The sequence below is a fragment of the Streptomyces sp. H27-C3 genome, assembly GCF_030063415.1.
Taxonomy (GTDB): Bacteria; Actinomycetota; Actinomycetes; order Streptomycetales; family Streptomycetaceae; genus Streptomyces.
Genome location: NZ_JASITA010000031.1, coordinates 1 through 54586 on the forward strand (window position 1 = coordinate 1; position 54586 = coordinate 54586).

The following is a 54586-nucleotide window of genomic DNA, read 5'->3' on the forward strand; positions in this document are numbered from 1 at the left end:
GCCCCACGCCCCCGCACCTCACCCCCTACGTCCGCAACGACCGCCCGAACCCCGCCGCAAGCGGCATCCGCAGCCCCAGCGGCGGCGGCGCAGCCAACGCGTCGGCGACCGGCCTCGCGTACCCCCGAGAAAAGAGCGCCCCCAGCACGAAGTCGACCGCGAGCGCCTCGACTTCCCCCCGGTACTGCCGCAGCGCGTGCCCGTCCGAGTGCACCTCGAAGCGGCACGTATCGCGGTTCGTCTTCTTGGCCCGCTCGGCCAGCCGGTACGACAGCTCCGGATCGGTACGTTCGTCGTTCGTGCCGTGCACGATCAGCACATGCCGCCCCACCAGCTGCTTCACCGGCTCGGGTGCCGCCGCCACATCCTCCTCGGGCAGCCAGGGAGCCATCGCGAGCACGGAGTTGACCGCCGAGTGCCCAGCGGCGTGCAACGCGGCCCGGCCCCCCATGTCGATGCCGACCAGGCACACGGGCACATCGCCGTACCGCCGTACGACCTCGTCCGCCGCCCACTCCGCGTCCGCGGCGAGCTGCGCGTCGGTCCCGTTCCACCCGCGCCCGCGGTAGCGCACGATGTGCGAAGCCAGCCCCTCCGAGCGCCCCGCGTCCGCGAATCTGCGCGCGAGCGGGCGCGCGACGGCATACGAGAGAGGGGAAGGACCACGGGCGGAAACGGGCTCGCCCGCGGGCAGTAACAGGACCACACCACTGACCGTCTGCCCGTTCCCGACCGGCCCGAAGGCCCGCCCCAACCGGGCCACGGAGGCCGGAATCGCTTGCTGCGCCATGACAGAACAGTGTCAGAAGGCCAGATGTACTCCACCCGTACGCACGGTCACTGTTACGTATCGACAGGAGCGATCTACGCGCGTAGGCACTAGAGTGCCCAAATGACGAGCGAGACCCTCAACACGCCCACCGCGGACCAGATCCGCCGCGCACCGAAGGTGCTGCTCCACGACCACCTCGACGGTGGCCTACGCCCCGGCACGATCATCGACCTCGCCCGTGAAGCGGGCTATGGGGCACTCCCCGAGAGCGACGCCGACAAGCTCGGCCTGTGGTTCCGCGAGGCCGCGGACTCCGGCTCACTGGAGCGCTACCTGGAGACCTTCGCGCACACCTGCGCCGTCATGCAGACGCGTGACGCGCTCTTCCGCGTCGCAGCGGAGTGCGCCGAGGACCTCGCCGAGGACGGCGTCGTCTACGCCGAGGTGCGGTACGCCCCCGAGCAGCACCTGGAACAGGGGCTGACCCTCGAAGAGGTCGTCGAGGCCGTCAACGAGGGCTTCCGGGAGGGCGAGCGCCGTGCCAGAGCCAACGGCCACCGCATCCGCGTCGGCGCGCTGCTGACCGCGATGCGGCACGCCGCCCGCGCCCTGGAGATCGCCGAACTCGCCAACCGCTACCGTGACCTGGGCGTCAGCGGCTTCGACATCGCCGGCGCCGAGGCGGGTTTCCCGCCCACCAGGCACCTCGACGCCTTCGAGTACCTCAAGCGCGAGAACAACCACTTCACCATCCACGCGGGCGAGGCCTTCGGCCTGCCGTCGATCTGGCAGGCGCTCCAGTGGTGCGGCGCCGACCGGCTCGGCCACGGGGTGCGCATCATCGACGACATCGAGGTCGCCGATGACGGCAGCGTCAAGCTGGGCCGCCTCGCCTCGTACGTACGCGACAAGCGCATTCCGCTGGAAATGTGCCCGACGTCGAACCTTCAGACGGGCGCGGCCGATTCCTACGCCGAACACCCGATCGGGCTGCTGCGCAAGCTGCACTTCCGGCTGACCGTGAACACCGACAACCGTCTCATGAGCGGTACCGGAATGAGCCGCGAGTTCGAGCACCTGATCGACGCTTTCGGTTACACGCTCGAAGACATGCAGTGGTTCACAGTCAATGCGATGAAATCAGCATTCATTCCTTTCGATGAACGCCTCGCCATGATCAACGACGTGATCAAGCCTGGATACGCCGAGTTGAAATCCGAATGGCTGTTCCGGCAGACCGCCGCGACCAGCGGATCTTCCTCAATCGGAGGCTGAGTACGCAGGACACGGGGCGGCCGGGAATCGCAGGACCCGGCCGCTTTCGGGTATTTGCGGGGGACAACGGGACTGGCTAGCTTGCAGAGCCGCTCAAACTCCCCGCTCCCTGTAGCAAGGACGTTTTCTTCATGAAGCAGTCTGCTGCCAAGACTCTCGGTACCGCCGCTCTCGGTGCCGCCTTCGCCGCTGCCGCCGCCGGCAGCGCCGCCGCGGCCCCGGCCGTCCCGACCCTGCCGGACACGCTCGGCACGCTGAGCACCGTCACCAAGACGCTGCCCGTCGAGCAGTCGATCGCGGCGCTTCCGTCGAGTGCCCCCGAGATCCTGGCGGTCGGCCAGGAGGCGCTCTCCGGCCTCGGCGCGTCGACGATGCCCGCGGGCGAGAAGGCCGACCCGGTCGGCAGTCTCCTGGGCGGCCTGCCCACCGGCGGCGCCCTGCCCAGCGGCTCGCTGCCTCTCGCGGGCTGAGCAGACCCGGCGTAGAGCACGCACAGGGGGCGCACACCGGATTCAGGTGTGCGCCCCTTCGGCATGCATGCCCCGGAGGGCACAAGGCGTCGTACGCCGTGAACTACCAGGCGGTCGTCGAGGTCTTCTCCGCCGGGAGGAAGATCCACAGGCCCAGGTAGATCAGGAACTGCGGGCCGGGCAGCAGACACGAGACCAGGAAGATCACGCGCATCGTCGTCGCGGAGGTGCCGAAGCGCCGTGCCAGCGCAGCGCACACTCCGCCGATCATCCGGCCGTCACGGGGGCGGGCAAGGGCGGTCATGGCGGGCTCCTTAGCAGTGGTCCGGGAGTCACGTCCTGTGTGCTTCCCGTTGCTTCAATACTGCGCCCGGTCGGGGGGGCAAAGCATCGCTCTACGGGGCGATCCCGACCCTGGGAATCGTCGGGGTAGCCCCCTGAGGGGCGTCATCCCGCAGCAGGGTCCTGCCCCGAGGACGCCCCCGGCGCCGCCCGCGCCGCAGCAGCGAGCGCCCTGTGGGCACGACCGCCAGGTGCGCCAGCGCCACCCCGACCGTGTTCAACAGCAGCGAATCCACATCGACGACCTGGCCGGGCACCCCGGTCTGCAACAGCTCGATCGCCAGCGAGAACAGTGCCCCGGCCGCGACCGTACGGGCCAGCGAGCCCAGCGGTGACACGGCGATGCGCCCGCCCACCATCGGCAGCAGCACGCCCAGCGGCGCGAGCAGCAGCAGCGCCTCGCCGATCCGGCGCGCGGCGGGCAGCGGGCCCAGGGCCATGTCCGCCCTGATGCCGGCCAGCGGATGGAAGTTCGGCGCGGTCACCCACGGGACGTCCAGGGGGCGAAGCGTCAGCCACCCGACGTACAGCAGATGCGCGACGAGGAGGAGAATCCCCGCCACGCGGAGCCGAATGAGGACGGTGCTTCCGTCGGGGCCATGACGCACGACCCACAAGACGCGGTTACCGGCAGGTTCGGTTCCGCCTGCCCCCCCGGTGTGACGAGCCCGTGCCGCGTCAGTCCGCCGGGCGGATCTCCCCGAGCGTCCCCACCCCGTCCGGCCTGGCCTTCAGGGCCGGGGTGCAGCGGTAGCCGCGCACCGGATCGTCGGACGGACCACCCAGCGCCACGGACTCGTCGGGATCCGCCGCCGAGCTGTCCGCGAACGAACAGACGATCTGCGCCAGGGCGTGCGTCGGCAAGTCCTCCGGCGGGGAGGTCAGGCGCAGCGCGTCCTTGGGGTCGCCCTCGCGCGGCCCGGAAACGGCCAGTGTCTCCCGTACATCCGTGCTGAACCCGGCCTGCTTCTCCTCGGCCGACGGCTTCTTCTGGAGCTCGTTGAGGAGGATCTGCGCGACCCGCACCGGGTCGGCCATCAGCTTGTCCTCCGGGATCCGCACCGTCCGGTCCACCGACACCAACTGCGTACCGCAGACCAGATAGACCTGGAGGGGGACGCCGGGCGCCGCCGCGTCGTCGGTGTCGGCGTTCGGGGAGGACAGCTCGCACGGCACCCGGGACGGGGCGCCGCCCGCGCGGACCGGCACCGATGTGGTCCGGATCCCGCACCCGGCCAGCACGGCGCAGACCACCCCGAGACAGGCCAGGGCGAAAGCCGCAGGCCACGCGCCGACGCCGCGGCCACCGGCCGAGGTCACTTGTCCTCGCACGCTTCCCCCTCCCGCTCGACGTCTCCGTAGGACTCCTCGTCCGCCGTCCCCGACACGTCCAGCGGCAGCCGCAGCACGAAGACCGCGCCGCCGTCCGGTGCGTTGGCGGCCGTGATGTCGCCGCCGTGAATGTGCGCGTTCTCCATGGCGATGGACAGGCCGAGCCCACTGCCCTCGGAGCGCGGCCGGGAGGCACTCGCCTTGTAGAAGCGGTCGAAGACATGTGGCAGTACGTCCTCGGGGATGCCGGGGCCGTGGTCCTGCACCTCGATGGTCAGCTCGTGGTCGACGACCCGCACCGACACCCGTACCGGCGAACCGCCGTGCTTGAGCGCGTTGCCGATCAGGTTCGCCAGGATGACGTCCAGGCGGCGCGGGTCGAGCAGCGCGATGATGCCGCGCTCCGCGTCCAGATCCACCGCGTCCAGCCAGGCGCGGGCATCGATGCAGGCGGTGACCTGGTCGGCCACATCGACGTCGTCGAGCACCAGCCGGGCCGTGCCGGCGTCGAAGCGGGTCACCTCCATCAGGTTCTCCACCAGGTCGTTGAGCCGCCGGGTCTCGCTGACCACCAGATGCACGGCAGGCGCGATCATCGGGTCGAAGCTGTCCGCCTCGTCCTCCAGGATCTCCGCCACCGCCGTGATCGCGGTCAGCGGCGTCCGCAGTTCGTGCGACATGTCGGCGACGAAGCGGCGGCTCGACTCCTCTCGGGCGCTCATGTCCGCGACCTTCTTCTCCAGCGACTCGGCGGTTCTGTTGAACGTGCGGGACAGATCGGCCAGCTCGTCCGTCCCCGACACCCGCAGCCGGGTCTCCAGCTTGCCCTCGCCGAGCCGCCGCGCCGCGTCGCCCAGCCGCTGCACGGGCTTGAGCACCGTCGTGGCTGCCGCCTGCGCGAGCAGCGCCGAACCGAGCAGGGCGAGGCCGGTGGCGATGGCCAGTGACCAGGCGAGCGAGTTCAGATCCTCGCGCTCCTGCTCCAGCGAGGTGAGCATGTACCCGGTCGGCCCGCCACCGATCACTTTCGTACCGGCCACCAGGAACGGCTTGCTGTTGGGGGTGATCCGCAACCAGTAGAGGTGGTACGGAACATCATGAGGCTCCGCCACCTTCTGCTTGTGATTCACCGCCTCCTGGAGCTCGTCCGGCACCTGGTCGAGCGTGAAGGAGTCCATGTCGGAGTTGCCCACGATCGGCTTGCCCGCCGCGCGCTCGTCGACGAGCACCACGCTGTAGCCGGGGCTGCTGCTGGTCGCCATCTGCGTGGCCGTGGTCTCCAGCTCGCTCTGGGTCGGCTGCAACGGCAGTGTGGCGGCGCGGTTCTGCATCTCCTGGCGGAAGTCGTTGAGCGCCGCGTCCTGCGTGCGGGTCAGTACCGCCTCGCGGTTGAGCCAGTACGCGATGCCCGACGCGGAGACGGCAGCCGTCAGCGCCACCAGGGCGAAGACGATGATGAGGCGCAGCCGCAGGCTGGTCCAGCGCAGCCCGGCCAGCAGGCCCCGCCGGGGACCGGGGACCTTCGTCACGAAGGCGTGTCCAGCCGGTAGCCCACGCCCCGCACCGTACGGATCAGGGTCGGCGACGACGGCACGTCCTCCACCTTCGCCCGCAGCCGCTGGACACACGCGTCGACCAGCCGTGAGTCACCGAGATAGTCGTGCTCCCACACCAGGCGCAGCAGTTGCTGGCGCGAGAGCGCCTGCCCCGGCCGACGGCTCAATTCCAGCAACAACCGCAGCTCGGTCGGCGTGAGCTGCAAATCCTCGCCGTTCTTGGTGACCGTCATGGCGGAGCGGTCGATCACGACATTGCCGAAGGAGGCCGCGTCGTTGGCCTCCCGCTCGCCGCGTCGCAGCACCGCCCGGATCCGGGCGTCGAGAACCCGCCCCTGCACCGGCTTGACGACATAGTCGTCGGCGCCCGACTCCAGGCCGACCACCACGTCGATGTCGTCACTGCGCGCGGTCAGCAGGATGATCGGCAGTTGGTCCGTTCGTCGAATACGTCGGCACACCTCGAATCCATCGATGCCGGGCAACATCACGTCCAGCACGATCAGATCCGGCCGCTGCTCGCGCAACAGCTTCAGGCCGTCCTCTCCCGTCGCCGCGGTGGCCACTTGGTGGCCCTGGCGTGACAGCGAGAGTTCGAGGGCCGTGCGGATGGCGTCGTCGTCCTCGATCAGCAACAGGAAAGGCACAGAGGTCATTCTGGCCCATGGGGGAGGAGGAGTTCGACAGTTGTAGCGCTCCCATACCGCTCCCGCACCTCGCGCGTACGGCTCCCGCACCGTATCCCCGGCAGGAACTTCCCCTGTGACAGGCCTGTGACAGTCGGCGGACACCCCGATGAAACTGCCGGGGCAAGCTGATGGTCACACGGACAGCAACGGACTCCACCGACGGGGGGGCGCGAGATGAACGCACTGCAGAGCACCACTTCCAGCGCAGTTGTCACGCGTCTTCACGACGTAACCAGGAGCACCGAGAAGTCCGGCGCTGTGGGAGGGCGGGGGTGCTCGCACGGCACCGGGCGTCAGCGCACGCAGACCATGCACATGGCTGCGGTGGCGATGGACGCATCTGTGGGGGGCAACGGGGGAACGGCGTACGGGGAGACCGCGGGGGAAGGCGTTTCTGCGTCGGAGGCGGAGTTCACCGCCTACGTCCAGCAGCGCCGGGCCTCCCTGTACGCAACCGCCTTCCACCTGACCGGTGACCGGTTCGAGGCCGAGGACCTGCTGCAGAGCGCACTGTTCTCGACGTACCGCGCCTGGGACAGGATCAGCGACAAGGCCGCGGTGGGCGGCTATCTGCGCCGCACGATGACCAATCTGCACATCAGCGCCTGGCGGCGGCGCAAGCTCAACGAATACCCGACCGAGGAGCTGCCGGAGACGGTGGGCGACACGGACGCGATGCGCGGCACCGAGCTGCGCGCCGTGCTCTGGCAGGCGCTCGCCCGGCTGCCTGAACTCCAGCGCACGATGCTGGTCCTCCGCTACTACGAGGGCCGCACCGACCCGGAGATCGCGGACATTCTCGACATCAGTGTCGGCACGGTGAAGTCCAGCATTTGGCGGTCGCTCCGCCGGATGCGTGAGGACCAGGTCCTCAGCTTCGGCCGTGACGAGGAGGAGTCCTTCGGCGAGTTGGTGGCCTGAAGGACGGGGGGAGCCGCTGTTTCGGGGGAGACGGCGGCAGTACGGGGGGACGCGGGGGAAGCTAAGGGGACACGGGGGAACAGCAGGACCGGGGGCCGGGGGGGCCGTCCGGTCCTGCTTTTCTCTGTGCGGACTTGCGGAACTGCGTGCCTGCGGACCTAACGACCTCGGGGGCAATGGGGCGTGGATCAGCGAGCGGCGTCCTGCGGCTTCGCGTCCAAGGCGGAGGAGGGAGGCGACGCGGAGCGTCGTCGACCGACGACAACGCCGGAGGCGGAGTCGCGGGGCGTCGGGAGCCCGCGCACTATTGCCCCCGAGGTCGTAAGTGCCTGCGGGCGTACGCTTCTGGGTGCTTACGCCGTCGCGCCGCGCGCCTTGACGCAACGGCCCGCGGCCGCCGCGGCGAGCCGGCCCAGCGCCTCTTCCTTGCCGCAGGGGTGCGCGCCCAGTGCGGCCTGCCGCGCGACGATCCCGCGCTCCGCCCGCATCAGCCGCCAGCCGCGCCTCAGCAGGAACGGCACGGACTTGCGGCCCTCGCGCAGATCGCGCGTCAGCCGCCGCCGGAAAGTCGTCGCGGGGCGACCGCGCAGACAGATCGCGTCCGCGAGCACGCCGAGGCCCTGACAGCGGGCGACGATGTCCGCGGCGAAAATCCCCTCGGCCACGAACAGCGGCGTGCGCGCGATGTCGAGCGTCTCCCTGTCCACGCGCGAGCTGGTCGCGATGGAGTACACGGGAACGGTCGTACGTCCCGTCCGGCACAGCTCCCCTATCGCGGCGACGGCGGCGTCCGCGTCCCAGGACAACGGGGAGTCCCAGTCGATGTCCGTACTGCCCGCGACCTGCGGAAGCGACGGATCGTCGCCCTCCTTGTAGAAGTCGTCGAGGCGCAGCACGGGCAGGCCCGTACGGGCGGCGAGCGACGACTTCCCGGAACCGGAAGGACCTGTCAGCAGGACGACGCGCGTGGGTATGGGGGATGAGCTCACGGAAAACCATTGTGCTGCATTGGACCGGGCAGGGGACCCGTCCGTGTTGGCGGTGGTGTCGGGAGTCCCGTTTCAACTACTCTGCGTATCTTCACGATTACCCAGCCAGGCGGGAACCCCTGATCCTCATGTCACGACACGCAGCTTCCAAGTCCCCCCGGCGCGCCCTGCTGCGCGCAGGTCTGACCCTCACGGCCGCGGGGGCGGCCCTCGCGTCGGGCGGTGCGGCGCAGGCGGCGCCGGCGCCCGACCTCGTGCAGGCGACCGGCGTCACCCACGTACTCGACGCGCTCGACGGCGCCTCCCCGGTCAGGATCGCGACGAGTGTGCTCGAGGACGCGACCGCGGGCGGGCTGGCCCCGGTCAAGGACCTGCGGCTCAACCCGCTGTCGGGCACCGGCGCGGATCCGCTGGACAACGTGGTGGGCACCCAGATCGCCGACTTCCAGCCGCTCAGCACGGGCCTGGTGACGAGCCCGTTGAGCGAAGGCGCCGACGTGCGGAGCCTGCCGCTCGTCGGCGAGGCCGTATCCGTACTGCCTGGCTGAGCCGCACACGCGAGGCCCCGAGTCGGGTCGTACGCGAGAAGGCCCCCGCGTCGCCGCCGGGCGGTGCGGGAGCCTTCCTCTCGCGGTCGTGGCGGCTCAGTACGCCGAGCCGGACGCGCCCAGCGAACCCGTCGGATGCCAGACCGTTTTCGTCTCCAGGAACGCGGTCATGCGGTGCGTGCCCGGGTCGGCCGACCAGTCGACGGCGTCCACAGCCTGTGGACGCAGGACACGCTTCAGGTTGTCCGCCGCCGCGATCTCCAGCTCCGTCGCGAGCGCGGCGTCGGCGCCCGTGAGGTCGATCGCGTTGACGTCCTGGTGCGCCGCCAGCGACGGGGTGATCTCCGCCGTGCGGCCGGTGAGGATGTTGACCACACCGCCCGGGACGTCCGAGGTCGCGAGCACCTCGCCCAGTGACAGGGCGGGCAGCGGGGACTTCTCCGAGGCGACGACGACCACTGTGTTGCCGGTCGCGACGACCGGGGCGACGACGGACACCAGGCCGAGCAGGGACGAGTCCTGGGGGGCGATCACTGTCACCACGCCCGTCGGCTCCGGCGTCGAGAGGTTGAAGAACGGCCCCGCGACCGGGTTCGCGCCGCCGACGATCTGGGCGATCTTGTCGGTCCAGCCCGCGTACCAGACCCAGCGGTCGATCGCCGCGTCCACGACGGCCGCGGCCTTCGACTTCGACAGGCCCTCGGCCTCGGCGACCTCGCGCACGAACTGGTCCTTGCGGCCCTCCAGCATCTCGGCGACGCGGTAGAGGACCTGGCCGCGGTTGTACGCCGTGGCGCCCGCCCAGCCGCCGAACGCCTTGCGTGCGGCGACGACCGCGTCACGCGCGTCCTTGCGGGACGAGAGAGGCGCGTTGGCGAGCCACTTGCCCTTGCTGTCCTGCACCTCGTACACCCGGCCGCTCTCGCTGCGGGGGAACTTGCCCCCGACGTACAGCTTGTAGGTCTTGAAGACGCTCAGTCGCCGCGCGGCGGAGCCGCTGTTTGATTCGCGCTCAGACATTGAGGTACGCCTCCAGGCCGTGACGGCCGCCTTCACGGCCGTAGCCCGACTCCTTGTAGCCGCCGAAGGGCGAGGTCGGGTCGAACTTGTTGAACGTATTGGCCCACACCACGCCCGCACGGAGCTTGCCGGCCACCGCGAGGATGCGGGAGCCCTTCTCCGTCCAGATGCCGGCGGACAGGCCGTACTGGCTGTTGTTGGCCTTGGCGACGGCCTCGTCGGGCGTGCGGAAGGACAGCACCGAGAGGACCGGGCCGAAGATCTCGTCGCGCGCGACGGTGTGCGCCTGGGTGACGTTGGTGAAGAGCGTCGGGGCGAACCAGTAGCCGGAGGAGGGCAGTTCGCACGGCGCGGTCCAGCGCTCGGCGCCCTCCGCCTCGCCCGTCTCGGTGAGCGCGGTGATACGGGCCAGCTGCTCGGCGGAGTTGATCGCGCCGATGTCGGTGTTCTTGTCCAGCGGGTCGCCCAGGCGCAGCGTGGAGAGCCTGCGCTTGAGGCTGTCCAGCAGCTCGTCCTGGATCGACTCCTGGACCAGCAGCCGCGAGCCCGCGCAGCAGACCTGGCCCTGGTTGAAGAAGATGCCGGTGACGATGCCCTCGACGGCCTGGTCGATGGGGGCGTCGTCGAAGACGATGTTCGCGCCCTTGCCGCCCAGTTCGAGGGTGACCTTCTTCGACGTACCGGCCACGGAACGGGCAATGGCCTTGCCGACGTTGGTGGAGCCGGTGAAGGCGACCTTGTTGACGTCGGGGTGCTCGACGAGCGCCGCGCCCGCGTCGCCGTATCCCGGCAGGATGTTGACGACGCCGCGCGGGAGGCCCGCCTGGCGGCAGATGTCGGCGAAGAAGAGCGCGGACAGCGGGGTCGTCTCGGCGGGTTTGAGCACCACCGTGTTGCCGGTGGCGAGCGCCGGGGCGATCTTCCATGCGAGCATCAGCAGGGGGAAGTTCCAGGGGATGATCTGCCCGGCGACGCCCAGCGGCGCGGGGTTGGCGCCGTATCCCGCGTGGTCGAGCTTGTCGGCCCAGCCCGCGTAGTAGAAGAAGTGCGCGGCGACCAGCGGGAGGTCCGCGTCGCGGGTCTCCCGGATCGGCTTGCCGTTGTCGAGGGTCTCCAGGACGGCCAGCTCGCGTGAGCGCTCCTGGATGATCCGCGCGATACGGAACAGGTACTTGGCGCGCTCGGCGCCGGGCAGCGCCGACCACTTCTCGAAGGCCTTGCGGGCGGCCCGCACGGCCCGGTCCACGTCCTCGGTGCCCGCACGGGCGACCTCGGAGAGGACTTCCTCGGTGGACGGGCTGACGGTCTTGAAGACCTGGCCGTCGGCCGCTTCGGTGAACTCGCCGTCGATGAACAGGCCGTAGCTCGGCGCGATGTCGACGACGGAACGGGACTCGGGTGCGGGAGCGTACTCAAAAGCCATGGTCAGTCCACCGTCACGTAATCGGGGCCGGAGTAGCGGCCGGTGCTGAGCTTCTGGCGCTGCATCAGCAGGTCGTTCAGCAGCGAGGATGCGCCGAAGCGGAACCACTCGTTGCTGAGCCAGTCCTCGCCGGCCGTCTCGTTGACCAGCACCAGGAACTTGACCGCGTCCTTGGTGGTGCGAATGCCGCCGGCCGGCTTCACGCCGACCTGGACCCCGGTCTGGATGCGGAAGTCGCGGACGGCCTCCAGCATCAGCATGGTGTTGGGGGGCGTCGCGTTGACCGCGACCTTGCCGGTCGACGTCTTGATGAAGTCCGCGCCGGCCAGCATGCCGAGCCAGGAGGCGCGGCGGATGTTGTCGTACGTCGCGAGCTCGCCGGTCTCGAAGATGACCTTGAGGCGGGCGCGGTCGCCGCACTCGGCCTTCACGGCCACGATCTCCTCGTAGACCTTGAGGTAGTGCCCGGCCAGGAACGCGCCCCGGTCGATCACCATGTCGATCTCGTCGGCCCCGGCGGCAATGGCATCGCGCACGTCCGCGAGCTTCACCGGCAGCGCGGCGCGGCCCGCCGGGAACGCGGTGGCGACGGAGGCGACCTTGATGCCGGTCCCGGCCAGCGCCTCCTTGGCGGTCGCCGCCATGTCCGGATAGACGCAGATCGCGGCGACCCGGGGGGCCGTGCGGTCGGTCGGGTCGGGATGGGCGCCCTTGGCGCAGAGCGCCCGGACCTTGCCCGGGGTGTCCGCGCCTTCGAGCGTGGTCAGGTCGATCATCGAAATGGCCAGGTCGATGGCGTACGCCTTCGCCGTGGTCTTGATCGAACGGGTGCCGAGGGACGCGGCGCGCGCTTCGAGGCCGACGGTGTCTACGCCGGGCAACCCGTGCAGGAAGCGGCGCAGCGCACCGTCGGACGCGGTGGCGTCGACGAATGCGGGTGCAGTGGTGGGCATGGTCACCAGGGGAGCATATCTACGCGCGTAGCGACCTGTACAGCCCCGGATCGGGGTTGGCCGCCGAACCACGGGTGCGACCGGCGGCCAACCCGTGCCGCGGCCGGTGGTGGACGGCCCGCGGAGGGCGCCGGGGGCAGGGCGCCGCGGGTACGTTGCCGTACCGCAATGTGCCCGCGCCTCGCCGTCGTCGCCGGTCAGGCAGAATCGGCGTCATGACAAGCAGCCCCAAACCGAGTGCCGAGCCGACCTACGCCGACCGGACCTATCGGTCGCTCTCCGCCATGGTGGGAGGCGTCCTGCTGCTCGCGCTGGGCATCTGGATCGGCGGTGACGCGCTGGTGCGCGGCCACGGACGTACGCCGTGGGTGGCGCTGGCCGGGCTGCTGTTCGCCGTGCCGCTCGTCGTCGCGTACACGCTGCGGCCCGCTGTCTTCGCCAACGACAACCGGATGAAGGTCCGCAATCCGTTCCGTACGATCACGCTGCCCTGGGCGTCGGTCGAACGTGTGCAGGCCGGTTACTCCAGCGAGGTACTCGCGGACGGCAAGAAGTACCAGATGTGGGCGGTGCCCGTCTCGCTGCGCCAGCGCAAGCGGGTCGCACGCCGGCAGAGCAAGGCCGCGTACGACGACCCGTACAACAGGACCCCCGTGTCCGCCGACGTCACCGACACGCACGCCCGCAAGGCCATCGCCGACCAGACCATCGGCGATCTGCGCGACCAGGCGGAGCGGTTCGCCGGGGAGCCGTCGGCGCAGGGCACCCCCGTGGCGCGCTGGGCGTACGAGGTCATCGCGCCGAGCGCGGTCGGCGCGGTGGTGCTGATCGTGCTGCTCGTCTTCGGCTGAGACCGCTGGGACCGCTGGGACCGCTGGGACCACTGAGGGCGTTGAGCCCGGGGCGGGCCTGCCTACGGCGGGCCCGTCCACAGCAGGTGCGTGTACGCCCCGAACCACACCGACGACAGCGCCATGCCGCCCATCACCAGCACCGCGACCAGCGGTCTCGCCCGCACCACGGCGAGCGCGATCGGCAGCAGCAGCGGGAAGCCCGGCACCAGGAAGCGGGCGCGCGGGAAGTAGACGCCGCCGCTGCCGATGACCACCAGCAGCAGGACGCCGGTGAAGACCAGCAGCGGGAGTGGCAGGCGGTCGGCCAGGCACACCAGGTACAGGGCGACCGAGGCGATCAGTACGACCGTCACCACCACCAGGAACAGATGCGGCCTGGACTGGTAGAGCAGGAAGCGCCGCATCTCGCGCAGGGTGTCGGCGCCGCCGTCCCACTCGTTGAGCCACAGCTTCTGCACGGCGAAGTAGCCGTCCCAGCGGCCGAGGCGCAGGCCCACCCAGGCGACGTAACCGAACCAGCCCAGCGGTGCGAGCAGCCCGGCCGCGAGGACCGCCCGGTCGACGCCGCGCTCGCGCCGCCACGACTGCCACAGGAGCACCGCCGCGGTCACCGAGACGGCCGCCGCGACCGCGATACCGGTCGGGCGGGTCAGTCCGGCCAGCGCGGCGAGCGAACCGGCCCACAGCCAGCGGCCGGTGAGCACGGCGTACAGCGCCCACGCCGTCAGCGCGGTGAACAGGGCTTCCGTGTAGCCCATCCACTGGACGATCGCGACCGGCATCGAGCCCCAGAGCACCGTCAGCGCGGTGCCCGCACGACGACCGTACAGGTGGTCGCCGATCGCGAAGATGCCCCAGGCCGCGACCAGTGAGCAGGCCGCCGCGATCAGCAGCCCGACCGAGGCGCGCGAGCCGGGTGTGAAACCTGCGACGGCCTTGACGAGCGCCGGGTAGAGCGGGAAGAAGGCGAGGTTGTTGCTGTTGCGGCGGGTGCCGAGGGCCGAGTCGTACCCCTGGTCGGCGATCTCCAGGTACCAGCCGGAGTCCCAGGAGGTGGCGAGCGCGGGCCACAGGCCGTGGCCCCTGAGGTGGGACCAGTGGCCGAGCACCACGACGCCCAGCATGCGCAGCGCGAAGTAACCGAGCAGCGCGGGAGCGGCCCGCCGCAGCGGGCGCACCACCCGCTCCCGCGCCCTCTCGCGCCTGACCTGGAAGGTGGGGGCGGACCGGCGGCGGGCCCGGTGGTGGCGATCGGTCACCGGGGGTGCGGTCGGGGGCACTGCGGCAGCTCCTGGGACTCGGCGGGGGTACCGGGTCACCCTTCTCCCGCGATCGGGAAAAGGCACGGTCGCTGCGACAACTGCCGTACCGAAATCACTCGTTCGGGCGGTCGGTCCCCGGCTCGGGAACCGACCGCCCGTCAGGGTTCGGAGAGAGGTGCGTGCCGCTCAGATACCGGCGGCGGCCGACAGATCGCGCTTGATCGCGGCGAGGATCCCGTCCGCCCGGGTACGGGCCGACGCGAGCCCGTCCTGACCTGCGACCGGCACGACCGCCTCCAGATAGCACTTGAGCTTGGGCTCGGTGCCGCTGGGGCGCACGATGACCCGGGCCTTCACCTCGCCGTCCAGGTGGTAGCGCAGCCCGTCGGTGGGCGGCAGCAGCTCGGTGCCCTCGTTGAGGTCCTCGGCGCTGACGACCGTGAGGCCCGCGAGCGCGGCGGGCGGCTGCTCACGCAGGCGGCGCATCGCGTTGGCGATGACCGTCAGGTCATCGACGCGCACCGACAGCTGGTCGGTGGCGTGCAGCCCGTGCTCGACGGCGAGGTCGTCGAGCAGGTCCAGGAGCGTGCGGCCCTGCTCCTTGAGTTCCGAGGCCAGCTCGGCGACGGCCAGCGCGGCGGTGATGCCGTCCTTGTCGCGTACGCCCTCGGGGTCGACGCAGTAGCCGAGCGCCTCCTCGTAGCCGTAGCGCAGGCCGTCGACGCGGGCGATCCACTTGAAGCCGGTGAGCGTCTCGGCGTGATCGACACCCGCGGCCTGCGCGATGCGGCCCAGCAGCGACGACGACACGATCGACTCGGCGAAGGTGCCCACGGCGCCGTGCGCCACGAGGTGCGAGGCCAGCAGCGCGCCGACCTCGTCGCCGCGCAGCATCCGCCAGCCGCTGTCCGCCGCCGGGTCAGGGACGGCGACGGCGCAGCGGTCCGCGTCCGGGTCGTTGGCGATGATCAGGTCGGGGGCGGGCTCGGCCCGCCGGGCGGTCGCGAAGGCCAGGTCCATGGCCCCCGGCTCCTCCGGATTGGGGAAGGCGACCGTGGGGAAGTCCGGGTCGGGCTCGGCCTGCTCGGCGACGAGCACGGGCGCGGGGAAACCGGCCCGCGCGAAGGCGGCAGTCAGGACGTTTTTGCCGACGCCGTGCATGGCCGTGTAGACGGCGCGCGCGGTGCGGGGGGTGCCGGGGGTGAGGACGGCGTCCGTACGCGCGAGATAGGCCTCCAGGACCTCCTCGTCCAGCACGAGCCAGCCGTCGTCCGGGCGAGGTACGTCATGCAGCGACGCCACGGCCGCGATCTCGGCGGCGATCTCCGCGTCGGCGGGCGGCACGATCTGCGAGCCGTCGCCGAGGTAGACCTTGTAGCCGTTGTCGCGGGGAGGGTTGTGGCTCGCGGTGACCTCGACGCCCGCGACGGCGCCCAGGTGTCTTATGGCGAAGGCCAGGACGGGGGTGGGCAGCGGGCGGGGCAGGACGGCGGCGCGCAGGCCGGCGCCGATCATGACCGCGGCGGTGTCGCGGGCGAAGTCGGCGCTCTTGTGGCGGGCGTCGTAGCCGATGACGACCAGGCCCTCGGTCTGTCCCTGCGCCTTGAGGTACGCGGCGAGGCCGGCGGCGGCTCGGATGACGACGGCGCGGTTCATGCGCATCGGGCCCGCGCCGAGCTCCCCGCGCAGGCCGGCCGTGCCGAACTGGAGGGTGCCGGCGAAGCGGGCGGCGAGCTCGTCGGTGTCTCCGGCCTCCGCGGTGTCGATGAGCTTGGCGAGCTCTTCGCGGGTATCGCTGTCCGGGTCCTCGGCCAGCCAGGCCTGCGCCTGTGCGATCAGGTCCTGCTGCACGATGGTCCACCTCTCGTCTGTGGTGCGTTGCGGTTGCCTGCGGCGCCGTTCCCCTGCCCGCCCCCTTCCCGAACCGGGGGCAGGCCCCCGGACGCCCTTCGGGCGTGTCCTCAGGTGCCGGACGGGCTGAATATTTCAGCCCGTCCGGCACCTGAGGACCGGGGTCGGGGCGGAGCCCCAGTGCGGCGGGGTCAGATGCGGTGCAGGACCTTCGACAGGAGTTCGCCCATGCGGGTCGCCGAGTCGCGACCCGCCTGGAGGACCTCTTCGTGGTTGAGGGGCTCGCCCGTCAGGCCCGCGGCCAGGTTTGTGACCAGGGAGATGCCGAGCACCTCGGCGCCCGCCTCACGGGCCGCGATGGCCTCCAGGACCGTGGACATGCCGACCAGGTCGCCGCCCAGTACGCGAACCATGTTGATCTCGGCGGGCGTCTCGTAGTGCGGGCCGGGGAACTGGACGTACACGCCCTCTTCCAGCGACGCGTCGACCTCCTTGCACAGCGCGCGCAGCCGCGGCGAGTACAGGTCCGTCAGGTCGACGAAGTTCGCACCGATGATCGGCGAGGTCGCCGTCAGGTTGATGTGGTCGCTGATCAGGACCGGCTGCCCGGGGCGCATGCCCGGACGCAGGCCGCCGCAGCCGTTCGTCAGGACGATGGTCTTGCAGCCGGCGGCCACCGCGCTGCGCACGCCGTGGGCGACCGAGGCGACGCCGCGGCCTTCGTAGTAGTGCGTACGGCCGAGGAAGACCAGGGCGCGCTTGTCCCCGATCTTGTAGGAGCGGACCGTGCCCGAGTGGCCGGCGACCGCGGGCTCCGGGAAGCCGGGCAGCTCGGTCACGGCGAACTCGTGCGCGGGCGCGCCCAGCGCCTCCGCGGCGGGCAGCCAGCCGGAGCCCATCACGAGAGCGACGTCATGGGTCTCGGCACCGGTCAGCTCGCGCAGCCGCGCCGCGGCGGCGTCGGCGATGGCGTGGGGGTCGGCGGGTCCGTCGGCGAGGGCCGGAATAACAGATGCGTTCACGCGGACGAGGGTATCCGTTTCTTGCCTACGCGCGTAGATGTCACTGCCGACGGTGTTGCGATCGTTGCTTTGGCGGTTCCGACGAACGCCGTCGGGCGTGGCCGTCGCGCACGGTTCCGACGAACGCCGCAGGGGGCGCCGTCGCGCACGGTTCCGACGGCCCGGCAGCGGGTGGCCGCGGCGCGCGCGCTCAGCAGGGGCGCTTGCGCAGTTCCATCACGTAGTCGTGCGGGGCGCCCGCCGATTCGGCCGCGTCCGCGAGCTCTCCCAGGTAGCGCGCCGACGGCAGCCCGCCCTCGTACCCGTTGAGTACGTAGAGCCAGGTCGCGTCCTCGCCCTCCAGCGTGTGCACCCGCACCCGCATCCGGCGGTAGATGTCCAGGCCCACGCCTTCCCAGCGGTCCATGGAGTCCTCGTCCATGGGGGCGATGTCGTAGAGCGCGACGAAGACCTGGGAGCGCGGGGCCTCCACGATCGTGGCGAGCGCACCCTCCCAGCCCATCGACTCCCCGCCGAAGGTCAGCCGCCAGCCGTTGAGCCAGCCGGTGCTGCGCAGCGGAGAGTGCGGGGCGCGGCGGGTCATGAGCCGCGCGTCGAGGTTGCCGGCGTACGCGGCGTAGAGCGACATGTGATCGAGGGTACGGGAGGGTCCCGCGCGGCGGCCCCCGTACCGGGTCGGAGGTTCCGGAGAACCCCCGGGGATCGCCCACCGCCGTTTGGAGGCCCCGGGGCGAAGCACCTCGGTGCGTGCGGGACAATGGAGTACGTGACTCGGATCGTGATCATTGGCGGCGGACCCGGCGGATACGAGGCGGCCCTCGTGGGCGCCCAACTCGGCGCGGAGGTGACCGTCGTCGACTGCGACGGTCTGGGCGGGGCGTCGGTGCTCACCGACTGCGTCCCGTCCAAGACTCTGATCGCCACGGCCGAGGTGATGACGACCTTCGACTCTTCGTACGAGGAGTTGGGCATCATCGTCGCGGACGACACCCCACATATCGACCAGGCGGCCCGCGTCGTCGGCGTGGACCTGGGCAAGGTCAACCGCCGGGTGAAGCGTCTCGCGCTCGCGCAGTCCCACGACATCACCGCGTCCGTCACCCGGGCCGGTGCCCGCGTGCTGCGTGGCCGGGCCCGCCTCGAAGGCCGGCAGGGCGCGGACGGCTCACGCACCGTGGTCGTGACCGACGGGGACGGCGGCGAGGAGCGCCTCACCGCCGACGCCGTACTCCTCGCGACCGGCGCGCACCCCCGTGAGATCCCCGACGCCCTCCCCGACGGCGAGCGGATCCTGAACTGGACGCAGGTGTACGACCTCGACGAGCTCCCCGAGGAGCTCATCGTGGTGGGCTCCGGCGTGACCGGCGCCGAGTTCGCCGGCGCGTACCAGGCGCTCGGCTCACGCGTCACCCTGGTCTCGTCCCGTGACCGGGTGCTGCCCGGCGAGGACCCCGACGCCGCCGCCGTGCTTGAGGACGTCTTCCGGCGTCGCGGCATGAACGTGATGGCCCGCTCGCGCGCCGAGTCCGCCAAGCGCGTCGGCGACCGCGTCGAGGTGACGCTCTCCGACGGGCGCGTCATCTCCGGCACGCACTGCCTGATGGCCGTCGGCGCCATCCCGAACTCCGCGGGCATGGGCCTGGAGGAGGCCGGGGTCCGGGTCAAGGACTCGGGTCACATCTGGACCGACCGGGTCTCGCGCACCAGCGCGCCCGGTGTGTACGCGGCGGGTGACGTGACCGGAGTGTTCGCGCTCGCGTCGGTCGCGGCCATGCAGGGCCGCATCGCGATGTACCACTTCCTCGGCGACGCGGTCACCCCGCTGAACCTCAAGACCGTCTCGTCGAACGTCTTCACCGACCCCGAGATCGCCACAGTCGGTTACAGCCAGGCCGACGTCGACTCGGGCAAGATCGACGCCCGCGCCGTGAAGCTGCCGCTGCTGCGCAACCCGCGCGCCAAGATGCTCGGCATCCGGGACGGCTTCGTCAAGATCTTCTGTCGGCCGGGTACGGGCATCGTGGTCGGCGGCTGCGTCGTGTCGCCGCGCGCGAGCGAGCTGATCCACCCGATTTCGATCGCCGTCGACAACAACCTGACCGTGGAACAGATCGCGAACGCCTTCACGGTGTACCCGTCCCTTTCGGGTTCGATCGCGGAGGTGGCGCGTCAGCTGCACTCGCGCAAGACGGCGGGCGAGGCGTAGGCCAGGCGTGCGCGGCAGGTCGTCCTCCGGCATACGCGCCGGGCGTACGCCGCGTATATCACTTGTCGCTTCAGTTAGCGAACAACTTCTGTTATTCGGCGCAAACTGCTGAAAACTATCGGCCGGTCAGGTTACTGTCAGTTTCGTGTTCGCTGCAGAACGTCGCCAATTGATCCTCGAAATGGTGCGCGCCAACGGGGCTGTTTCGCTCCGTGAGCTCGCCCGTGTCGTCCAGACCTCCGAAGTGACCGTACGGCGGGACGTGCGAGCGCTGGAGGCAGAAGGACTCCTCGACCGCCGACATGGCGGTGCGGTATTGCCGGGCGGTTTTACGCGAGAGTCCGGCTTTCCGCAGAAATCTCATCTCGCGACCGCGGAGAAGACGGCCATCGCCGAGCTTGCCGCGGGACTCGTCGAAGAGGGCGAAGCCATCGTCGTCGGCGCCGGTACGACCACGCAGGAGCTGGCCAGACGGCTGGCCCGGGTTCCCGGGCTCACTGTCGTCACCAACTCCCTTTTGGTGGCACAGGCGTTGGCGCATGCCAACCGCGTCGAAGTCGTCATGACCGGCGGCACCCTGCGTGGCTCGAATTATGCGCTCGTCGGCAGTGGGGCCGAGCAGTCCCTCCAGGGGCTGCGCGTCACCCGGGCCTTCCTGTCCGGCAGCGGCCTGACCGCGGAGCGCGGACTCTCGACCTCCAACATGCTGTCGGCGAGCGTCGACAGAGCACTCGTGCAGGCCGCCGCCGAAGTGGTGGTCCTCGCGGACCACACCAAGCTCGGCACCGACACCATGTTCCAGACCGTGCCGACGGACGTGATCACGCGACTCGTCACCGATGAGCCGCCGCCCCACGACGACCGTGCGGCCACCGAGCTGCAGGCCCTGGCCGACCAGGGTGTGCAGATCGCCGTAGCGGGACCGGGAGCCGTGGGCTCCGGGGGTGATGGCGTCCCGACGGGGCGACAGCAGCCCCGTCGGGACATGCCGCTGCCGGGACAGCGGCGTACGCACCCGGCCGGTCCCATCCAGGGCGCCGGTGCGCAGCTGCGCTCCGCCGCCACGTCCCTCGCCGAGCAGCAGCCGGGCTCCGGCGAGCGGGAGCGGGCGCGCGTCGCCGACCTGCGCCGCCGCTGAGCGAAGCCGACCGGTGCCCGACCGAAGCCGGCCGGCGCACCACAGTCGACGTCCTACCGGCTGTCAACGTGTCACAGGCTGTCGACGCACCATCGGCTAGGGCCTCTTGGGCTCTTCCGGCCGCAGGCCCTTCAGGGTCAGCGTCAGCAGGCGGTCGGCCAACTCCGGATCGTCCGGAGCCTGTTCGGCGGCCAGCGCGATGGCGTTGGTCAGCTGCATCAGGTCCCCGATGGAGACATCGGGCCTGACAACGCCGCTTTCCTGAGCCCGTACGAGCAACCGCTCGCCGGCCTCTCTCATCGGCGTGCTGCACCGCGCCAGCGCCGAACTGTCGTCGCGCGAGGCCGACATGAGTTCGCGGGCGAGGCCACGATACTCACCCGCATGAGTGATGATGTCGCGCAGCCAGGTCACCAGCGCCGTGCAGGGGGCCTCGCTGTCGGCGAGCGCGTACGAGTGCGCGAGCAGTTCGTCCACCGCGCCCTGGAAGACCGCGCTCATCAGCGCGTGCCGGTTGGGGAAGTGCCGGTAGAGCGTGCCGATGCCCACCCCGGCGCGGCGCGCGATGTCCTCCAGGGAGGCGTCGGTGCCGTGTTCCGCGAAGGCGCGGCGGGCCTCGTCGAGCAGCCGCTCGTAGTTGCGGCGCGCGTCGGCGCGCATGGGCCGCCGTGCGGACGTCGCCGACGCGGTCGCCGACGTCTGTGCGCTGCTGGTCGCCATCGCGTCGTCCTCTCCCGGATCCCGTGTGCCGTGCCGCGTGCCAACAGGATGCCGGCGGCGGCGTGCGTACATCGACGAAGGCCCCGCCCGTCGCCTTCAGGTGTCGGCGGGGGTGGGGCCTTCGTACAGCTACACGCGTACAGCCACATGCGTGGAGCTATGTGCGGAGTGCTGTGCGCATAGAGCCATGTGCGACTGCTTCGTACGGTCAGTCCTTGATCTCGCAGATCATCGCACCCGAGGTGACGGACGCGCCGACCTCAGCCGACAGGCCCTTGACGGTGCCCGAGCGGTGCGCGTTCAGGGGCTGCTCCATCTTCATTGCCTCCAGGACGACGACGAGGTCGCCCTCCTTGACCTCCTGGCCCTCCTCGACCGCGACCTTGACGATCGTGCCCTGCATCGGGGACGCGAGGGTGTCGCCGGAAGCGGCCGAAGCGGACTTCTTGGCGGCGCGGCGCTTTGGCTTGGCGCCGCCTGCCGCGGCGGTGCGGGCCAGCGTCATGCCCAGCGAGGACGGCAGCGAGACCTCAAGGCGCTTGCCGCCGACCTCGACGACGACCGTCTCGCGGCCCGGCTCGTCCTCGGTGTCCACATCGGTGGGGACGAAGGCCGGTACGTCGTTGACGAACTCGGTCTCGATCCAACGGGTGTGCACCGTGAACGGGTCGGCGGTGAAGGCCGGGTCGACGACCACCTTGCGGTGGAACGGGATGGCCGTGGCCATGCCCTCGACGGTGAACTCGCCCAGCGCGCGGGCGGCGCGTTGGAGCGCCTGCTCACGAGTGGCGCCGGTGACGATCAGCTTGGCGAGCAGCGAGTCCCAGGCGGGGCCGATGACCGAGCCCGACTCGACGCCCGCGTCCAGCCGCACGCCGGGGCCCGACGGGGGAGCGAAGGTGGTGACGGTCCCGGGGGCGGGCAGGAAGCCGCGGCCAGGGTCCTCGCCGTTGATACGGAACTCGAAGGAGTGACCGCGCACCGCGGGGTCGCCGTAGCCGAGCTCTTCGCCGTCGGCGATACGGAACATCTCGCGGACCAGGTCGATGCCGGTGACCTCTTCGGTGACCGGGTGCTCCACCTGGAGGCGGGTGTTGACTTCCAGGAAGGAGATCGTGCCGTCGACCCCGACGAGGAACTCGACGGTGCCCGCGCCGACGTAGCCGGCTTCCTTGAGGATGGCCTTCGACGCGGCGTACAGCTCGGCGTTCTGGGCCTCGCTCAGGAACGGCGCCGGGGCCTCTTCGACCAGCTTCTGGTGCCTGCGCTGGAGCGAGCAGTCACGCGTCGACACGACGACGACATTGCCGTGGGTGTCGGCCAGGCACTGGGTCTCGACGTGCCGCGGCTTGTCGAGGTAGCGCTCGACGAAGCACTCGCCGCGGCCGAAGGCGGCAACGGCCTCGCGCACCGCGGAGTCGTACAGCTCCGGGATCTCTTCGAGCGTACGGGCGACCTTCAGGCCACGACCGCCGCCGCCGAAGGCCGCCTTGATGGCGACCGGCAGACCGTTCTCCTCGGCGAACACCACGACTTCGTCCGAGCCGGAGACCGGGTCCGGCGTGCCGGCGACCAGCGGCGCGCCGGCGCGCTGCGCGATGTGCCGGGCCGCGACCTTGTCACCCAGGTCGCGGATGGCCTGCGGCGGCGGGCCGATCCAGGTCAGGCCCGCGTCCAGCACGGCCTGCGCGAACTCGGCGTTCTCGGACAGGAATCCGTAGCCGGGGTGAATGGCGTCGGCACCCGAGTCCTTGGCCGCCTGGAGCACCTTGGCCATGTCCAGGTAGCTGGCGGCCGGGGTGTCACCGCCCAGGGCGAATGCCTCGTCGGCCGCGCGGACATGCAGAGCATCCCGGTCCGGGGCGGCGTAGACGGCTACGCTCGCGATCCCGGCGTCTCGGCATGCTCGGGCAACGCGGACAGCGATTTCGCCACGGTTGGCGATGAGCACCTTGCGCACGATGGCTCCCTCCTTGAAACAAGCTGAGTTTAGGGACTGCCGACACGACGTTACGACCCGTCCCCAATGGTGAGCTTGCCCACACAGAGCGTGTTCGAGGTCCGCGCGAGTCCAGAATTCCCTTGTCGCATCACGGTACGACGGGTTTCTCCACCGAACAGTAGCCTTCCTGTGTGGGCAAGGTCTCTGTTACAGGGGTTACCGCCACCCCCGCTTTCTTTGTCGGGTCTCCACGAACGCCCGAAAGATTCTTTGCTGCGCGTCGTGACTTCGCGCGACCCCTTGTCCAGGGGTTTACCCGTGAGTAGCCTTCACGCTGTCGTGCGTACTTGAGGTAACAGCGGAAGAGGGTGGGCACCGTGGTGCGCAGACCGATAGCTGCCGCGGCTGCGGCTGTGCTGTTCGTCGAAGCGGTCGGGATCGTTTTCGTCAACTGGATCCTCGGCCAGGTCGTTGACGGCCAGTCGATGTCGCTGGCCGGCCTGGACCCCGGCGTCATGGCCACCTCCACCTGGATCATGGGCGGCCTCTCCGGCCTCTATCTGGTGGTCTGCGGAGTGGTGCTGGTGCGCAGCGCGCTGTCTGACAGGCCGCCGGGACGCGTCGGCCGCATTCTGCTGATCGTCTGCGCCGTGGTGCATGTGGTGCTCGGGGCGCTGGCGGTCGGCCTGGTGGGCTGGCCCGCGTTCGTGCTGATGATGGTTGAGTTCGGGCTGATCGTGCTGGCGCTCATCGCGTTCGGCCCGCGGGTCGAACGCGACCGGGCCGATCCGGTGGACGCGCCGAAGTCGGGCCCGGAGAACGGGGCGCCCGCGCCGGCCTGACGCGCCGTATCCGCGCTCCGGCGGGTGTCAGACCCACAGGTCGGTGATCGAGATCCCCAGCTCGCCGAGGAGCCGCCGCAGCAGCGGCAGCGACAGGCCGATGACATTGCCGTGGTCGCCCTCGATGGAGTCGATGAACGGCGCCGAACGGCCGTCGAGCGTGAAGGCTCCGGCGACGTACAACGGCTCACCGGTCGCGACGTACGCGGCGATCTCCGCGTCGGTCGGTTCGCCGAAGCGGACCGTGGTGGACGCGGTGGCGGCGGCCCTGCGGCCGGCCGCGGTGTCGATCACGCAGTGGCCGGTCCGGAGGATGCCGACGCGACCGCGCATGGACTTCCAGCGGGCGGTGGCGTCCTCGGCGTCGGCGGGCTTGCCCAGCGCCTCGCCGTCGAGTTCGAGCACGGAGTCGCAGCCGATGACGAGCGCGCCGGAGACCTCGGGCCGCCCCGCGACGGACGCGGCTTTCGCCTCGGCGAGTACGAGCGCCAGCTCACCCGGCGTCGGGGCGCTGACCGCGTCCTCGTCGACGCCGCTGACGACCACATCGGGAGCGAGCCCGGCCTGCCGGAGCAGCCCGAGGCGGGCGGGGGAGGCGGAGGCGAGGACGAGGCGGCGGCGGGGATCAGTCATGCGAGTCATCGTACGAGGCGCCGGGCAGGACTCAGGCGTCGAGCGGCAGGATGCGGAAGGCCCTGAAGCCCTTGGTCAGCGGGGGTGAGGGCCCTGAAGTCGCGCTGGCCGAGGGTGAAGATCCGGTCGGTTCGGTACCGGTCGGCCAGGACCACGCCGACGGCATCCGCGAGGTCGAGCCGAAGCGCTTCGTGCTTCTGCCGCACTTCGTGCGTTGCCGCGAGGTCAGCAGGGTTCAGGGCGGCGAGTCTGTGCTGACCGTCCACAAGGCGCTCGTTGACGGCTTCCATGACGCGGAGCGCCTCCGGAAACCCGAGGTGGCGTGGGCGAGATGGTCGAGCTCCGTGACGACGGGTGGGGAGATCGCCAGTGTCTCCTGCGCCATGACGCGGACGGCACTCTCGTGTTCGGACTGGGCGGCATCGAAGGCCGCGAAGACGGCCGAGGTGTCGGCAACGATGATCAACGCCGAGCCGCCCTCTCCTTGATGTGCTCGTGGCTGGCGTCGTCCATCCGCTCAGGCGTGAGGGGACGGCCGCTGTTGAACACGGGCAGGGGGCGGTCGTTTCGAGGGCGGGGAGACCTGTCCAGGAGCTCGGCGATGCCCCGGCGGATGAGCTCGGCAGCCTTGCTGACTCCGCTGGCTGCCGACTCGGCGTCCGGCCGGGGCCCAAGCTCCCCGGGAAGGTGCACAGTGGTCTTTACCATGCCCTATAGGGCATGGCCCGGTATGACAGCGTGGCTGTTTCAGTGGATGCCCAGCACGAACATGGCCACCAGCATCGCGAGCGCGAGCAGCAGGCCCATGCGGCGAAGCATCGCCTCTGTCTCACGCAGCTCTTTCGGCGGTTCGTTCTCCGGGTCGGACCACAGCATGCAATCGATCCTGCGACCGTGACGCCTCCGGCGCCTGAGTATCCGTACTCAAACGCCGCCCCTCCTACGCACTAGTCCCCCTGAGGGCCTATGGGCACGAACACCCCCGCCCGCGCCGCCGCGAGCGCCGCGCCCGCCGCCCGGTCCGCGTCCGCCTCGGCCACCGCCTCGCGGCTGACCGCGAAGCGGTAGTACAGCGGCGCCGAGACCGCCCGGATCACCTCGCCCGCATCCGTCCCGGCCGGCACCTCGCCGCGCCCGACGGCCCGCTCCACGCAGGGCGCCCACTCGCGGATACGGGTCGCGTAGAAGCCGTTCAGCGCGGTCGCGCACTGCGCGTCGCACGCGGCGGCGGCGATGACCGCCTGGAAGACGGCGCCCATCCGGGGGTCGGTGAGGGTCTGCCGTACGAGACGGGCGTTGGCCAGCAGGTCACCCTCCAGTGAGCCGGTGTCGGCGGCGGGCAGGGACTGCTCGGCCATGTCGCTCAGCAGGTCGGCGACCAGGCCGACCGACGAGCCCCAGCGCCGGTAGACGGTCGTCTTGCCGACCCCCGCGCCCGCCGCGACACGGTCCATGTTCAGGGCGTGGAAGCCCTGTTCGACCAGGGCGTCCTGGGTGGCGTCGAGGACGGCGGCGCGGACCTTGGCGGTCCGGCCGCCCGGCCGCACGCTGCCCGGCGTGGCCTCCGAACCGCTCGGTGTCGCGTCTGAACCGGGTGGTGCGGCCTCCGCACCGCCCAAACGGGAATTCTGTTCCATTAATTGCTCCGACTCTGCTACGGTCCTCACATCTTAACGGAACCTGTCGCCCATTAGGGTGATCGAAGGAGCATTGCCGTGCACATTCACCGCGTACGCCGCACCGCCACCCCCGTCATCGCCGCCGCCCTCACCCTCGGTCTGCTCGGTGCGGCGCCCGCGCCGTCCGCACAGCCCGCGTCCGAGCAGCCCGCCCCCACGCGGTCCGCCCGCTGGACCGCAGCGTGGGGCGCCTCGCCGCAGAGCCCCAGCACCGGCTTCACCCCGAACTGGTCGCAGGAGGGCTTCTCCGGCCAGACCGTCCGCCAGGTCGTCCGGGTCACCGCCGCCGGTCAGCGGGCCCGTATCCGCCTCTCCAACGCCTACGGGACCTCACCGCTGCGCATCACCGGCGCCACCCTCGCCCGTACGGACAAGGGGGCCGCCGTCGAGCCGGGCAGCATCCGCCACCTCACCTTCGCCGGGAAGCGGTCCGTGGCGATACCGGCGCACGGCGAACTGCGCAGCGACGCCGCTCAACTGGGTTTGAAGCGGCTGGAGTCGGTGACCGTCACCCTTTACCTCGCCGGGACCACCGGACCCGCCACCTACCACTCGCAGGCCTGGACCGACAGCTATCGCGCCGACGGGGACCAGCGGGGTGCCACCTCCGCCGCAGCCTTCACCGACACCACCCAGTCCTGGTACTACCTGTCGGGCGTGGAGGTCGGCGGCGACAGCGGCCGTCCCCGCACGGACGGCATCGTCCTCTTCGGGGACTCCATCACCGACAGCTTCGGCTCGACCCCGAACACCGACCGCCGCTACTCCGACGCCCTCGCCGAGCGCACCGGGCGCCCCGTGATCAACCAGGGCATCGGCGGCAACCTGGTCCTCAACGACTCGGCCTGGTACGGCGAGCGGGCCACCGCCCGCTTCGGCCGCGACGCCCTCGACCAGCCCGGTGTCTCCACCGTCGTCCTGCTCGAAGGGCTCAACGACATCGGCTTCAGCGAGGCGAAGGACCAGCCCACCTACAAGCCCTCGCCGGTCGTGCAGGCCGCCGAGCTGATCGCCGGCTATCGGGAGCTGATCCGCGCGGCGCACGCCAAGGGCCTGCGGATCGTCGGCTCCACGCTGCTGCCGCTCAAGGGCTCCGACCACTGGGGCGAGCACGCACGACAGGCCAGCAACGAGGTCAACGACTGGATCCGCACCTCGGGGGAGTTCGACGCGGTCGCCGATTTCGACCGGGTCCTCGCCGACCCGGCCGATGCCGAGCGCCTCAACCCGGCGTACGACTTCAAGGACGGCCTGCACCCGAACGACGCGGGCTACCGGCTGATGGCGAAGACTGTCGCCGCCGTCCTCTGAGACGCGCGGAGGGCAGGCGCGCGGAGGGGGACGCGCCGAGGGGGACGCGCGGAGGGGTCGGACCCGGCACTCGGGTCCGACCCCTCCGTCTACGACATACCGCGCTACGCGTTACGCGGGCCAGTACGTCCGGCTCCACGTCTGCGGGCCCGGCCGCGGCATCGAGTGCCGTGCCACCCGCGCCGGGTCCGCCCACGCGGCTGCCGGCTCGTGGGCGCCGGACGGCGAGTCCTCCGCCGCCGCGGCGCGTGCTTGGACCACCGCGAGGGCCGCGGCCAGCTCCTCCGGTGTCGGGTTGCCCCGTACGACCTTGATCATCCGAACGGCCCTTCCTGGAGAGGGACTAGAGGGGGATGTTGCCGTGCTTCTTCGGCGGCAGCGACTCGCGCTTCGTACGCAGCTGACGCAGCCCGCGCACGATGTGGCGGCGCGTTTCCGACGGCATGATCACCGCGTCGACGTAACCGCGCTCGGCCGCGACGTACGGGTTGAGCAGGGTGTCCTCGTAGTCGGCGATCAGCTCGGCGCGGGTCGCCTCGGGGGCGTCGGATGCGGCGATCGTCCTGCGGTGCAGGATGTTCACCGCGCCCTGCGCGCCCATGACCGCGATCTGCGCGGTCGGCCACGCCAGATTGAGGTCGGCGCCCAGGTGCTTGGAGCCCATCACGTCGTACGCGCCGCCGAAGGCCTTGCGTGTGATGACGGTGATCAGCGGGACCGTGGCCTCCGCGTACGCGTAGATCAGCTTGGCGCCGCGCCGGATGATGCCGCCGTACTCCTGGTCCACGCCCGGCAGGAAGCCCGGCACGTCCACGAAGGTGAGGACCGGCACATTGAAGGCGTCGCAGGTGCGGACGAAGCGCGCGGCCTTCTCGGAGGCGTTGATGTCCAGACAACCGGCGTACTGCATCGGCTGGTTGGCGACGATGCCCACCGGGCGGCCCTCGACCCGGCCGAAGCCGGTGAGGATGTTCGGCGCGAACAGTGCCTGGGTCTCCAGGAACTCGGCGTCGTCCAGCACATGCTCGATGGCCGTGTGCATGTCGTACGGCTGGTTGGCGCTGTCCGGGATGAGCACGTCGAGCTCACGGTCCTCGTCGGACGTCTCCAGGTCCGCCACCTCGGGGAAGGCGGGGGCCTCGGTGAGGTTGTTCGAAGGCAGGTAGGACAGGAGGGACTTGACGTACTCGATGGCGTCCTTCTCGTCGCCCGCCATGTGGTGCGCGACACCCGATGTGGTGTTGTGCGTACGCGCTCCGCCCAGCTCCTCGAAGCCCACGTCCTCACCCGTGACCGTCTTGATGACGTCGGGCCCGGTGATGAACATGTGCGAGGTCTGGTCGACCATCACCGTGAAGTCCGTGATGGCGGGCGAGTAGACCGCGCCGCCCGCGCACGGGCCGACGATCAGGCTGATCTGCGGTACGACGCCCGACGCGTGGACGTTGCGGCGGAAGATCTCGGCGAACAGGCCGAGCGCGACGACACCCTCCTGGATGCGTGCGCCACCGCCGTCGTTGATGCCGATGACCGGACAGCCGGTCTTCAGCGCGAAGTCCATGACCTTGACGATCTTCTCGCCGTAGACCTCGCCGAGCGAGCCGCCGAAAATGGTGAAGTCCTGCGAATACACGCAGACCGGGCGGCCGTCGACCATGCCGTATCCGGTGACGACTCCGTCGCCGTACGGGCGGTTCTTCTCGATGCCGAAGTTGGTCGAACGGTGCCGCGCGAACTCGTCGAGCTCCACGAACGATCCCTCGTCCATGAGCAGCTCGATCCGCTCGCGCGCCGTCAACTTGCCCTTGGCGTGCTGCTTTTCGACCGCGCGCTCGGAGCCCGCGTGCGTCGCCTCATCGATACGGCGCTGCAGATCCGCGATTTTTCCCGCGGTCGTATGACTGCTCTGTGCATCGATATCGGCGTTGGCGATCTCGGCCTCTGACATCGGGATGGGGCTCCCTGCCTGGTCAACGGACGGCTACTGACACGTAGCGTAGCGGCGCGGATGCCACTCGGCAGTGCGTCGTATGCCACACCTACGCTGGGTTGCATGACGCCTCCGGATGCTCCAGACGCACGCTGGTCCGACCTCGGCCGACCGCCGCTGAACCCCCCCGCGCTGCGGCGCGCGCTGCTGCGGCCCGGCGGACTGTGGACGTCGCTGGACGTCGTGTCCGCCACCGGATCGACCAACAGCGACCTGGCCGCGCGCGCGGCCGACCTGCCCGAGGGGGCGGTGCTCGTCGCCGAGGAACAGACACAGGGCCGGGGCCGCCTCGACCGCCGCTGGTCGGCGCCCGCGCGCTCCGGTCTGTTCTTCTCCGTACTCCTGAAGCCCACCGAGGTGCCCGCCGAGCGCTGGGGCTGGCTGCCCCTGCTCACCGGCGTCGCGGTGGCCACCGCGCTGTCCCGCTCGGCCGGTGTGGACACGGCCCTGAAATGGCCCAACGACCTGCTGGTGACGATCGACGGCGAGGAGCGCAAGGCGGGCGGCATCCTCGCCGAGCGCGCTGCGGACGGCGTCGTCGTAGGGATCGGCATCAATGTCTCGCTCGCGGAGAAGGAGCTGCCGGTGCCGGGCGCGGGCTCGCTGCTGCTCGCGGGCGCGGTCTCCACCGACCGCGACCCGCTGCTGCGCGCGGTGCTGCGCTCGCTGGGCCAGTGGTACACCGATTGGCGTACGGCCGGCGGCGACCCGGCGGGCAGCCGCCTGCAGGAGGCGTACGCGGCGGGCTGCTCGACACTCGGCCGTACGGTACGGGCCGAACTGCCCGGCGGCCGGTCGCTGACCGGGGAGGCGGTGGCGGTCGACGGCGACGGTCGGCTGGTGCTGGCGACGGCGGAGGGGATGCAGGAGCCGGTGGGTGCGGGCGACGTCGTACACCTGCGGCCGGGGCCGGGGACAGAGGTGACACCAGGGACTGGGGAGTGAGGTAGGGCACACCTGTCGTATCGTTGAGGCGATCCGCGACAGATCGCGCGACGACAGAACGGCAGGACACAGGCAGTGCGCAGGGAACGGGCAGGAGGCGGCAGGTGACCGTCGACGACACGGAGTCCGGCGCGGGGTCCCCTGCGGGGGACGGAGCGGCCGCGGGGACGGGTGACGGCGCGACGTCCCACGCGGGTACCGGGGCGGACGACGACACGCCCGTACAGCCGGGTGCCGGGCACGGACCCGGCGCCGACGAGACCTCCCGTCCGGACGCGGCGGCAGCTGCGGGCGCGTCCGGTGCGCAGGCTCGTACGGGTGCGCGGGCGGGCGCCGCTCCCGGTGACGCTGGGCGGTCCCGACCGGCCGGCGGCGCGAGTGCGGGGCCCGATGATGGCGCTCAGGCCCGTGCGGACGCCGGTACGGGCGACGGGGCCGCGGACGGTGCGCAGGCTCGTGCGGGTGCCGGGGCGGGCGACGGCGCGCCGGAGTCCGCCGGGGGCCGGGCCGAGGCCCGTGCCGGGTCCTGGCGTGAATCCCGGGCGCAGTCCGGCGCGGAGCCCGACGGTGCCGGGGGATGGGCCGAGGGGTCCGCCGAGGAGGACGATATCGAGGCCCGGATGGAGCCCGAGGTCTCGCTCCACCCCACCCCGCACCATGCCGTCGACCACACGGCCGAGCCGACCGACGACCCCCTCGCCATCCGCCTCGAACAGCTCATTCTCGGCGCCGAGCGCCGCTACACCCCCTTCCAGGCCGCCCGTACCGCAGGCGTCTCGATGGACCTCGCCTCCCGCTTCTGGCGGGCCATGGGGTTCGCCGACATCGGGCAGGCCAAGGCACTGACCGAGGCGGACGTGCTGGCCCTGCGCCGCCTCGCGGGGCTCGTCGAGGCGGGGCTGCTGAGCGAGCCGATGGCGGTGCAGGTCGCCCGGTCCACCGGGCAGACCACCGCCCGGCTGGCGGAATGGCAGATCGATTCCTTCCTGGAGGGTCTGACGGAGCCGCCCGAGCCCGGCATGACCCGTACCGAGGTCACGTACCCCCTGGTCGAGCTGCTCCTGCCGGAGCTCGAAGAATTCCTCGTCTACGTGTGGCGGCGCCAGCTCGCCGCCGCGACCGGCCGGGTCGTCCAGGCCGCCGACGACGACGAGATGGTCGACCGGCGGCTCGCGGTCGGCTTCGCGGACCTCGTCGGCTTCACCCGACTGACGCGCCGGCTTGAGGAAGAGGAACTGGGCGAGCTGGTCGAGGCGTTCGAGACGACCGCGGCGGACCTGGTCGCGGCGCACGGCGGCCGGCTCATCAAGACCCTCGGCGATGAGGTCCTGTACGCGGCGGACGACGCGGGTACGGCGGCGGAGATCGCGCTGCGGCTCATCGAGACGATGGCCAACGACCAGGCGATGCCCGCGCTGCGCGTCGGCATCGCCTTCGGCACGGTCACCACGCGGATGGGCGACGTCTTCGGTACGACGGTGAACCTGGCGAGTCGGCTCACGTCCATAGCGCCGAAGGACGCGCTGCTGGTGGACGAGGCGTTCGCCGAGGAGCTTTCGCGGACCGGGGACGCGCCGGTCTCCGAGGCGGAGGCGGCCGTGGAGGCGGAGAAGGCGGAGAAGGAGGGCGTGGCCCCGCCCTCGTACCGGTTCGCGCTTCAGCCGATGTGGCAGCGGCCGGTGCGGGGCCTGGGGACGGTCGAGCCGTGGTTGCTGACGAGGCGGACGCCGTAGCCGGGTGCGGGTGAGCGGGCGTGGGTGGGCCGCTGCGCGGGGCTGTCCCCTACCCGCCCCTTCCCGCTGTGTCATTTTGCGGCTGCCGCCGCGTGGTGGGGGCGAGCCCCCCCCAGGCCCCCGGGACGCCCTTCGGGCGTGTCCTCAAACGCCGGACGGGCTGAAAGTGTTCCGGATGTCGCGCGTGTTTCAGCCCGTCCGGCGTTTGAGGACCGGGGTCTGGGGCCCCCACTAGGATCGCCCCGGTAACGGTCGTTAACCGGGAGGGCACCCGCATGAGCACGAGCGAGCAGCAGCAGTCGCCGCAACACCCCCAGGAACCGCAGCGATTCGGCGACTTCGTCGCCGTACGGCGGCACAGTGACGGCGGGCACGTGGCCGAGTTGGTGCTCGACCGGCCCAAGGCGATGAACGCCGTGTCCACCGACATGGCCCGCTCCATCGCCGCCGCGTGCGACGCACTCGGCGCGGACCCCGCGGTACGGGTCACCGTGGTGACCTCCAGCAGCCCGCGCGCCTTCTGCGTCGGCGCCGACCTCAAGGAGCGCAACTCCTTCACGGACGCCGAGCTGGTACGCCAGCGTCCGGTCGCCCGGGGTGCGTACACCGGCGTGCTCGACCTGCCGATGCCCACGATCGCCGCGGTGCACGGCTTCGCCCTCGGTGGCGGTTTCGAGCTTGCGCTGGCCTGCGACCTGATCGTGGCGGATGCCACCGCGGTGGTCGGGTTGCCCGAGGTGTCGGTCGGCGTGATCCCCGGCGGCGGCGGTACGCAGCTGCTGCCGAGGCGGGTCGGTGCGGCGCGGGCGGCCGAGCTGGTGTTCACGGCGCGGCGCGTGGAGGCGGCGGAGGCTGCCTCGCTCGGCCTCGTCGACCAGCTGGTGGACGCGGGACAGGACCGCGACGAGGCGCTGGCGCTGGCTGCGCGCATCGCCGGGAACTCCCCGGTGGGGCTGCGCGCGGCGAAGCGCGCGATGCGGCTCGGGCACGGTCTCGACCTGCGGGCGGGCCTGGAGGTCGAGGACGCCGCGTGGCGGTCCGTGGCCTTCTCGGGCGACCGCGCGGAGGGCGTCGCCGCGTTCAACGAGAAGCGCAAGCCGCACTGGCCGGGCGAGTAGCCCGGGAGGCGGCGGGGAAGCGTAAAGGTCGTAATCGTACAAATCACCCTAAGGTGGGGTGATGGGTGAGGATGCGCGGCTGCGGGCCGTAGTGACGCTGGCGCAGGCCATGGCGGCGGCGCACACCCCGCGCGAGTCCTGGCGGGCGGCGGCGCTGGGCGCGCGGGACGCGCTGGGCGGCAGCTTCGCCGCCGTGTCGGTGTGGGAGCGTGAGCTGGGCCGGCTGCGGGTGCTCGTCAACGCGGGCGCGCTGGCCGAGGGGGAGGAGGATTTCCCCGAGGAGGAGACCTATCCCGTCCACCAGTTCCCGGAGATCGCGGAGTTCCTGCACGAGCAGTGGGCGGGCGGCGGCGAGCCCAACGCCTGGGTCGAGACGGCGGCCGGACCGGCCGAGGGTGACGCCGACGCCGCGGGGTACTGCCATCAGCGGGTAGCCGCGCTGCGCCGCCGCGGGCGCGGCTCGTGCGTCGTCGCGCCGATCGTGCTGCGCGGGCGTGCCTGGGGCGAGCTGTACGTCGCCAGACCCGTCGGGGCGCCGGTCTTCGGTCGGTCCGACGCGGACTTCGCGACGGTGCTGGCCTCGGTGGCCGCGGCGGGCATCGCCCAGACCGAACGGCTCGAAGAGGTCCGCAGGCTGGCCTACACCGACCCGCTGACCGGGCTGGCCAACCGCCGCGCCGTAGACATGGGCCTGGACGCGGCGGTGGAGCGGCACCGGGCTTCGGGGGCGGTCGTCAGCCTGGTCGTCTGCGATCTCAACGGCCTCAAGCGGGTCAACGACACCCACGGGCACGCCGTCGGCGACCGCCTCCTGGAGCGCTTCGGCTCGGTCCTGTCCCTGTGCGGGGCGATGCTGCCCGGCGCGCTGGCCGCGCGGCTCGGCGGCGACGAGTTCTGTCTGCTCGCGGTCGGCCCTTCGGCGGACGAGGTGGTCCGGGTCTCCGAGGAACTGTGCGTACGTGCCGGGGGAATGGAACTCGGCGAGGGCGTCGCCTGCGGCGTCGCGTCGACCGGCGATCCCATCGGGGAGGTGCGCTCGGCCCGTCGGCTGTTCCGCCTCGCGGACGCGGCGCAGTACCGCGCGAAGGCGGCGCGTGCGGCGAAGCCGGTGGTGGCGGGCCGCGACGGATCGGTGGTCCGGCTCGCGGACTCGCCCCCGTCGACCCCGCACGACCGCCGCCGCTTCCGGGGGCGGACCTGAGGGCCGAACGGTTCTGAGGGTCGCCCGTCCTGGAGGCCGCCGGTTCTGAGGGCCGCCCGTCCCGATGTTCGCAGTAAGGGGCTGTCCGCACTTCCGGTAGTGACATCGAGGAATTCAGTCCGTAGGGTTCTGAATATGGATATGCACACAGTCGTGTTGGGGACGTCCGGGACCACCACCGAGGACGTCATCGCCGTAGCCCGGGGCAACGCCCGCGTCGAGCTCTCCGCCGAAGCCGTCACCGCCCTCGCCGCATCCCGCGAGATCATCGACGCCCTGGCCGCCAAGCCCGAGCCCGTGTACGGCGTCTCGACCGGCTTCGGGGCCCTCGCCTCCCGCCACATCAGCCCTGACCTGCGCGCCCAGCTGCAGCGCAACATCGTGCGCTCGCACGCCGCAGGCATGGGCCCGCACGTCGAGCGCGAGGTCGTACGCGCACTGATGTTCCTGCGCCTCAAGACCCTGGCCACCGGCCACACCGGCGTACGGCCGCAGGTCGCGCAGAGCATCGCCGACCTGCTCAACGCGGGCATCACGCCCGTCGTGCACGAGTACGGCTCGCTCGGCTGCTCCGGCGACCTCGCGCCGCTGTCCCACTGCGCGCTGGCGCTCATGGGCGAGGGCGACGCCGAGGGCCCCGACGGCACACTGAAGCCCGCCGGTGAGCTGCTCGCCGCGCACGGCATCGTGCCCGTGGAGCTGCGCGAGAAGGAGGGCCTGGCGCTGCTCAACGGCACCGACGGCATGCTCGGCATGCTGATCATGGCCATCGCCGATCTGAAGCGGCTCTACACCTCCGCCGACATCACCGCCGCGCTGAGCCTCGAAGCGCTGCTCGGCACGGACAAGGTGCTCGCCCCCGACCTGCACGCCATCCGGCCGCACCCCGGACAGGGCGCCAGCGCCGACAACATGCTGCGGGTGCTCGCCGGGTCCGAGCTCACCGGCCATCACCAGGACGACGCGCCGCGCGTCCAGGACGCCTACTCGGTGCGCTGCGCGCCCCAGGTCGCCGGCGCGGGCCGCGACACGATCGCGCACGCCCTGACCGTCGCCGAGCGTGAGCTGGCCTCGGCCGTCGACAACCCGGTGGTGCTGCCGGACGGGCGCGTCGAGTCCAACGGCAACTTCCACGGCGCGCCCGTCGCGTACGTCCTGGACTTCCTCGCCATCGCCGCCGCCGACCTGGGCTCCATCGCGGAGCGCCGCACCGACCGGCTGCTCGACAAGAACCGTTCGCACGGCCTGCCGCCCTTCCTCGCCGACGACCCCGGCGTCGACTCCGGCCTGATGATCGCCCAGTACACGCAGGCCGCCCTGGTCAGCGAGATGAAGCGGCTGGCCGTCCCGGCGTCCGCAGACTCGATCCCGTCCTCCGCCATGCAGGAGGACCACGTCTCCATGGGCTGGTCGGCGGCGCGCAAGCTGCGCACGACCATCGACAACCTGACGCGGATCGTCGCGGTCGAGCTGTACGCCGCCACCCGCGGCATCGAGCTGCGCGAGGGACTCAAGCCCGCGCCCGCGTCGCAGGCCGTCATCATGGCGCTGCGCGCGGCGGGCGTGGCGGGGCCGGGCCCGGACCGCTTCCTGGCGCCGGACCTGGCCGCCGCGGACGCTTTCGTCCGCGCGGGCAGGCTCGTTGAGGTCGTCGAGCCGGTGACGGGACCGCTCGCTTAACCGGGGGGTTATGGGGTGCCGTGCGTCAGACCGGGCGCGCGGCCCTTCTCATGGAGAAGGCCACGAAGGCGGCGCCGGTACCGAGGAAGGCAGTGCCGCCGACCAGGTACGGGGTGGTGTCCACGCCGCCCGTGTCGGCGAGTCTGAGGCCCTCGTCGGACGCGGTCGGCTCTGTGGACGCGGCGGCCTCGGCGGAGGCCGCCGCGGCGGCGGAGTGCTGCTCTGCCTGGGCCTGGGCCTCCTTCTCCGCGGTCGCGTTGGCGGACGGGACGAACCACAGGGCGCACAGCAGTGTGCCGGCGGCGGTGGCGGTCAGCAGCGGTCGATGTGCGGACACGTAATCGATCCCCCTTGATGGTGCCGGGAATTGGCCGTGTGTGCCGATGCTAATGACAGCGACGGGTCGCGGGAAAGTCATGAGGGTCAGGTGCCCTCGTCGGCGGTCCGGCAGCCTACGCTCGGACGCATGACTGAAACCGACACATCACGCTTTGTCCGCCTCCAGGTGGAGCTCGTAGTGGAAGTGACCGACCCCGGGGCCCTCAGCGCCGCGGCCCTCGCCGCCGTCGCGGCGGACGAGGCGGGGGCGGAGGGCGATCGCATGCATGCCCAGGACAGTGTCAGGGAAGACGTGGCGGAGGCCCTTGCCCGGCTCGTGGACCCGTTGGACCTGGTCGGCGACGTCCCCGGGGTGGTGCTCGCGCAGGCCTCGTGGAGCAGCGAGCAGATCGAATACGACCCTGAATCCTTGGAGTGGGACCTTGATGAGGAGGAAGCGGAGGACCGGGCGTAGCGTCCTTGGAGCACTCGTCGTAGAACTTGTCGCATCAAAGCCGCCCGCCGCTGCAACCGGCGGCGGCGTGGCTGCGTCGATGAGATCGACGAAGGAGTCGGCGGACGGGACAAGCCGGCGTGCGTCGGCGCTCGCCGACGAGTGGTGTTCCCCACATCTTCCCCGGATGTGGAACGGACGTACCGGAACGTGTGTTGTAAAGCATTGGCAGGGAAACGCCGCCCGGCGGCCCTGCTCGGGGATTTGTGGGGAATCGGCAACGATGGAGAAGCGTGTGATGACGGACAGCAAGCGGCGCCGCAGGGGCCTGATGGCCGCGTCCGCTCTGCTCGGCGGCGTTCTGGTGCTTTCTGCCTGTAGCGACGACGGCGACAAGGGCGGCAACAGCGCCGAAGGCTCGAAGAAGTCGCAGGCCGAGGTGGACGCAGCGGCGGCCAAGGAGACCTCGGAGGCGCGAATAGCGATCACCCCGAAGAGCGGCGCCGACAACGTCGGCATCAACCGCGGCACCAAGGTCACCGTCAGCGAAGGCAAGCTGACCGAGGTCGTGATGACCGCTGCCGACGGCACGAAGATCGCGGGCGCCATCGCCGCCGACGGCAAGACCTGGAAGCCGTCAGGCCAGCTGGAGCGCTCGACGACGTACAAGATCACCGCGACGGCGGTGGACTCCGAGGGCCGCAAGGCGCACGAGAACGGCTCCTTCACCACCGTCTCGCCCGCCAACAGCTTCATCGGGAACTTCACCCCCGAGGACGGCTCCAAGGTCGGCGTCGGCATGCCCGTGTCGATCAACTTCGACAAGGCGATCACCGACAAGAAGGCCGTCCAGGACAGCATCACGGTGACGTCGAGCAGCGGCCAGGAAGTCGTCGGCCACTGGTTCAGCCCGCAGCGCCTGGACTTCCGCCCCCAGGAGTACTGGAAGGGTGGCTCCCAGGTCTCCCTGAAGCTGGCCCTCGACGGCGTCGAGGGCGCCGAGGGGCTGTACGGCGTCCAGGACAAGACGGTCAACTTCACCGTCGGCCGAAACCAGGTCAGCACCGTCGACGCCAAGACCAAGACCATGACGGTCACGCAGGACGGCAAGACGGTCAAGAGCATCCCGATCTCCGCGGGCTCGGTCGACAACCCGACGTACAACGGCGCCATGGTGATCTCCGAGAAGTTCAAGGAGACCCGGATGGACGGTGCGACGGTCGGCTTCACCGACGACGACGGCAAGGGCGAGTACGACATCAAGGACGTGCCGCACGCCATGCGGCTGTCCACGTCGGGCACGTTCATCCACGGCAACTACTGGGGCGCCGACTCGATCTTCGGCAGCGCCAACACCAGCCACGGCTGCGTGGGCCTGAACGACGCCAAGGGTGCGAACGACCCGAACCAGCCCGGCGCGTGGTTCTTCAACAACTCGATCGTCGGTGACGTGGTCGTCATCAAGAACTCCCCGGACAAGACCATCAAGCCGGACAACGGCCTCAACGGCTGGAACATGGACTGGGCGCAGTGGCAGGCCGGCTCCGCCGCCGAATGCGTTCCCGTGCTGTTGTCCCTGTGCCGGGCCCTCAGCCCTTGGGCGTACGTACCTCCGCGTCCGTTCCCCAACTCGCCAGCAGCCGCAGGGACTCCTGCGAGGGCGAGCCGGGCTCGGCGTGGAAGGTGACCAGGGACTGTTCGAGGTCGTCGGGCAGCCGGAGGGTCTCGTACGACAGGGTCAGCTCGCCCACCAGCGGGTGATGCAGCCGCTTCGTGCCGTGCCCCTTGTCCTTCACATGGTGCGCCGCCCACTGGCTCCTGAACTCTTCGCTCTTGACCGACAGTTCGCCGACGAGCGCCGAGAGCAGCGGATCGTCCGGGTGGAGGCCGGCGTCCATCCGCAGATAGCTGACCACCTCGCACGCCTTGATCTCCCAGTCGACGTACAGATCCTTCGAGTTGGGGTCGAGGAAGATCAGCCGGGCGGTGTTGCGCTCCGCGGCCGGAAGCGCGACGAAGTCGCCGAGCAGGGCGCGTGCGAGACGGTTCCCGCCGAGGATGTCCGTGCGCCGACCCACCACGTACGCCGGCACGCCCTCCATCGCGTCCATCAGCTGCTGGATCGCAGCCCGCAGACGCTGCGGACGCGCCGCGCGCCTCTTCTTGGGCGTCGGCTTCGCGAGATGCGTGAGGTGGTCGCTCTCGGCGTCGGAAAGCTGCAGGGCGCGGGCGATGGCGTCGAGGACCTCCGTGGACACATTGCGGCCGTTGCCCTGTTCCAGCCGGGTGTAGTACGCGACGGACACACCCGCCAGCTGCGCCAGCTCCTCGCGGCGCAAACCCGGCACCCGGCGGTGCCTGCCGAAGTCGGGCAGGCCCACGTCCTCGGGCTTGAGCCGCGCCCGACGGGACCGGAGAAACTCACTCAATTCGGCGCGCTGATCCATAGCACCCCAGTATTCACCGTGCCGGGAAACTGAGCCTGTCCCCGCCAGTGGTACGCACACCAGACGTACGCACAACAGGGGGCTGGGTGAATGTTCCCAGCTCAGGCAGGGTGGATGGCATGACCACTTCTGTTGCCGCATACGCCGCTCCCGCCCCCAAGGCCCCGCTGGAGCGCACCACCGTGCCGCTCCGCCCGGTCGGCGAGCACGACGTACTGATCGAGATCAAGTTCGCCGGAATCTGTCACTCGGACATCCACCAGGCCCGCGACGGCTGGGGCGAAGGCATCTTCCCGATGGTGCCCGGCCACGAGATCGCAGGCATCGTCACCGAGGTCGGCCCGGGCGTCACCAAGTTCGCCGTCGGCGACCGCGCCGGCGTCGGCTGCATGGTCGACTCCTGCCGTGAGTGCGACAACTGCGAGGCCGGCCTGGAGCAGTACTGCAAGGCCGGCAACATCGGCACGTACAACGCGGTCGGCAAGGACGGCGAGCCGACGTACGGCGGCTACTCCACCCACATCGTCGTCGACGAGAACTACACCCTGCACATCCCCGAGGGCATCGCCCTTAACGTCGCCGCGCCGCTGCTGTGCGCCGGCATCACCCTCTACTCGCCGCTCGCCCACTGGAACGCGGGCCCCGGCAAGAAGGTCGCCATCGTCGGCCTGGGCGGCCTCGGCCACATGGGCGTGCAGATCGCGCACGCGCTGGGCGCCGAGGTGACCGTGCTCAGCCAGTCGCTGCGCAAGAAGGACGACGGCCTGAAGCTGGGCGCCGACCACTACTACGCGACCAGCGACGAGGCGACCTTCGAGGCCCTCGCGGGCACCTTCGACCTGATCGTCTCCACCGTGTCCGCGCCGCTGCCGCTGGACAAGTACCTGGGCCTGCTGAAGACGGACGGCGCGTTCGTGAACGTGGGCGCCCCCGAGGAGCCCGTCTCGCTCAACCTCTTCTCCGTCATCGGCGGCCGCAAGACCCTCGCGGGCTCGGGCATCGGCGGTATCCAGGAGACCCAGGAGATGCTGGACTTCTGCGCGCGGCACGGTCTTGGCGCGGAGATCGAGCTGATCAGCGCGAGCGAGATCAACGAGGCGTACGAGCGCGTGCTCTCCAGTGACGTGCGCTACCGCTTCGTGATCGACAACGCGACGATCTGACCGGCGCTGCCGCGGTGCCCGCACTGGCCACATCGACGATCCGACCGTCAATGTCCCAGCGCCGGCACTGCCCGCATTACCCGCGAAGTAATGGACGCGCACGGCACCTCCCGGCAGGATCGGCAGCACACCAGCCACTGCCGGGAGGAACACCATGAGCGCGTACGCCGTCGGTCACCTGAAGCCCGCAGCCCAGCACGAAGAGATCTTCGAGTACATGGAGCGCATCCAGGCCACCCTCGACCCCTTCGGCGGACACTTCCTCGTCCACGGCACGGAGGTCGAGGTCCGCGAGGGCGACTGGCCCGGCTACCTGGTCGTCATCGGCTTCCCGGACATCGAGAAGGCGCGTGCCTGGTACGACTCCGACGCCTACCAGGAGATCGTGCCGCTGCGCACCCGGCACATCACCGGCGCGGTGGTCCTGGCCGACGGGGTGGCGCCGGGTTACGACGCGGCGCACACGGCGGCGGCGCTGCGCGCGCTCGCGGTGTGACCGGAACTCATGGGGACTCGCAGCCCACTTCGTCCCGGGGCAGCCGATACGCCGAGTCCAGCCGGTACGTCCCCCCCTTCGGCACGGTCAGCCGCGTCCATTCGCCGTCCTGCCGCAGGCACGCCCCCTTGGCGCGCAGCCACGGCGAGTGGGCGACCCGTACCGTCACCGACCCGGCCGATGGCATCCGTACGACCAGGTCGGCGTCACTTCCCCGCACGACCGTGCCCGGCCGGGACACCAGCGGCGTCGCGTTCTTGACCCGGTAGACCGTCCAGCCGTCGTCCCGCCACACCTGCTCCAGCCACTCGGGCCCGCTCCGCACGAGCGCGGCCTCGGCCTCGGCGGGCCCGTCCGGCCTCCCGTGGTGCAGCACGACGAGGCCGACGGCCCAGCGGTCCAGCCACTGCCGGTACGTCGCCGGGGTCAGGGACCCGTCGTAGAAGAGCCGCCCGCGCTCGACGTCGAGCTGCCGGTTCCAGCCACGGGCCATGTTGACGTGCGGGGCGAGCGCGGTGGCCTCGCGGTGGTTGCGGGCGGGGACGACCTCGACGCGGGTACGGTCGGCGCCGAGCCGGGCCAGCTCCCGTGCGACACCGTCGGTGCCGGCGGCCCAGGCGGGCACGGTGTTGGAGACGCCGAGGTCCTCGACGGTCTTGCCCACCAGCCAGTTGGCGGAGAACACCAGGGCGACGACCAGCACCACGCGCCGGACCCGGACCCGGGCGCGGCGCGTGGCTTCGTGGCTCTCGGCTCCGTGGTCCTCGGCCAGGGCGGCGGCGAGCAGCAGGGGCAGCGCGATCAGCCCGAACAGCCGCTCCACGTTGGTGCCGATGGGCGAAGGGATCAGGAAGGTCAGGACGACCCCGAGGGCGTACACCAGGGCCCCGAACCGCACGGTCCGCCAGCCGCGTCCCGGCGGGGCGGCGAACACCACGGCGGCGCAGACGAACAGTGGCATCCACAGCCGTCCCGATGCCATGGGTTGCTCGCCCTGAAAGGGAAAGAGCAGGGTGGTGGTCCCGACCACGACGAAGAACGGCACGACGAGGGCGGCGCCCTTCCGCCACTCCCGTTGCAGCAGATACGCGGTGCCGACCACCACGAGAAACAGCCCGGCGACCGGGCTGGCCATGGTGGCGAGCGCCCCCGCCACGACGGCGAGGACGGTGCGGCGCGCGTACAGGCAGGCGATCAGTCCGATGGCGACGCCGAGGGTGAAGGTCGTACGCCCGGAGGCGACGTTGCACCACAGGGTGAGCGACGCGAGGACGGCGGGCCACACGGCGTACCGCACCCCGCTCCGCGCGAACAGCAGGGCCAGCAGCCAGGTCCCGACGAGCCCGGCGGCGACGGACACGGTCCGCACGCCGAAGGCGGCCATCAAGTGGGGCGCGATCAGGCTGTAGTTGGCGGTGTGGGTACCGCCGTACCAGGACAGGTTGTACGCGGCGTCCGGGTGTCGCGCGGTGAACCCCGACCAGGCGAACTGCGCGGCGAGATCCCCGCCACCGGTGGCTAGCGCGGCGGCCCACAGGACGTACAGGGGCAGCGCGACGGCGACAGCGACGAGCGGCACATACTGCCGCCGCCACCAGGGCACGGCGGCCCGGCCGCCGGGCTCGCTGTTCTCGTCTCCGCGTATGCCCCTGCGTATGCGTAGATTTCCGCTGATCGCCGCCACGGCGCCACTCTAACGGCGTGGTGGCGGGGCCAGGGGCTCGCGGCGGGCCCTCCCGCTCCGGCCCGCGTCCGCACGCGATTTCAGTTTCACGCGATTTCACCGGGGGCGGAACGTAACTCCCACCCACCCGGCCGCGATGCTCACTACCCTGGACAGGTGACCAGCCACGTGCCGAACGAAGCCCGCCTCATCCGCCTGCGCCCGGCCCCGGCGGCCAAGGAGCCCCTCTGGCGGGACGTTGTCGGTGGCGCCCTGCGCCGCGAGCGCCTCGCCCAGCAGCGCACGCTCAAGGACGTGGCCGACGAGGCCCGCATCTCGATGGCCTACCTCTCCGAGCTCGAACGCGGCCACAAGGAGGCGTCGTCGGAGGTCCTGGCGGCTGCCGCCCGCGCGCTCGGACTCGGACTGTCCGACCTCCTCGACCTGAGCGGAGCCGAACTCGCCCGCCTCGACCGGGCGGCGCAGCCCAGGCCCCGCACCCGGGTCACCAGCACTGGCCACGCCGGGATCGGCCACGCCGGACCCGGATCGCGCCCGGACTCGCGCCAGGGCGAGGTACGCCTCGCCGCCTGACCGGCGACGACGCCGCTCAGCGGCCGGGAAGCGATACCCGGACGGTGAGTCCGCCGCCGGGGTTGGGGGCAGGGGCAGGGGCAGGTCGCCGTGGTGTGTGCCGACGATGCCGGCGACGATGGCCAGCCCCAGCCCGTGGCCCCGGCGCGCGGGATCCTTCTCGGCCAGCCGGCCCTTGCCGCGCAGGAACGGCTCGGTGAGGTCGCCGACGGTGTCGGGCAGGAGCGGCCCGGTGTTGGTGACGGTCAGGACGGCGCGGCCGGGACTCGATCGCCCGCATCGACCACATCCTCACCCGGGGCATCACCCCTACGGACGCCTGGACGCTCCCTGCCACAGCCAGCGACCACCGCCCCATCGCCGCGAATCTCAAGGCGTAGGAGACGTCCGGTGCGCTGCGAGCCCACTGCCCGATCGCCGCGTACGAACGCGCTCCCGCCACCACGGCCGACGCGGCAATCAACAGCACCGCCACGAACGGGTGACGCACGCCCCGGCGATGGCGCGGGTCGGGCAGTCTGGCCAGCCGCTCCGCCAGCAGCAACCCCGAACACCCCTCCAACACAGGCGATTTGACCAGGCAGACAGTGGAAAACTGACGGCACATCGAGGCTCCGGTTCGAGACGGTGACTGGCAAGGTCATCCGTCCACAACGGGAGCCTCGATCTGTTCGTAGCGGCCTTCGCGAACATCGTCACCACGCTGTGACCAGCAACTCAACTTGATCAACCGGACTTTGCAACAGCCCTGCGCGTCTACCTCGGTGAGTACCAATCAACCAAGCGGCTGATTCGAGAGTGCAGCTACGCGGAGGAGACGGGGCGTGCTCTGTTGTCGGTGCTCGCTGAGCAGGCGCAGCAAGCCGGATGGGCGGCCTTCGACGGAGGCAAGGACGCTGACGCCAGCAATGTGTACGAGGACAGCTACCGGGTTGCCGGAGAAGCAGGAGACACAGCCCTGGCCGGTAATGCCCTCGCCTTCCTTGCCTGCCAGAAGACCAACGGAGATCGCCAAGCCGGAATCGGGACTGCTGAACGATCATGTCGTACCGCAGGCACTGACGCCCCGCCTGGGGTCCGTACTTTGCTGTACGAGCGACTGGCATCGGTGTACGCCGTTGCGGGCAATGCCGACGCGACCAAGCAAGCCCTCAACGCCGCCGAGGCCGCGCTCAGTGAATGTGACGGGACGCCGCAACCGGATTGGGTGGCGTGGGTGGATCGCAATGAACTCCAGATCATGACCGGCCGTTGTTGGACGGAATTACGCCGTCCACTCCGAGCGGTCCCTGTCTTGGAGAAAGCATTGACCCACTACGACGACGCCCATGCGCGTGACAAGAGCCTGTACCTGTCGTGGCTGGCTGATTCCTACCTGTCCGCCGGAGAGATCGAGCAGGCTGCCAGTGTCACCGGCCGTGCCTTGGAACTCTCGGCAGGGGTGGCGTCCGTGCGACCGCGTCAACGGATCATGCCCACCATTCAGCAACTCAGTGCCTACCGTGAACTCCCGGCGGTTGCTGAAGTGTTGGACATGGCCCGTCTCTGACGCGTCAGTCCATCGGGCCCGGCGCTGTGGTTGTGCCCACCCAATCCAGGTAGGCGTCAGACCCGGCGACGATTGGTACGGCCGAGACCTCAGGGTTCTTCCATGGGTGGTGCCGCAGCAAGAGCGCCTCAATCTCGGGGTACCGGTCGGCACGGGCCTTGAACAAGAGCTGCCACTCTTCACCAGTACCGAACTCGCCTTGATGCCAGAAGACGGAGACCACCGGTCCGACGATCTGCGCCCCGGCTGCAAGTCGAGCCGACACTACCAACTGAGCCAGCTTCACAGCCGCCTCGCGCTTCTCCGTTGCCGTGGACACCTGCAAGAAGTCAGCCATGGGGCGAGCCTATCGCCCGGAGGAATCTCCGTTCCTGCCCGCCTTTGGCAGTGATCTGCAAGCGAGTCGGGGGCGCCCCACGGGCTCCACGGTCACTACCGCGTCCCCATACAGCGGGCAGGTGGCTTCCCCAGTCGTCCCTCAGAGCTTCAGCGAACGAGGCTCCGGCCGACTGGTGATGGGCTCACTCGATGCCGAGTAGACCTCCAGCGGCGAGAGATAATCACCCCTGGTGAAGACCATCACCCCGGCGTCGTCCAGTTTGGAATACCAGGCGTCCGCCGCCGGATTGTCATGCGGTGGGGCCGACGCGACCGCCGTGAGGTCCACGGTCAGATCGACCGTCGCACAGCCGCAGCCGCAGCCGCAGCCGCAGCCGCAGCCGCAGCCGCAGCCGCAGCCGCAGCCGCACCGGCCCGTCACCTGCGCGTGCGGGATCTGGGCCCGCAGGGCGCTGCTCATCGGATCCGGACCGGCGAACAGCGCGTTCAGCGTCGCCTTCACCGGCGGCGCCAGCGGTTCAGCCCTCGGCCTTCGCGACACCGATCGGGCAGCTCACGCCCGTCCCGCCGATCCCGCAGTAGCCCGCCGGGTTCTTGTCGAGGTACTGCTGGTGGTACGGCTCGGCCGGCCAGAACGCGCGGCCCTCCGCCGGGAGGATCTCCGTCGTGATCGTCCCGTGCCGCGCGCCCGTCAGGACCTGCTGGTACGCCTCGCGCGACGCCTCCACGCCCGCCACCTGGGCGGGGGAGTGGGTGTAGATCGCCGAGCGGTACTGGGTGCCCACGTCGTTGCCCTGGCGGAAGCCCTGGGTCGGGTTGTGGGACTCCCAGAAGACCTTCAGGAGCTGCTCGTACGAGACGGCCGCCGGGTCGAACACGACCCGCACCGCCTCCGTGTGACCGGTCACTCCCGCGCAGACTTCCTCGTACGCCGGGTTCTCGGTGTAGCCGCCCTGGTAGCCGACGAGGGTCGTCCAGACACCCGGCGTCTCCCAGAACTTGCGCTCGGCGCCCCAGAAACAGCCCATGGCGAAGTCGGCGACCTCGAAGCCCTCCGGGTACGGGCCGACCAGCGGGTTCCCGAGGACGGTGTGCCGGGAGGGGACCTGGAATTCCGGGGTGGAGCGGCCCTTCAGGGCCTGCTCGGGGGTGGGGAGCTGGGGGGTACGGCCGAACATCATGCGGGTCTCCTCCTGGGACGGTCTACGCCTCGACGTCAACGCATCGAGGGGGCCGGAGATTCCAGCCCCTTCCCCCGGGGCCCCGCGCAGGGCCCTCTCACCCCAGCAGCGTCGCCGGGCTGCCGCCGTTCGCCTCGTAGCCCGCCACCGCCAGTGCGCGGTACACCGCGTACTCCGCCGCCGGGTCCGGGTCGTGGGTCCAGGGCAGGGCGCCGACGTGGCCGTCCACGTGCTGGAGCTCGTTCATAGCCTCCGACCAGCGCTCCGAGCGGACCAGGAAGAGGATCAGCAGGTGGCGTACGTGCGCGAGCATCGGGTCGCCCTGGCGGGCCGCGTGCACCGCGAACAGTGCGCCCTCCATCGCCGTCGACACCACCGCGCTCCGGTAGAAGCCCTGCACCAGATTGACCTCGGGCAGGTGCTCGTACACCGCGAAGAGCGGCAGCGCGGCGAGCAGGGAGCCCTGCGGGGCGCGGGCCGCCGCCGTTGTGGCGAAGATGTCGGCCGACGCGCGCGAGCCGTGCCACTTCTCGCTGCGGTAGCTCAGCGCCGCCAGGTGCGCGCCCATGTGCGCGGGCGCGCGGTCCATCACCTTGGCCCACAGCAGGTCGAACTCGGGCTCGGTGTAACCCAGTCCGCGCGCCACGGCCAGTTCGACGATGTACGGGATCGGGTCGCCCGGCGCCAGCGGCGCCGCCTCGCCGCACACCGTACGGGCCTCCTCCAGGATGATCCGGAAGTCGTCCGTGCCGGGCGTCGACGTGCGCCACGCCTGCTGCACCAGGAACTCGGCGTGCACCGCCGCGCCACCCGCGTCCTTCGGCGCCTCGGCCCGCCAGGTCCGCAGCCAGCGCCCGCCCTCGCCGGGGCGCCGCGCCAGTTCCAGCGACGCGGCGCCCGCGAAGGCCTGCACGCGCTGCCAGCGCGCTTCACTGTCCTTCGCCGTCCCGGCGAGCAGCTGCGCGGCGGCCTGCCAGCCCTGCGTGGACTGCACCACGTCCAGTACGTCCTCCAGGTCCTGGTCGGGACCGGGCATCCGGATGTCCAGCTCCTCCTGGCGCACGAAGTCGTAATTGGCCGGGTCGGCGGCGTCGGGTGAGCCGGGCGCGACCAGTCGGATGCCGCCGCGCCTGCGCAGCGCGAGAGGACCGATGACCGCCGCCAGCATGCACATGGCGATCAAGAACCAGAGAATCTCCATACCCCCATTGTCCCCGGAGTGCGGCGGGCTCGGCACGGGAACGAACTACGCTCGGACCCCATGACCGACCAGCACAGCTTCGAGACCCTTGCCATCCACGCGGGCAACACCGCGGACCCCCTCACGGGTGCGGTTGTCCCGCCGATCTATCAGGTGTCCACGTACAAGCAGGACGGTGTGGGCGGCCTGCGCGGAGGCTATGAGTACAGCCGCAGCGCCAACCCGACACGCACCGCACTGGAAGAGAACCTCGCGGCGCTGGAGGGCGGCCGGCGCGGGCTCGCCTTCGCGTCGGGGCTCGCGGCGGAGGACTGCCTGCTGCGTACGCTCCTCGCCCCCGGCGACCATGTGGTCATTCCCAATGACGCGTACGGCGGCACGTTCCGGCTCTTCGCCAAGGTCGTCTCGCGCTGGGGCGTGGAGTTCTCCGTCGCGGACACCTCGGACCCGGCGGCCGTGCGGGCCGCCGTCACCCCGCGCACCAAGGTGATCTGGGTCGAGACCCCGTCGAACCCGCTCCTCGGCATCACCGACATCGCCGCGGTCGCGGACATCGCCCGCACGGCCGGTGCGCGTCTTGTCGTCGACAACACCTTCGCCAGCCCCTACCTCCAGCAGCCCCTGGCCCTCGGCGCGGACATCGTCGTGCACTCCACGACCAAGTACATGGGCGGTCACTCCGACGTCGTCGGCGGCGCACTGATCGCCAACGACCCCGAACTGGCTGAGGAGTTGGCGTACCACCAGAACGCGATGGGCGCGATCGCCGGACCGTTCGACGCCTGGCTCGTGCTGCGCGGCATCAAGACCCTCGCGGTCCGCATGGACCGGCACAGCGAGAACGCGACCCGCGTCACGGACATGCTGACCAGCCACCCGAAGGTGACGAAGGTCCTCTACCCGGGCCTGCCCGAGCACCCGGGCCACGAGACCGCCGCCAAGCAGATGAAGGCCTTCGGCGGCATGGTGTCCTTCCGGATCAAGGGCGGCGAGGAGGCCGCGGTCGAGGTCTGCAACCGCGCGAAGCTCTTCACGCTCGGCGAGTCCCTGGGCGGCGTCGAGTCGCTGATCGAGCACCCGGGCCGCATGACGCACGCGTCGGTGGCGGGCTCCGCCCTGGAGGTGCCCGCGGACCTGGTGCGGCTCTCGGTGGGCATCGAGTCGGGCGACGACCTGCTGGCGGACCTGAAGCAGGCGCTGGGCTAGGGGCCGGACTCAGGCAGGCGCTGGGTCAGGCGCTGACCTTCTCGTCCTCCAAGCCGGCGCGGATCTCCGTGCGCAGCTCCGGACTGTCGGTGTGGGAGTGCACGGAGACCGCGTGCTCGGCGGCTGCCCGTACGACTTCCTCTTCCTCACCGGCGATGGAGAGCGAGCAGTTCATCTCGCTCGGGAATTTGCGGCAGTCGACAACTTTCCTGGTCATGACGGCCTCCTAGGCTCGTTCATTGCACCGCTGCATCCAGGATAGATCCGGACAAACGCGGTGTCCTGCCAGCCCTCCAGGGGTGGGGTCGTCTCCGACGGCGGCTCCACCCACGGCTCCGCGACCGACACCCACACCATGAACGCGACCATGACGGCCAGCAGTAGCAGCCACATCAGCCGTCGCGCCAGCCGGCGCTGGCGCAGCATCCGGCGGCCGCGTGCCGCCGCGTGTACGGCGAGCTCGGCCGGCACCCCCGGGTGCGCGCCGTCCAGCATCCGGCGCACCTCGTCCTGCTTGCGGTCCGGCCCGCTCACGGCGTCGCCACCCTGGCGTGCGGCGCGGCCGGCTCCGGCGGCTCGCTGCGCATCGTGGCGACCGCGCGCGAGCAGATCACCCGGACCCGCTCCACCGGCAGCCCGAGCTGCGCCGCGGTCTGCTCCTCGGCGACGCCCTCGTACAGGCGCAGCACCAGGACCAGCCGCTCCCTGGGCGTGAGCCGCTCCAGCACACCCCCGCGGACGGGCCGCTGCGGGGCGGCCCACGGGAGCGCCCGGCCCCGCACGACCCCCCAGTGGTGGTGGCGCCACGCCCCGCGGGCGAAGCGGGCCGCCAGCTCCTGGCGGGTGTGGTCGTACGGGTCCTCGCCGCGCAGCCGTTCCCACTCCACGTACGTACGGGAGAGGGCGGCCGTCAGCAGTCGCCTCGCGCGGTCGTTGCGCTCGGGCGCCTCGCCGGTGAGCAGCGTGGCCGCATGCAGCAGCCGCCCGGCCGCGCCCGCGACGTACGCCTCGAACTCCCGGGCCCGGCGGCGCTGTTGGACTGCCGGCCGATCTCGCACGGTGCCTCCCGTCGCCCCGTGCCCTCATATCAGGCCAGGGACGGGGCCCGAGTCAAGAGGTCGGCGGCACCTCGGTGTCCGCGTCCGGGTTGCCGGGGTCCGCCGACGCCGCGCTCTGGCGGGCGGACAGTGCCGAATTGAAGCGCGTCAGGAGTGTGCAGAACGAGTCGCGCTCCTCCTCGCTCCATCCGTCCGTCACCTGGGCCATCAGCTCGCGGCGCGAGGACCGCACCTCGTCGAGTCTGGCCTGGCCGCGCGGCGACAGCTGGAGCACGACCGCACGGCCGTCCTCCGGGTGCGACGTGCGCTTGACCAGGCCCGTGTCGACGAGCGGCGCGACCTGCCTGGTCACGGTCGAGGAGTCGATCCCCATGCCGGCTGCCAGCGCCTTGACGCCCATCGGGCCTTCCAGATCGAGCCGGTTCAGCAGCAGGTAGGCGGCGCGGTCCATCGAGTTGCGGACCTGGCCCACGCCACCGAGCCGGGTCTGCTCGGCGCGACGGGCGAAGACGGCGACCTGGTGCTGGAGGGCATCGAGGAGGCCGGTGTCCGGATCAGTCGTCATGTCCTGGGAAGTGGGCATGGCTGGGGGCTCTCTTCGTGCGGCGGTCGGTTTAGGTGGGGGACAGAGTACGCGGATGGGAGCGGACGCGTACCGGCGCTGCGCAAACCGATACCAGGGCCTGGACCGGCACGGCCGTGAGACCCGTGAGCTGCAATGCTTGCTGTCATGAGCTTCCGTACGTCCGACCCCTTGCGCACCGTCATCCTCGACGACATCCGGGGCGCGCAGAAGATGCTCTCCGGTGTGGCCAGAACGACCGCGATGGAGGGCAGCAGGCACCTGTCGCGGCTGATCGGCTCCCCGGTCCACTTCAAGTGCGAGAACCTTCAGCGCACCGGCTCCTTCAAGCTGCGCGGCGCGTACGTACGGATCGCCGGTCTTTCCCCGGAGGAGCGCGCGGCCGGTGTCGTCGCCGCCAGCGCCGGCAACCACGCGCAGGGCGTCGCCCTCGCCTCCTCACTCCTCGGGGTGCGCTCCACCGTCTTCATGCCGGTCGGGGCGCCGCTGCCGAAGGTCGCAGCGACCCGCGAGTACGGCGCCGAGGTGCGGATGCACGGCCAGGTGGTCGACGAGACGCTGGCCGCGGCGCAGGAGTACGCGGAGAAGACGGGCGCGGTCTTCATTCACCCCTTCGACCACCCGGACATCATCGCGGGGCAGGGCACGGTCGGCCTGGAGATCCTCGAACAGTGCCCCGAGGTAAGGACGATCGTCGTCGGCGTGGGCGGTGGCGGGCTCGCCGCGGGCATCGCGGTCGCGGTCAAGCTGCTGCGCCCCGATGTGCGGATCATCGGCGTACAGGCCCAGGGCGCGGCCTGCTATCCGCCGTCGCTGGCCGCCGGGCGGCCGGTGTCGGTCGACGCGCTCCAGACGATGGCGGACGGCATCAAGGTGGGGCGGCCGGGCGATGTGCCGTTCGCGATCGTCAGGGAGCTGCTCGACGACGTTGTCACGGTCTCCGAGGACGAGTTGTCGAGCGCTCTGCTGCTCTGCCTGGAGCGGGCCAAGATGGTCGTCGAACCGGCCGGGGCGAGTCCGGTCGCGGCGCTGCTGAGCCGCCCCGAGGCCTTCGATGGCCCGGTGGTCGCGGTGCTGTCGGGCGGCAACGTCGACCCGCTGCTGATGCAGCGCATCCTGACCCACGGCATGGCGGCGGCGGGCCGCTACCTGTCGCTGCGGCTGCGCCTGACGGACCGGCCGGGGGCGCTGGCGACGCTTCTGGCGTCGTTGTCAGTGGTGGATGCGAATGTGCTGGATGTGAGTCACGTACGAACCGATCCGCGCCTGGGCCTCACGGAGGCGGAGGTGGAGCTGCACCTGGAGACCAAGGGCCCGGAGCACTGCACGGCGGTCAGGTCGGTGCTGCGCGAGGCGGGATACACGGTGATGTCCTGAGGCCGGCCCGCGCCGGACTCCCAGGTTTCGCGAAAACCCCCTCGCGGGACGCGATGTATCGCGTTACGGTGTGTCCCTCGTCGGTGCTTCACACGGCGACGCCGCGCGGGAGCCCCTGCGCAAACCTAAAATTCGCGTAGGACGCAGGACACCGGAACCACCGCGGCAGGACACCACCTACGCGGAACATCGCGGACACAGGACAGCACTCGAACCTTGGGGGAGCCCTCATGCCAGGCGCCATCTACGCCGAAGGCCTGCTGAAGACCTTCGGTGACGTAAAGGCCCTCGACGGCGTTGATCTCGACGTCCCGGAAGGCACGGTCCTGGGGCTGCTCGGCCCCAATGGCGCCGGCAAGACCACCGCGGTGCGCGTGCTGACGACGCTGCTGCAGCCCGACAGCGGCAAGGCGGTCGTGGCCGGCGTCGACGTCCTCAAGCACCCCAACGAGGTACGCCGTTCGATCGGGCTCTCCGGCCAGTTCGCCGCGGTCGACGAGTACCTCACGGGCCGCGAGAACCTTCAGATGGTCGCCAGGCTCTACCAGCTCTCCGCGAAGGACGCGAAGAGGCGGGCCGGCGAGCTGCTGGAGCGCTTCCACCTCGGCGACGCGGCCGACCGCATGGCCAAGACGTACTCCGGCGGCATGCGCCGTCGCCTGGACCTCGCGGCCGCGCTGGTTGTCAGCCCGCCGGTGATGTTCATGGACGAGCCGACCACAGGACTCGACCCGCGCAACCGTCAGGAGCTGTGGGAAGTCATCCAGGAACTGGTCGCGGGCGGTACGACGCTGCTGCTCACCACCCAGTACCTCGAAGAGGCCGACCGCCTGGCGCACGACATCTGCGTCATCGACCACGGCCGGGTCATCGCCCGCGGCACATCCGACCAGCTCAAGGCCCAGACCGGGGGTGAGCGCATCGAGCTCGTCGTGCACGAGCGGGAGCACCTCGCCACCGCCGACGAGGTGCTGCGCGGCTTCGGCAAGGGCGAGGGCAAGATCGAGCAGCACACCCGCAAGCTCACCGTGCCGGTGGCGGGCGGCGCCAAGCTGCTCGCCGAGGTCATTCGCGAGCTGGACGCCCGCGGTGTGGAGATCGACGACATCGGCCTGCGCAGGCCGACCCTCGACGACGTCTTCATATCGCTGACCGGCCACGCGGCCGAGGTCGTGGAAGACGAGCCGGTAGCGAAGGAGGTCACCAAGTGAGTGCCCTGTCGGACACCGTGGCCAAGACCCGGGCCCCGCAGTCGCGCGGCGGCCTCGTCCAGTCGGTCACCGACTCGCTCGTCATCGCCCAGCGCAATCTGATCCGCATGATGCGCATCCCGGAAATGGTCATTTTCGGGTTGATCCAGCCGATCATGTTCGTGGTGCTGTTCACGTACGTCTTCGGCGGCTCGATCCAGGTCGGCGGCAGCACCAGCCCCGCGGCCTACCGCGAGTTCCTGATGGCGGGCATCTTCGCGCAGACCGTCACCTTCGCCACCGCCGGAGCCGGCGCGGGCATCGCGGACGACATGCACAAGGGCCTCATCGACCGGTTCAGGTCACTGCCCATGGCGCGCGGCGCGGTCCTCACCGGCCGGACGCTCGCCGACCTGGTGCAGACCGCGCTCACCCTGGTCGTCCTCGCGATCGTCGCGCTGATCATCGGCTGGCGCACCCACGAGAACATCGGCAAGGTGCTGGCCGGGTTCGCCCTGCTGCTCCTGCTCGGTTACGCGTTCTCCTGGATCGGCGCCCTGATCGGCCTCTCGGTCCGCACCCCCGAGGCAGCCACCTCGGGCGGCCTGATCTGGCTCTTCCCGCTGACGTTCATCTCGAACGCCTTCGTCGACGCCAACCAGATGCCGACGTTCCTGCGGCACATCGCCGAGTGGAACCCGTTCAGCGCCACCGTGCAGGCCTGCCGCGAGCTCTTCGGCAATCTGCCACCGGGCTTCAAGGCCGCCGACGCCTGGCCGATGCAGCACCCCATCTGGGCCTCGCTGCTCTGGTCGATCCTCATCATCGTGGTCTTCCGGACGCTGTCGGTCCGCAAGTACCGCAACGCGTCCGCCTGAGGCCCCCGCGTACGACAAAGCCCCCGGCCGGTGCCGCTTGAGGGCCGGGGGCTTTGTCGTAGGCACTGCCTGGGCGGCTCAGCCCTTGTACGGCGTGGCTTCGAGGATCTTCACCGAGGCCTTCTTGCCGTTCGGCATCTCGTACTCCGCGTCGTCGCCGACCTTCTTGCCGGTCACCCCGGTGCCCAGCGGGGACTGCGGCGAGTAGGTCTCGACCTTGGAACTCGCGTACTCGCGGGAGGCGAGCAGGAAGGTCATCGTGTCGTCCTTGTCACCGTCGAAGGCGATCGTGACGACCATGCCGGGCGCCACCACACCGCCGGCCGCGGGGGCCTCGCCGACCTTCGCGCTCTCCAGGAGCTGCGTCAGCTGGCGCACCCGAAGCTCCTGCTTGCCCTGCTCCTCCTTGGCGGCGTGGTAACCGCCGTTCTCCTTCAGGTCACCTTCTTCGCGGGCCGCCGAGATCTTTGCC

The 54586-nt window shown here is 70.8% G+C and carries 60 protein-coding genes (1 of these 60 cut by a window edge); 25 read left to right on the forward strand and 35 right to left on the reverse strand.

What is annotated here, in order from left to right:
• Positions 1–25 precede the first annotated feature (25 nt).
• Positions 26–790 carry an alpha/beta hydrolase gene (locus tag QMK30_RS26845; RefSeq protein WP_283520909.1) on the reverse strand — a complete coding sequence of 255 codons (765 nt, stop codon included), beginning with the start codon at positions 788–790 and terminating at the stop codon, positions 26–28.
• Positions 791–892: 102 nt separating this feature from the next.
• Here QMK30_RS26845 and QMK30_RS26850 point away from each other — a divergent pair, with 102 nt between their 5' ends.
• A complete protein-coding gene (locus QMK30_RS26850) occupies positions 893–2047 on the forward strand; it encodes an adenosine deaminase (RefSeq protein ID WP_283520910.1) in 1155 nt (384 codons plus the stop codon).
• A 131-nt stretch (positions 2048–2178) separates the two neighbouring features.
• Positions 2179–2517, forward strand: coding sequence for an ATP-binding protein (locus QMK30_RS26855; RefSeq protein WP_283520911.1), 339 nt, complete (start codon positions 2179–2181; stop codon positions 2515–2517).
• A gap of 103 nt (positions 2518–2620) precedes the next feature.
• Here QMK30_RS26855 and QMK30_RS26860 read toward each other — a convergent pair whose 3' ends face one another.
• The 5 genes from QMK30_RS26860 to afsQ1 all read right to left on the reverse strand — a co-directional run bounded on the left by QMK30_RS26860 (position 2621) and on the right by afsQ1 (position 6394).
• Complete coding sequence (locus QMK30_RS26860; RefSeq protein ID WP_283520912.1) at positions 2621–2821, reverse strand: PspC domain-containing protein; 201 nt, start codon at positions 2819–2821, stop codon at positions 2621–2623.
• A 91-nt stretch (positions 2822–2912) separates the two neighbouring features.
• Positions 2913–3467 (reverse strand): VanZ family protein, encoded by a 555-nt coding sequence (locus QMK30_RS26865; RefSeq protein ID WP_283520913.1) that lies wholly within the window; start codon positions 3465–3467, stop codon positions 2913–2915.
• A gap of 70 nt (positions 3468–3537) precedes the next feature.
• On the reverse strand, positions 3538–4191 hold the full coding sequence (locus QMK30_RS26870; RefSeq protein ID WP_502963234.1) for a hypothetical protein: 654 nt from the start codon (positions 4189–4191) through the stop codon (positions 3538–3540).
• Positions 4176–5720, reverse strand: a complete 1545-nt coding sequence (locus QMK30_RS26875) for an ATP-binding protein (RefSeq protein WP_283520914.1) — start codon at positions 5718–5720, stop codon at positions 4176–4178. Before QMK30_RS26875 ends, QMK30_RS26870 begins: the two co-directional genes overlap by 16 nt.
• The gene (gene afsQ1 / locus QMK30_RS26880; protein WP_283520915.1) at positions 5717–6394 is read right to left on the reverse strand and encodes a two-component system response regulator AfsQ1; all 678 of its coding nucleotides are present in this window, start codon (positions 6392–6394) and stop codon (positions 5717–5719) included. Before afsQ1 ends, QMK30_RS26875 begins: the two co-directional genes overlap by 4 nt.
• Positions 6395–6610: 216 nt before the next feature.
• On the opposite strand from afsQ1, the gene QMK30_RS26885 reads away from it, so the two are divergent.
• A complete protein-coding gene (locus tag QMK30_RS26885; protein WP_283520916.1) occupies positions 6611–7357 on the forward strand; it encodes a SigE family RNA polymerase sigma factor in 747 nt (248 codons plus the stop codon).
• Positions 7358–7710: 353 nt separating this feature from the next.
• Here the strand turns inward: QMK30_RS26885 and QMK30_RS26890 are convergent, their stop codons facing one another.
• On the reverse strand, positions 7711–8346 hold the full coding sequence (locus tag QMK30_RS26890; protein WP_283520917.1) for a uridine kinase family protein: 636 nt from the start codon (positions 8344–8346) through the stop codon (positions 7711–7713).
• A 128-nt stretch (positions 8347–8474) separates the two neighbouring features.
• Here QMK30_RS26890 and QMK30_RS26895 point away from each other — a divergent pair, with 128 nt between their 5' ends.
• Positions 8475–8894, forward strand: coding sequence for a hypothetical protein (locus QMK30_RS26895; RefSeq protein WP_283520918.1), 420 nt, complete (start codon positions 8475–8477; stop codon positions 8892–8894).
• A gap of 96 nt (positions 8895–8990) precedes the next feature.
• Here the strand turns inward: QMK30_RS26895 and QMK30_RS26900 are convergent, their stop codons facing one another.
• The 3 genes from QMK30_RS26900 to deoC are packed head-to-tail and all read right to left on the reverse strand — an operon-like array spanning position 8991 to position 12290.
• Positions 8991–9914 (reverse strand): aldehyde dehydrogenase family protein, encoded by a 924-nt coding sequence (locus QMK30_RS26900; protein WP_283520919.1) that lies wholly within the window; start codon positions 9912–9914, stop codon positions 8991–8993.
• A complete protein-coding gene (locus QMK30_RS26905) occupies positions 9907–11343 on the reverse strand; it encodes an aldehyde dehydrogenase family protein (RefSeq protein WP_283520988.1) in 1437 nt (478 codons plus the stop codon). Before QMK30_RS26905 ends, QMK30_RS26900 begins: the two co-directional genes overlap by 8 nt.
• Positions 11340–12290 carry a deoxyribose-phosphate aldolase gene (gene deoC / locus QMK30_RS26910; protein WP_283520920.1) on the reverse strand — a complete coding sequence of 317 codons (951 nt, stop codon included), beginning with the start codon at positions 12288–12290 and terminating at the stop codon, positions 11340–11342. The genes QMK30_RS26905 and deoC overlap by 4 nt, the downstream gene beginning before the upstream one ends.
• A 215-nt stretch (positions 12291–12505) precedes the next feature.
• On the opposite strand from deoC, the gene QMK30_RS26915 reads away from it, so the two are divergent.
• Entirely contained in the window at positions 12506–13141 is a 636-nt protein-coding gene (locus tag QMK30_RS26915; protein WP_283520921.1) for a PH domain-containing protein, read from the forward strand.
• Positions 13142–13203: 62 nt separating this feature from the next.
• On the opposite strand, the gene QMK30_RS26920 is transcribed toward QMK30_RS26915, so the two are convergent.
• From QMK30_RS26920 to QMK30_RS26935, 4 genes are all read right to left on the reverse strand, one after another.
• Positions 13204–14424: a glycosyltransferase family 39 protein gene (locus QMK30_RS26920; protein WP_283520922.1), complete on the reverse strand. Its 1221-nt coding sequence runs from the start codon at positions 14422–14424 to the stop codon at positions 13204–13206.
• Between the two features lie 168 nt (positions 14425–14592).
• Complete coding sequence (locus tag QMK30_RS26925; protein ID WP_283520923.1) at positions 14593–16257, reverse strand: phospho-sugar mutase; 1665 nt, start codon at positions 16255–16257, stop codon at positions 14593–14595.
• 191 nt (positions 16258–16448) lie between these two features.
• Positions 16449–17279 carry a purine-nucleoside phosphorylase gene (locus QMK30_RS26930; RefSeq protein ID WP_283520924.1) on the reverse strand — a complete coding sequence of 277 codons (831 nt, stop codon included), beginning with the start codon at positions 17277–17279 and terminating at the stop codon, positions 16449–16451.
• 190 nt (positions 17280–17469) lie between these two features.
• Positions 17470–17907, reverse strand: a complete 438-nt coding sequence (locus QMK30_RS26935; protein WP_283520925.1) for a gamma-glutamylcyclotransferase family protein — start codon at positions 17905–17907, stop codon at positions 17470–17472.
• Positions 17908–18036: 129 nt separating this feature from the next.
• Here QMK30_RS26935 and QMK30_RS26940 point away from each other — a divergent pair, with 129 nt between their 5' ends.
• Complete coding sequence (locus tag QMK30_RS26940) at positions 18037–19485, forward strand: NAD(P)H-quinone dehydrogenase (protein ID WP_283520926.1); 1449 nt, start codon at positions 18037–18039, stop codon at positions 19483–19485.
• A gap of 145 nt (positions 19486–19630) precedes the next feature.
• The gene (locus QMK30_RS26945; RefSeq protein WP_283520927.1) at positions 19631–20623 is read left to right on the forward strand and encodes a DeoR/GlpR family DNA-binding transcription regulator; all 993 of its coding nucleotides are present in this window, start codon (positions 19631–19633) and stop codon (positions 20621–20623) included.
• A gap of 96 nt (positions 20624–20719) precedes the next feature.
• Here QMK30_RS26945 and QMK30_RS26950 read toward each other — a convergent pair whose 3' ends face one another.
• The gene (locus QMK30_RS26950) at positions 20720–21283 is read right to left on the reverse strand and encodes a TetR/AcrR family transcriptional regulator (RefSeq protein WP_502963238.1); all 564 of its coding nucleotides are present in this window, start codon (positions 21281–21283) and stop codon (positions 20720–20722) included.
• Positions 21284–21551: 268 nt separating this feature from the next.
• Complete coding sequence (locus tag QMK30_RS26955) at positions 21552–23303, reverse strand: acetyl/propionyl/methylcrotonyl-CoA carboxylase subunit alpha (protein ID WP_283520929.1); 1752 nt, start codon at positions 23301–23303, stop codon at positions 21552–21554.
• A gap of 350 nt (positions 23304–23653) precedes the next feature.
• On the opposite strand from QMK30_RS26955, the gene QMK30_RS26960 reads away from it, so the two are divergent.
• Entirely contained in the window at positions 23654–24127 is a 474-nt protein-coding gene (locus QMK30_RS26960) for a hypothetical protein (RefSeq protein WP_283520930.1), read from the forward strand.
• Positions 24128–24154: 27 nt separating this feature from the next.
• Here the strand turns inward: QMK30_RS26960 and QMK30_RS26965 are convergent, their stop codons facing one another.
• The gene (locus QMK30_RS26965; protein ID WP_283520931.1) at positions 24155–24769 is read right to left on the reverse strand and encodes a Maf family protein; all 615 of its coding nucleotides are present in this window, start codon (positions 24767–24769) and stop codon (positions 24155–24157) included.
• Positions 24770–24810: 41 nt separating this feature from the next.
• On the opposite strand from QMK30_RS26965, the gene QMK30_RS26970 reads away from it, so the two are divergent.
• Complete coding sequence (locus tag QMK30_RS26970; RefSeq protein ID WP_283520932.1) at positions 24811–25248, forward strand: hypothetical protein; 438 nt, start codon at positions 24811–24813, stop codon at positions 25246–25248.
• Here QMK30_RS26970 and QMK30_RS26975 read toward each other — a convergent pair.
• The 3 genes from QMK30_RS26975 to QMK30_RS26985 form a co-directional block, all read right to left on the reverse strand.
• On the reverse strand, positions 25223–25468 hold the full coding sequence (locus QMK30_RS26975; protein ID WP_283520933.1) for a CopG family transcriptional regulator: 246 nt from the start codon (positions 25466–25468) through the stop codon (positions 25223–25225). The genes QMK30_RS26970 and QMK30_RS26975 overlap by 26 nt on opposite strands.
• Before the next feature lie 39 nt (positions 25469–25507).
• A complete protein-coding gene (gene mmpB, locus QMK30_RS26980) occupies positions 25508–25636 on the reverse strand; it encodes a morphogenic membrane protein MmpB (RefSeq protein WP_283520934.1) in 129 nt (42 codons plus the stop codon).
• 71 nt (positions 25637–25707) lie between these two features.
• On the reverse strand, positions 25708–26397 hold the full coding sequence (locus tag QMK30_RS26985; RefSeq protein WP_283520935.1) for a TetR/AcrR family transcriptional regulator: 690 nt from the start codon (positions 26395–26397) through the stop codon (positions 25708–25710).
• 78 nt (positions 26398–26475) lie between these two features.
• Here QMK30_RS26985 and QMK30_RS26990 point away from each other — a divergent pair, with 78 nt between their 5' ends.
• A complete protein-coding gene (locus QMK30_RS26990; protein WP_283520936.1) occupies positions 26476–27750 on the forward strand; it encodes an SGNH/GDSL hydrolase family protein in 1275 nt (424 codons plus the stop codon).
• Positions 27751–27861: 111 nt separating this feature from the next.
• Here the strand turns inward: QMK30_RS26990 and QMK30_RS26995 are convergent, their stop codons facing one another.
• Entirely contained in the window at positions 27862–28068 is a 207-nt protein-coding gene (locus tag QMK30_RS26995) for an acyl-CoA carboxylase epsilon subunit (RefSeq protein ID WP_283520937.1), read from the reverse strand.
• Positions 28069–28093: 25 nt separating this feature from the next.
• Positions 28094–29698, reverse strand: a complete 1605-nt coding sequence (locus QMK30_RS27000) for an acyl-CoA carboxylase subunit beta (protein WP_283520938.1) — start codon at positions 29696–29698, stop codon at positions 28094–28096.
• A gap of 105 nt (positions 29699–29803) precedes the next feature.
• Between QMK30_RS27000 and QMK30_RS27005 the strand changes: the two genes are divergently transcribed.
• The 5 genes from QMK30_RS27005 to hutH all read left to right on the forward strand — a co-directional run bounded on the left by QMK30_RS27005 (position 29804) and on the right by hutH (position 36417).
• Positions 29804–30685 carry a biotin--[acetyl-CoA-carboxylase] ligase gene (locus tag QMK30_RS27005; RefSeq protein WP_283520939.1) on the forward strand — a complete coding sequence of 294 codons (882 nt, stop codon included), beginning with the start codon at positions 29804–29806 and terminating at the stop codon, positions 30683–30685.
• A 620-nt stretch (positions 30686–31305) separates the two neighbouring features.
• Positions 31306–32418, forward strand: coding sequence for an adenylate/guanylate cyclase domain-containing protein (locus QMK30_RS27010; RefSeq protein ID WP_283520989.1), 1113 nt, complete (start codon positions 31306–31308; stop codon positions 32416–32418).
• A 275-nt stretch (positions 32419–32693) separates the two neighbouring features.
• Positions 32694–33536, forward strand: coding sequence for an enoyl-CoA hydratase/isomerase family protein (locus QMK30_RS27015; protein ID WP_283520940.1), 843 nt, complete (start codon positions 32694–32696; stop codon positions 33534–33536).
• Between the two features lie 61 nt (positions 33537–33597).
• Complete coding sequence (locus QMK30_RS27020; RefSeq protein WP_502963235.1) at positions 33598–34737, forward strand: GGDEF domain-containing protein; 1140 nt, start codon at positions 33598–33600, stop codon at positions 34735–34737.
• Positions 34738–34872: 135 nt separating this feature from the next.
• Positions 34873–36417, forward strand: a complete 1545-nt coding sequence (gene hutH, locus QMK30_RS27025) for a histidine ammonia-lyase (protein ID WP_283520942.1) — start codon at positions 34873–34875, stop codon at positions 36415–36417.
• A 25-nt stretch (positions 36418–36442) separates the two neighbouring features.
• On the opposite strand, the gene QMK30_RS27030 is transcribed toward hutH, so the two are convergent.
• Positions 36443–36754 carry a hypothetical protein gene (locus QMK30_RS27030; protein ID WP_283520943.1) on the reverse strand — a complete coding sequence of 104 codons (312 nt, stop codon included), beginning with the start codon at positions 36752–36754 and terminating at the stop codon, positions 36443–36445.
• 129 nt (positions 36755–36883) lie between these two features.
• Between QMK30_RS27030 and QMK30_RS27035 the strand changes: the two genes are divergently transcribed.
• Positions 36884–37210 carry a hypothetical protein gene (locus QMK30_RS27035; RefSeq protein WP_283520944.1) on the forward strand — a complete coding sequence of 109 codons (327 nt, stop codon included), beginning with the start codon at positions 36884–36886 and terminating at the stop codon, positions 37208–37210.
• Between the two features lie 262 nt (positions 37211–37472).
• Complete coding sequence (locus QMK30_RS27040) at positions 37473–38876, forward strand: L,D-transpeptidase (RefSeq protein WP_283520945.1); 1404 nt, start codon at positions 37473–37475, stop codon at positions 38874–38876.
• Here the strand turns inward: QMK30_RS27040 and QMK30_RS27045 are convergent.
• A complete protein-coding gene (locus tag QMK30_RS27045; protein ID WP_283520946.1) occupies positions 38779–39636 on the reverse strand; it encodes a helix-turn-helix domain-containing protein in 858 nt (285 codons plus the stop codon). The two genes, QMK30_RS27040 and QMK30_RS27045, sit on opposite strands and share 98 nt — an antisense overlap.
• A 119-nt stretch (positions 39637–39755) precedes the next feature.
• Here QMK30_RS27045 and QMK30_RS27050 point away from each other — a divergent pair, with 119 nt between their 5' ends.
• Both QMK30_RS27050 and QMK30_RS27055 read left to right on the forward strand, forming a co-directional pair.
• Complete coding sequence (locus QMK30_RS27050; protein ID WP_283520947.1) at positions 39756–40799, forward strand: NAD(P)-dependent alcohol dehydrogenase; 1044 nt, start codon at positions 39756–39758, stop codon at positions 40797–40799.
• 154 nt (positions 40800–40953) lie between these two features.
• A complete protein-coding gene (locus tag QMK30_RS27055; RefSeq protein ID WP_283520948.1) occupies positions 40954–41295 on the forward strand; it encodes a DUF1330 domain-containing protein in 342 nt (113 codons plus the stop codon).
• Between the two features lie 7 nt (positions 41296–41302).
• On the opposite strand, the gene QMK30_RS27060 is transcribed toward QMK30_RS27055, so the two are convergent.
• Positions 41303–42874 carry a hypothetical protein gene (locus QMK30_RS27060; protein ID WP_283520990.1) on the reverse strand — a complete coding sequence of 524 codons (1572 nt, stop codon included), beginning with the start codon at positions 42872–42874 and terminating at the stop codon, positions 41303–41305.
• 261 nt (positions 42875–43135) lie between these two features.
• Here QMK30_RS27060 and QMK30_RS27065 point away from each other — a divergent pair, with 261 nt between their 5' ends.
• Entirely contained in the window at positions 43136–43552 is a 417-nt protein-coding gene (locus QMK30_RS27065) for a helix-turn-helix domain-containing protein (RefSeq protein WP_283520949.1), read from the forward strand.
• A gap of 16 nt (positions 43553–43568) precedes the next feature.
• Here QMK30_RS27065 and QMK30_RS38535 read toward each other — a convergent pair whose 3' ends face one another.
• Positions 43569–44159: a transposase family protein gene (locus tag QMK30_RS38535; RefSeq protein WP_349362116.1), complete on the reverse strand. Its 591-nt coding sequence runs from the start codon at positions 44157–44159 to the stop codon at positions 43569–43571.
• A 141-nt stretch (positions 44160–44300) separates the two neighbouring features.
• Between QMK30_RS38535 and QMK30_RS27075 the strand changes: the two genes are divergently transcribed.
• The gene (locus QMK30_RS27075) at positions 44301–45101 is read left to right on the forward strand and encodes an NsdA family TPR-like regulatory protein (RefSeq protein ID WP_502963239.1); all 801 of its coding nucleotides are present in this window, start codon (positions 44301–44303) and stop codon (positions 45099–45101) included.
• A 4-nt stretch (positions 45102–45105) separates the two neighbouring features.
• Here the strand turns inward: QMK30_RS27075 and cutA are convergent, their stop codons facing one another.
• The 4 genes from cutA to QMK30_RS27095 form a co-directional block, all read right to left on the reverse strand.
• Positions 45106–45438 carry a divalent-cation tolerance protein CutA gene (cutA, locus tag QMK30_RS27080; RefSeq protein ID WP_283520951.1) on the reverse strand — a complete coding sequence of 111 codons (333 nt, stop codon included), beginning with the start codon at positions 45436–45438 and terminating at the stop codon, positions 45106–45108.
• 141 nt (positions 45439–45579) lie between these two features.
• Entirely contained in the window at positions 45580–45942 is a 363-nt protein-coding gene (locus QMK30_RS27085) for a hypothetical protein (protein WP_283520952.1), read from the reverse strand.
• A gap of 16 nt (positions 45943–45958) precedes the next feature.
• Positions 45959–46621 carry a peptide-methionine (S)-S-oxide reductase MsrA gene (gene msrA, locus QMK30_RS27090; RefSeq protein ID WP_502963236.1) on the reverse strand — a complete coding sequence of 221 codons (663 nt, stop codon included), beginning with the start codon at positions 46619–46621 and terminating at the stop codon, positions 45959–45961.
• 97 nt (positions 46622–46718) lie between these two features.
• A complete protein-coding gene (locus QMK30_RS27095; RefSeq protein WP_283520953.1) occupies positions 46719–47822 on the reverse strand; it encodes a hypothetical protein in 1104 nt (367 codons plus the stop codon).
• Positions 47823–47882: 60 nt separating this feature from the next.
• On the opposite strand from QMK30_RS27095, the gene QMK30_RS27100 reads away from it, so the two are divergent.
• Entirely contained in the window at positions 47883–49028 is a 1146-nt protein-coding gene (locus QMK30_RS27100) for a cystathionine gamma-synthase (protein ID WP_283520954.1), read from the forward strand.
• Positions 49029–49053: 25 nt separating this feature from the next.
• Here the strand turns inward: QMK30_RS27100 and QMK30_RS27105 are convergent, their stop codons facing one another.
• From QMK30_RS27105 to QMK30_RS27120, 4 genes are read right to left on the reverse strand one after another with little or no spacing between them, the layout of a single operon-like run.
• The gene (locus QMK30_RS27105) at positions 49054–49245 is read right to left on the reverse strand and encodes a DUF1059 domain-containing protein (RefSeq protein WP_283520955.1); all 192 of its coding nucleotides are present in this window, start codon (positions 49243–49245) and stop codon (positions 49054–49056) included.
• The gene (locus tag QMK30_RS27110) at positions 49242–49562 is read right to left on the reverse strand and encodes a hypothetical protein (protein ID WP_502963237.1); all 321 of its coding nucleotides are present in this window, start codon (positions 49560–49562) and stop codon (positions 49242–49244) included. Before QMK30_RS27110 ends, QMK30_RS27105 begins: the two co-directional genes overlap by 4 nt.
• A complete protein-coding gene (locus tag QMK30_RS27115; protein WP_283520956.1) occupies positions 49559–50086 on the reverse strand; it encodes a sigma factor-like helix-turn-helix DNA-binding protein in 528 nt (175 codons plus the stop codon). Before QMK30_RS27115 ends, QMK30_RS27110 begins: the two co-directional genes overlap by 4 nt.
• A 52-nt stretch (positions 50087–50138) precedes the next feature.
• Positions 50139–50669: a MarR family winged helix-turn-helix transcriptional regulator gene (locus QMK30_RS27120; protein ID WP_283520957.1), complete on the reverse strand. Its 531-nt coding sequence runs from the start codon at positions 50667–50669 to the stop codon at positions 50139–50141.
• A gap of 147 nt (positions 50670–50816) precedes the next feature.
• On the opposite strand from QMK30_RS27120, the gene ilvA reads away from it, so the two are divergent.
• The 3 genes from ilvA (at position 50817) to QMK30_RS27135 (ending at position 54114) form a co-directional block, all read left to right on the forward strand.
• Positions 50817–52046, forward strand: a complete 1230-nt coding sequence (gene ilvA / locus QMK30_RS27125) for a threonine ammonia-lyase (RefSeq protein ID WP_283520958.1) — start codon at positions 50817–50819, stop codon at positions 52044–52046.
• 230 nt (positions 52047–52276) lie between these two features.
• Entirely contained in the window at positions 52277–53257 is a 981-nt protein-coding gene (locus QMK30_RS27130; RefSeq protein WP_283520959.1) for an ATP-binding cassette domain-containing protein, read from the forward strand.
• Positions 53258–53262: 5 nt separating this feature from the next.
• Positions 53263–54114, forward strand: coding sequence for an ABC transporter permease (locus tag QMK30_RS27135; RefSeq protein ID WP_502963240.1), 852 nt, complete (start codon positions 53263–53265; stop codon positions 54112–54114).
• A 78-nt stretch (positions 54115–54192) separates the two neighbouring features.
• Here the strand turns inward: QMK30_RS27135 and greA are convergent, their stop codons facing one another.
• Positions 54193–54586, reverse strand: the 3' portion of a protein-coding gene (gene greA, locus QMK30_RS27140; protein WP_283520961.1) for a transcription elongation factor GreA. Its footprint extends 104 nt past the window's final position; only the last 394 of its 498 coding nucleotides appear in the window; its start codon lies off the right edge, out of view; it ends in the stop codon at positions 54193–54195.

Coding starts and splice junctions, on each gene's coding strand:
- QMK30_RS26845 (WP_283520909.1), bottom strand. CDS start 790: ATGGCGCAGCAAGCGATTCCGGCCTCCGTGGCCCGGTTGGGGCGGGCC.
- QMK30_RS26850 (WP_283520910.1), top strand. CDS start 893: ATGACGAGCGAGACCCTCAACACGCCCACCGCGGACCAGATCCGCCGC.
- QMK30_RS26855 (WP_283520911.1), top strand. CDS start 2,179: ATGAAGCAGTCTGCTGCCAAGACTCTCGGTACCGCCGCTCTCGGTGCC.
- QMK30_RS26860 (WP_283520912.1), bottom strand. CDS start 2,821: ATGACCGCCCTTGCCCGCCCCCGTGACGGCCGGATGATCGGCGGAGTG.
- QMK30_RS26885 (WP_283520916.1), top strand. CDS start 6,611: ATGAACGCACTGCAGAGCACCACTTCCAGCGCAGTTGTCACGCGTCTT.
- QMK30_RS26895 (WP_283520918.1), top strand. CDS start 8,475: ATGTCACGACACGCAGCTTCCAAGTCCCCCCGGCGCGCCCTGCTGCGC.
- QMK30_RS26900 (WP_283520919.1), bottom strand. CDS start 9,914: ATGTCTGAGCGCGAATCAAACAGCGGCTCCGCCGCGCGGCGACTGAGC.
- deoC (WP_283520920.1), bottom strand. CDS start 12,290: ATGCCCACCACTGCACCCGCATTCGTCGACGCCACCGCGTCCGACGGT.
- QMK30_RS26915 (WP_283520921.1), top strand. CDS start 12,506: ATGACAAGCAGCCCCAAACCGAGTGCCGAGCCGACCTACGCCGACCGG.
- QMK30_RS26935 (WP_283520925.1), bottom strand. CDS start 17,907: ATGTCGCTCTACGCCGCGTACGCCGGCAACCTCGACGCGCGGCTCATG.
- QMK30_RS26940 (WP_283520926.1), top strand. CDS start 18,037: ATGGAGTACGTGACTCGGATCGTGATCATTGGCGGCGGACCCGGCGGA.
- QMK30_RS26950 (WP_502963238.1), bottom strand. CDS start 21,283: ATGCGCGCCGACGCGCGCCGCAACTACGAGCGGCTGCTCGACGAGGCC.
- QMK30_RS26965 (WP_283520931.1), bottom strand. CDS start 24,769: ATGACTCGCATGACTGATCCCCGCCGCCGCCTCGTCCTCGCCTCCGCC.
- QMK30_RS26970 (WP_283520932.1), top strand. CDS start 24,811: ATGCGGAAGGCCCTGAAGCCCTTGGTCAGCGGGGGTGAGGGCCCTGAA.
- QMK30_RS26975 (WP_283520933.1), bottom strand. CDS start 25,468: ATGGTAAAGACCACTGTGCACCTTCCCGGGGAGCTTGGGCCCCGGCCG.
- mmpB (WP_283520934.1), bottom strand. CDS start 25,636: ATGCTGTGGTCCGACCCGGAGAACGAACCGCCGAAAGAGCTGCGTGAG.
- QMK30_RS26985 (WP_283520935.1), bottom strand. CDS start 26,397: ATGGAACAGAATTCCCGTTTGGGCGGTGCGGAGGCCGCACCACCCGGT.
- QMK30_RS26995 (WP_283520937.1), bottom strand. CDS start 28,068: ATGATCAAGGTCGTACGGGGCAACCCGACACCGGAGGAGCTGGCCGCG.
- QMK30_RS27000 (WP_283520938.1), bottom strand. CDS start 29,698: ATGTCAGAGGCCGAGATCGCCAACGCCGATATCGATGCACAGAGCAGT.
- QMK30_RS27005 (WP_283520939.1), top strand. CDS start 29,804: ATGACGCCTCCGGATGCTCCAGACGCACGCTGGTCCGACCTCGGCCGA.
- QMK30_RS27010 (WP_283520989.1), top strand. CDS start 31,306: ATGGAGCCCGAGGTCTCGCTCCACCCCACCCCGCACCATGCCGTCGAC.
- QMK30_RS27015 (WP_283520940.1), top strand. CDS start 32,694: ATGAGCACGAGCGAGCAGCAGCAGTCGCCGCAACACCCCCAGGAACCG.
- QMK30_RS27020 (WP_502963235.1), top strand. CDS start 33,598: ATGGGTGAGGATGCGCGGCTGCGGGCCGTAGTGACGCTGGCGCAGGCC.
- hutH (WP_283520942.1), top strand. CDS start 34,873: ATGGATATGCACACAGTCGTGTTGGGGACGTCCGGGACCACCACCGAG.
- QMK30_RS27035 (WP_283520944.1), top strand. CDS start 36,884: ATGACTGAAACCGACACATCACGCTTTGTCCGCCTCCAGGTGGAGCTC.
- QMK30_RS27040 (WP_283520945.1), top strand. CDS start 37,473: ATGGAGAAGCGTGTGATGACGGACAGCAAGCGGCGCCGCAGGGGCCTG.
- QMK30_RS27045 (WP_283520946.1), bottom strand. CDS start 39,636: ATGGATCAGCGCGCCGAATTGAGTGAGTTTCTCCGGTCCCGTCGGGCG.
- QMK30_RS27050 (WP_283520947.1), top strand. CDS start 39,756: ATGACCACTTCTGTTGCCGCATACGCCGCTCCCGCCCCCAAGGCCCCG.
- QMK30_RS27055 (WP_283520948.1), top strand. CDS start 40,954: ATGAGCGCGTACGCCGTCGGTCACCTGAAGCCCGCAGCCCAGCACGAA.
- QMK30_RS38535 (WP_349362116.1), bottom strand. CDS start 44,159: ATGTGCCGTCAGTTTTCCACTGTCTGCCTGGTCAAATCGCCTGTGTTG.
- cutA (WP_283520951.1), bottom strand. CDS start 45,438: ATGGCTGACTTCTTGCAGGTGTCCACGGCAACGGAGAAGCGCGAGGCG.
- msrA (WP_502963236.1), bottom strand. CDS start 46,621: ATGATGTTCGGCCGTACCCCCCAGCTCCCCACCCCCGAGCAGGCCCTG.
- QMK30_RS27095 (WP_283520953.1), bottom strand. CDS start 47,822: ATGGAGATTCTCTGGTTCTTGATCGCCATGTGCATGCTGGCGGCGGTC.
- QMK30_RS27100 (WP_283520954.1), top strand. CDS start 47,883: ATGACCGACCAGCACAGCTTCGAGACCCTTGCCATCCACGCGGGCAAC.
- QMK30_RS27105 (WP_283520955.1), bottom strand. CDS start 49,245: ATGACCAGGAAAGTTGTCGACTGCCGCAAATTCCCGAGCGAGATGAAC.
- QMK30_RS27120 (WP_283520957.1), bottom strand. CDS start 50,669: ATGCCCACTTCCCAGGACATGACGACTGATCCGGACACCGGCCTCCTC.
- ilvA (WP_283520958.1), top strand. CDS start 50,817: ATGAGCTTCCGTACGTCCGACCCCTTGCGCACCGTCATCCTCGACGAC.
- QMK30_RS27130 (WP_283520959.1), top strand. CDS start 52,277: ATGCCAGGCGCCATCTACGCCGAAGGCCTGCTGAAGACCTTCGGTGAC.